The 57,671-nt window shown below is 72.1% G+C and carries 44 protein-coding genes, 2 pseudogenes and 1 riboswitch (2 of these 47 running past the window's edge); of the genes and pseudogenes, 13 read left to right on the top strand and 33 right to left on the bottom strand.

Going from position 1 to position 57,671, the window contains the following annotated elements:
- The 12 genes from VT50_RS01600 to purN form a co-directional block, all read right to left on the bottom strand.
- On the bottom strand, window positions 1-1,520 hold the 5' portion of the coding sequence (locus VT50_RS01600; RefSeq protein WP_046085340.1) for a GMC family oxidoreductase. 67 nt of this gene lie to the left of the window's left edge; 1,520 of the gene's 1,587 nt are visible here — the first part of the coding sequence; it begins with the start codon at window positions 1,518-1,520; its stop codon lies beyond the left edge, outside the window.
- Window positions 1,521-1,746: 226 nt separating this feature from the next.
- Complete coding sequence (locus VT50_RS01595) at window positions 1,747-3,249, bottom strand: aldehyde dehydrogenase family protein (protein ID WP_046085339.1); 1,503 nt, start codon at window positions 3,247-3,249, stop codon at window positions 1,747-1,749.
- Window positions 3,250-3,452: 203 nt separating this feature from the next.
- Entirely contained in the window at window positions 3,453-4,277 is an 825-nt protein-coding gene (locus VT50_RS01590; RefSeq protein ID WP_240528999.1) for a serine/arginine repetitive matrix protein 2, read from the bottom strand.
- Between the two features lie 203 nt (window positions 4,278-4,480).
- Window positions 4,481-5,272, bottom strand: coding sequence for a hypothetical protein (locus tag VT50_RS38200; RefSeq protein ID WP_167396575.1), 792 nt, complete (start codon window positions 5,270-5,272; stop codon window positions 4,481-4,483).
- Window position 5,273: 1 nt separating this feature from the next.
- Window positions 5,274-5,732 (bottom strand): hypothetical protein, encoded by a 459-nt coding sequence (locus VT50_RS01585; protein ID WP_078840629.1) that lies wholly within the window; start codon window positions 5,730-5,732, stop codon window positions 5,274-5,276.
- On the bottom strand, window positions 5,719-7,608 hold the full coding sequence (locus VT50_RS01580; RefSeq protein WP_046085337.1) for a hypothetical protein: 1,890 nt from the start codon (window positions 7,606-7,608) through the stop codon (window positions 5,719-5,721). Before VT50_RS01580 ends, VT50_RS01585 begins: the two co-directional genes overlap by 14 nt.
- Before the next feature lie 184 nt (window positions 7,609-7,792).
- Window positions 7,793-8,782, bottom strand: a complete 990-nt coding sequence (locus VT50_RS01575; protein ID WP_046085336.1) for a malate dehydrogenase — start codon at window positions 8,780-8,782, stop codon at window positions 7,793-7,795.
- Between the two features lie 455 nt (window positions 8,783-9,237).
- The gene (locus VT50_RS01570) at window positions 9,238-10,323 is read right to left on the bottom strand and encodes a helix-turn-helix domain-containing protein (protein WP_046085335.1); all 1,086 of its coding nucleotides are present in this window, start codon (window positions 10,321-10,323) and stop codon (window positions 9,238-9,240) included.
- 400 nt (window positions 10,324-10,723) lie between these two features.
- Window positions 10,724-11,194, bottom strand: a complete 471-nt coding sequence (locus tag VT50_RS01565; RefSeq protein ID WP_240528997.1) for a DUF3017 domain-containing protein — start codon at window positions 11,192-11,194, stop codon at window positions 10,724-10,726.
- On the bottom strand, window positions 11,184-12,068 hold the full coding sequence (locus tag VT50_RS01560; RefSeq protein ID WP_046085334.1) for a bifunctional methylenetetrahydrofolate dehydrogenase/methenyltetrahydrofolate cyclohydrolase: 885 nt from the start codon (window positions 12,066-12,068) through the stop codon (window positions 11,184-11,186). The genes VT50_RS01565 and VT50_RS01560 overlap by 11 nt, the downstream gene beginning before the upstream one ends.
- Before the next feature lie 134 nt (window positions 12,069-12,202).
- Window positions 12,203-13,792, bottom strand: a complete 1,590-nt coding sequence (purH, locus tag VT50_RS01555) for a bifunctional phosphoribosylaminoimidazolecarboxamide formyltransferase/IMP cyclohydrolase (RefSeq protein WP_046085333.1) — start codon at window positions 13,790-13,792, stop codon at window positions 12,203-12,205.
- Window positions 13,789-14,445, bottom strand: a complete 657-nt coding sequence (gene purN / locus VT50_RS01550; RefSeq protein WP_046085332.1) for a phosphoribosylglycinamide formyltransferase — start codon at window positions 14,443-14,445, stop codon at window positions 13,789-13,791. Before purN ends, purH begins: the two co-directional genes overlap by 4 nt.
- 401 nt (window positions 14,446-14,846) lie before the next feature.
- Here purN and VT50_RS01545 point away from each other — a divergent pair, with 401 nt between their 5' ends.
- Window positions 14,847-15,713 carry a hypothetical protein gene (locus VT50_RS01545; RefSeq protein ID WP_078840626.1) on the top strand — a complete coding sequence of 289 codons (867 nt, stop codon included), beginning with the start codon at window positions 14,847-14,849 and terminating at the stop codon, window positions 15,711-15,713.
- A gap of 67 nt (window positions 15,714-15,780) precedes the next feature.
- Here the strand turns inward: VT50_RS01545 and VT50_RS01540 are convergent, their stop codons facing one another.
- From VT50_RS01540 to VT50_RS01505, 8 genes are all read right to left on the bottom strand, one after another.
- Complete coding sequence (locus VT50_RS01540; protein WP_143645162.1) at window positions 15,781-17,667, bottom strand: cell division protein PerM; 1,887 nt, start codon at window positions 17,665-17,667, stop codon at window positions 15,781-15,783.
- A 231-nt stretch (window positions 17,668-17,898) separates the two neighbouring features.
- On the bottom strand, window positions 17,899-18,783 hold the full coding sequence (sucD, locus tag VT50_RS01535) for a succinate--CoA ligase subunit alpha (protein WP_046085330.1): 885 nt from the start codon (window positions 18,781-18,783) through the stop codon (window positions 17,899-17,901).
- Between the two features lie 21 nt (window positions 18,784-18,804).
- Window positions 18,805-19,977, bottom strand: a complete 1,173-nt coding sequence (sucC, locus tag VT50_RS01530; protein ID WP_046085329.1) for an ADP-forming succinate--CoA ligase subunit beta — start codon at window positions 19,975-19,977, stop codon at window positions 18,805-18,807.
- Between the two features lie 347 nt (window positions 19,978-20,324).
- The gene (locus tag VT50_RS01525) at window positions 20,325-21,737 is read right to left on the bottom strand and encodes a hypothetical protein (protein WP_046085328.1); all 1,413 of its coding nucleotides are present in this window, start codon (window positions 21,735-21,737) and stop codon (window positions 20,325-20,327) included.
- A 97-nt stretch (window positions 21,738-21,834) separates the two neighbouring features.
- Complete coding sequence (locus tag VT50_RS01520) at window positions 21,835-22,704, bottom strand: hypothetical protein (protein WP_143645161.1); 870 nt, start codon at window positions 22,702-22,704, stop codon at window positions 21,835-21,837.
- A gap of 178 nt (window positions 22,705-22,882) precedes the next feature.
- Window positions 22,883-24,220 carry a VWA domain-containing protein gene (locus tag VT50_RS01515; RefSeq protein ID WP_078840625.1) on the bottom strand — a complete coding sequence of 446 codons (1,338 nt, stop codon included), beginning with the start codon at window positions 24,218-24,220 and terminating at the stop codon, window positions 22,883-22,885.
- Entirely contained in the window at window positions 24,217-27,012 is a 2,796-nt protein-coding gene (locus VT50_RS01510) for a DUF5682 family protein (RefSeq protein WP_046085326.1), read from the bottom strand. Before VT50_RS01510 ends, VT50_RS01515 begins: the two co-directional genes overlap by 4 nt.
- Window positions 27,009-28,142 (bottom strand): ATP-binding protein, encoded by a 1,134-nt coding sequence (locus VT50_RS01505; protein ID WP_240528996.1) that lies wholly within the window; start codon window positions 28,140-28,142, stop codon window positions 27,009-27,011. The genes VT50_RS01510 and VT50_RS01505 overlap by 4 nt, the downstream gene beginning before the upstream one ends.
- A gap of 149 nt (window positions 28,143-28,291) precedes the next feature.
- Between VT50_RS01505 and VT50_RS01500 the strand changes: the two genes are divergently transcribed.
- On the top strand, window positions 28,292-29,758 hold the full coding sequence (locus tag VT50_RS01500) for an SWIM zinc finger family protein (RefSeq protein ID WP_046085324.1): 1,467 nt from the start codon (window positions 28,292-28,294) through the stop codon (window positions 29,756-29,758).
- Complete coding sequence (locus tag VT50_RS01495; protein WP_046085323.1) at window positions 29,755-31,578, top strand: DUF5691 domain-containing protein; 1,824 nt, start codon at window positions 29,755-29,757, stop codon at window positions 31,576-31,578. The genes VT50_RS01500 and VT50_RS01495 overlap by 4 nt, the downstream gene beginning before the upstream one ends.
- A 381-nt stretch (window positions 31,579-31,959) precedes the next feature.
- On the opposite strand, the gene VT50_RS01490 is transcribed toward VT50_RS01495, so the two are convergent.
- Window positions 31,960-32,370, bottom strand: a complete 411-nt coding sequence (locus VT50_RS01490) for a coenzyme B12-dependent isobutyryl CoA mutase small subunit (RefSeq protein ID WP_044573834.1) — start codon at window positions 32,368-32,370, stop codon at window positions 31,960-31,962.
- A 421-nt stretch (window positions 32,371-32,791) separates the two neighbouring features.
- On the opposite strand from VT50_RS01490, the pseudogene VT50_RS01485 reads away from it, so the two are divergent.
- Window positions 32,792-33,589, top strand: a pseudogene (locus tag VT50_RS01485) (esterase/lipase family protein); the annotation flags it as partial.
- A gap of 204 nt (window positions 33,590-33,793) precedes the next feature.
- A complete protein-coding gene (locus VT50_RS01480; protein WP_053048485.1) occupies window positions 33,794-35,581 on the top strand; it encodes a M23 family metallopeptidase in 1,788 nt (595 codons plus the stop codon).
- A gap of 70 nt (window positions 35,582-35,651) precedes the next feature.
- Here the strand turns inward: VT50_RS01480 and pcrA are convergent, their stop codons facing one another.
- The gene (gene pcrA, locus VT50_RS01475; RefSeq protein WP_046085322.1) at window positions 35,652-38,126 is read right to left on the bottom strand and encodes a DNA helicase PcrA; all 2,475 of its coding nucleotides are present in this window, start codon (window positions 38,124-38,126) and stop codon (window positions 35,652-35,654) included.
- A gap of 175 nt (window positions 38,127-38,301) precedes the next feature.
- A riboswitch (cyclic di-AMP (ydaO/yuaA leader) is annotated at window positions 38,302-38,514 on the top strand.
- 8 nt (window positions 38,515-38,522) lie between these two features.
- Between pcrA and VT50_RS01470 the strand changes: the two genes are divergently transcribed.
- A complete protein-coding gene (locus tag VT50_RS01470; RefSeq protein ID WP_046085321.1) occupies window positions 38,523-39,680 on the top strand; it encodes a C40 family peptidase in 1,158 nt (385 codons plus the stop codon).
- 76 nt (window positions 39,681-39,756) lie between these two features.
- Here the strand turns inward: VT50_RS01470 and VT50_RS01465 are convergent, their stop codons facing one another.
- Together VT50_RS01465 and VT50_RS01460 are read right to left on the bottom strand one after the other, a co-directional pair.
- Window positions 39,757-40,524 (bottom strand): L,D-transpeptidase, encoded by a 768-nt coding sequence (locus tag VT50_RS01465; RefSeq protein WP_206269316.1) that lies wholly within the window; start codon window positions 40,522-40,524, stop codon window positions 39,757-39,759.
- A 112-nt stretch (window positions 40,525-40,636) separates the two neighbouring features.
- Window positions 40,637-40,990: a hypothetical protein gene (locus VT50_RS01460; RefSeq protein ID WP_046090728.1), complete on the bottom strand. Its 354-nt coding sequence runs from the start codon at window positions 40,988-40,990 to the stop codon at window positions 40,637-40,639.
- Between the two features lie 312 nt (window positions 40,991-41,302).
- On the opposite strand from VT50_RS01460, the gene VT50_RS01455 reads away from it, so the two are divergent.
- From VT50_RS01455 to VT50_RS01440, 4 genes and pseudogenes are all read left to right on the top strand, one after another.
- Complete coding sequence (locus VT50_RS01455; protein WP_046090727.1) at window positions 41,303-42,334, top strand: C40 family peptidase; 1,032 nt, start codon at window positions 41,303-41,305, stop codon at window positions 42,332-42,334.
- A gap of 125 nt (window positions 42,335-42,459) precedes the next feature.
- Window positions 42,460-43,446, top strand: coding sequence for a homoserine dehydrogenase (locus tag VT50_RS01450; protein ID WP_046090726.1), 987 nt, complete (start codon window positions 42,460-42,462; stop codon window positions 43,444-43,446).
- A 170-nt stretch (window positions 43,447-43,616) separates the two neighbouring features.
- A pseudogene (locus VT50_RS01445) lies at window positions 43,617-44,578 on the top strand (SDR family NAD(P)-dependent oxidoreductase).
- A gap of 76 nt (window positions 44,579-44,654) precedes the next feature.
- Window positions 44,655-44,852, top strand: coding sequence for a hypothetical protein (locus VT50_RS01440; RefSeq protein ID WP_046090725.1), 198 nt, complete (start codon window positions 44,655-44,657; stop codon window positions 44,850-44,852).
- Window positions 44,853-44,855: 3 nt separating this feature from the next.
- Here VT50_RS01440 and VT50_RS01435 read toward each other — a convergent pair whose 3' ends face one another.
- The 4 genes from VT50_RS01435 to VT50_RS01420 all read right to left on the bottom strand — a co-directional run bounded on the left by VT50_RS01435 (window position 44,856) and on the right by VT50_RS01420 (window position 48,831).
- Complete coding sequence (locus VT50_RS01435) at window positions 44,856-45,656, bottom strand: LuxR C-terminal-related transcriptional regulator (RefSeq protein WP_075200583.1); 801 nt, start codon at window positions 45,654-45,656, stop codon at window positions 44,856-44,858.
- Window positions 45,653-46,930, bottom strand: a complete 1,278-nt coding sequence (locus tag VT50_RS01430; RefSeq protein ID WP_046090724.1) for a PspC domain-containing protein — start codon at window positions 46,928-46,930, stop codon at window positions 45,653-45,655. The genes VT50_RS01435 and VT50_RS01430 overlap by 4 nt, the downstream gene beginning before the upstream one ends.
- Window positions 46,931-47,089: 159 nt before the next feature.
- On the bottom strand, window positions 47,090-47,263 hold the full coding sequence (locus VT50_RS01425; protein ID WP_240528994.1) for a hypothetical protein: 174 nt from the start codon (window positions 47,261-47,263) through the stop codon (window positions 47,090-47,092).
- A 257-nt stretch (window positions 47,264-47,520) separates the two neighbouring features.
- The gene (locus VT50_RS01420) at window positions 47,521-48,831 is read right to left on the bottom strand and encodes a PspC domain-containing protein (protein WP_046090722.1); all 1,311 of its coding nucleotides are present in this window, start codon (window positions 48,829-48,831) and stop codon (window positions 47,521-47,523) included.
- Window positions 48,832-48,956: 125 nt separating this feature from the next.
- On the opposite strand from VT50_RS01420, the gene VT50_RS01415 reads away from it, so the two are divergent.
- Window positions 48,957-50,810, top strand: coding sequence for a protein kinase domain-containing protein (locus VT50_RS01415; RefSeq protein WP_046090721.1), 1,854 nt, complete (start codon window positions 48,957-48,959; stop codon window positions 50,808-50,810).
- A gap of 101 nt (window positions 50,811-50,911) precedes the next feature.
- Here the strand turns inward: VT50_RS01415 and VT50_RS01410 are convergent, their stop codons facing one another.
- The 5 genes from VT50_RS01410 to guaA form a co-directional block, all read right to left on the bottom strand.
- Entirely contained in the window at window positions 50,912-51,442 is a 531-nt protein-coding gene (locus VT50_RS01410; RefSeq protein WP_420822163.1) for a DoxX family protein, read from the bottom strand.
- Window positions 51,443-51,582: 140 nt separating this feature from the next.
- Window positions 51,583-52,878 (bottom strand): hypothetical protein, encoded by a 1,296-nt coding sequence (locus tag VT50_RS01405; RefSeq protein WP_075200582.1) that lies wholly within the window; start codon window positions 52,876-52,878, stop codon window positions 51,583-51,585.
- 105 nt (window positions 52,879-52,983) lie between these two features.
- Window positions 52,984-53,781, bottom strand: a complete 798-nt coding sequence (locus VT50_RS01400; protein ID WP_046090719.1) for a class II aldolase/adducin family protein — start codon at window positions 53,779-53,781, stop codon at window positions 52,984-52,986.
- Window positions 53,782-53,846: 65 nt separating this feature from the next.
- Window positions 53,847-54,449, bottom strand: coding sequence for a Uma2 family endonuclease (locus tag VT50_RS01395; protein ID WP_046090718.1), 603 nt, complete (start codon window positions 54,447-54,449; stop codon window positions 53,847-53,849).
- A gap of 139 nt (window positions 54,450-54,588) precedes the next feature.
- Window positions 54,589-56,175, bottom strand: coding sequence for a glutamine-hydrolyzing GMP synthase (gene guaA, locus VT50_RS01390; protein WP_046090717.1), 1,587 nt, complete (start codon window positions 56,173-56,175; stop codon window positions 54,589-54,591).
- Window positions 56,176-56,482: 307 nt separating this feature from the next.
- On the opposite strand from guaA, the gene VT50_RS01385 reads away from it, so the two are divergent.
- Together VT50_RS01385 and VT50_RS39905 are read left to right on the top strand one after the other, a co-directional pair.
- Entirely contained in the window at window positions 56,483-56,788 is a 306-nt protein-coding gene (locus tag VT50_RS01385; RefSeq protein ID WP_046090716.1) for a chorismate mutase, read from the top strand.
- 703 nt (window positions 56,789-57,491) lie between these two features.
- Window positions 57,492-57,671, top strand: partial view of an LAETG motif-containing sortase-dependent surface protein gene (locus tag VT50_RS39905; protein WP_107424692.1) — the 5' end (the start) only. It continues 840 nt past the right edge of the window; the window shows 180 of its 1,020 coding nt (coding positions 1-180); the start codon lies at window positions 57,492-57,494; its stop codon lies beyond the right edge, outside the window.

Below are 57,671 nucleotides of genomic sequence, written 5' to 3'. Positions count from 1 at the left end.
TCCTCGAACAGCAGCTCAGCGCACTTCTCGCCCACCATCAGGACTCCGATCATCGGGTTCACGGCCGGCATCGTCGGGAAGACGGACGCGTCGGCGATACGGACGCCGCTCAGGCCCCGGATCCGCAGATCCGGGCCGACCACGGCGAGTTCGTCCGACGTGGCACCCATACGACAGGTGCCCGCCGGGTGGTACACGGTGTGCGCGACCTTGCGGGCGTACTCGCTGATCTCCTCGTCCGAGGTGATCTCCGGGCCCGGGCACACCTCGCGCTTGAGCCAGCTCGCCAGCGGTTCGGTCTTGGCGATCTCACGCGCGACACGGATGCCGTCGACCAGCGTGCGGCCGTCGTAGTCCTCCTCGTCCGTGAAGTACCGGAAGTCGAGGGCGGGCTTGACGGACGGGTCGGCGCTGGTGAGGTAGAGCCGGCCGCGGCTGCGCGGCTTGGGGATGTTGGGGGTCATCGACACACCGTGCTCGGGCTTCTCGTAGCCCAGCCGCTCGGGATTGTCGGTGAACGGGATTTGGTAGAAGTGGAACATCAGGTCCGGGCCCCGGGATTCGGAGTCCCGCCGGATGAACAGCCCCGCGTCGGAGTCCATCGCGGAGTTGTCCGGAATGGGGCCGTCCGTCTCCCACACGATGACCGACTCGGGGTGGTCCAGCAGGTTCTCGCCGACGCCCGGCAGATCGTGGACGGCGGGGAGGCCCAGCGCCTCGAGATCGGCCTTGGGCCCGATGCCGGAGTGCATCAGCAGTCGCGGGGTGTCCACGGCGCCCGCGCAGACCAGGACCTCGGTCTCGGCGCGGACCAGGATCTCCTCGCCGTCCTTGGTGCGGACGTGCACACCGGTGACCCGGCCGGTGTCGTCAAGCTCCAGCCGGTACGCCCAGGTCTCCAGCATCAGCCGCAGATTGGGCCGGTCGAGGAACGGGTGCAGATAGGCGACCGACGCCGAGGAGCGCTTGTTGTTCTCCGGGTGGTAGGCGAGGTCGAAGAAGCCGACGCCCTCGTGGAACGGCTTCTTGTTGAACCCCTCGACGCGCGGCACCCCGGCGGCGGCCTGGGCGGCGTCGACGAAGTCCCGCGCGATCGCGTTACGGTCCTTCTCGTCCACCGGGACGATGTTGTTGCGCAGCCGCCGGAAGTACGGGTCCATGGACTCCGCGTCCCAGCCCTCGGCACCGGCCTCGGCCCACTCGTCCCAGTCGCCAGGCAGCGGCTTGAAGGAGATCAGGGTGTTGTGCGAGGAGCACCCTCCGAGCACCCGCGCCCGGCTGTGCCGGATATGCGAATTTCCGCGTGGCTGCTCGGTGGTGGGGTAGTCGTAGTCCAAGTCGCCGCCGAGCAGGCCGAGCCAGCGGCGCAGGGTGAGCACATCGGGCCGGTCGACATCCGACGGTCCGCCCTCGATGACGGCGACACGGATGTCCGGGTCCTCGGTGAGCCGGGAAGCGATCACCGATCCTGCGGTGCCGCCGCCGATCACGACGTAGTCGTATGCGACAGGTACGGACATATGGGTTTACTCCTCGCGTCTTACCCAAATGGCTCGCGCCGGTGCGGGCCGGGGGCTGCTGCCGCCCCTGGGGTGGGGTGTTACCGGGTGCCTTAGGCGCCTACGGGCTCCTCGCCGTCGGCCGCCGCGATCGGATGCGGTCCGGTCCGTCCCCCGGGGGACGAGTCCGGACCCCAGGGGACGGATCCGGGCCCGGCCGTGCCCCGGGCGGGGCCGGCGGCGGGTGTCAGCCGCCGAACCAGCGCACCGGGCTCGGTCGCAGATTCTCGTAGACGTGCTTGGTCTCGCGGTATTCGTCAAGGCCCGCGGGACCGAGCTCGCGCCCGACCCCGGACTTGCCGAAACCGCCCCATTCGGCCTGCGGAAGATAGGGGTGGTAGTCGTTGATCCACACGGTGCCGTGCCGCAGCCGGGCGGCGACGCGCCGCGCCCGGGCGGTGTCGGCGGACCAGACGGCGCCGGCCAGTCCGTACTCCGTGTCATTGGCGAGTGTGACGGCCTCGTCCTCGGTTTGGAAGGACTCGACCGTCAGAATCGGCCCAAACGTCTCCTCCCGCACCACCCGCATCTCGCGGTGGCACTGGTCGAGCACGGTCGGGAGATAGAAGTAGCCCGTGGCCGGGCGGGCCTCGTTGGGCTCCGGCTGCTTGCCACCGCACCGCAGCAGCGCGCCCTCCTCGAGGGCGGACGCCACATACGCCTCGGTCTTGTCCAGCTGCTGGGCCGAGACCAGCGGACCGCATTCGACACCGTGCTCGGTGCCCCGGCCCAGTTTGATCTTCTCCGCGCGGCGGGCTAGCTCGGCCACGAACCGCTCGCGCACCGACTCCTCGATGATCAGCCGGGCACCGGCCGAGCAGACCTGGCCGCTGTGGATGAAGGCCGCGTTCAGGGCCTGGTCGACGGCGGTGTCAAAGCCCTCGGCGGTGGCACAGGCGTCGGCGAAGACCACATTGGGGTTCTTGCCGCCGAGCTCCAGCGCGACCTTCTTGACCGTCGGCGCGGCGGCCTGCGCGACCTTGGTGCCGCTGACCAGACCACCGGTGAAGGAGACCAGGTCCACATCGGGGTGCTCGGACAGCCGGGCGCCCACGGGGTCGCCCGCGCCGGTGACCACATTGGCCACCCCGTCCGGCAACCCGGCCTCGGCCAGCAGCTTCACCAGATGGACGGTGGACAGCGGAGTCACTTCGCTGGGCTTGATCACAAAGGTGTTCCCGGCGGCCAGCGCCGGGGCGACCTTCCAGCTGGCCTGGAGCAGCGGATAGTTCCAGGGGGTGATCATCGCGCAGACGCCGACCGGCTCATGGACCACGACGCTGTGCACATCGGGGGTGCCCGCGTCGACCACGCGCCCGGCCGATTCGCCCGCGACCAGGTCGGCGAAGTAACGGAAGGCGTTGGTCACGTCATCGACGTCGACCCGGCCCTCCTCCAGGGTCTTACCGGTGTCACGGCTCTCGATGAGCGCGATCGTCTCGCGGTCACGCTGGAGCAGCTCGGCGACGCGGCGCAGCAGCGCCGCCCGCTCGGCCACCGGCGTCCCGGGCCAGGGGCCCTGGTCGAAGGCGCGGCGCGCGGCCGCGATCGCCGCGTCGGTGTCCTCGACACCACCCTCCGCGACGACGGCGAGGGTCTTGGCGTCCGCGGGGTCGAGGACCTCCCGCTGCGCCCCGGATGCGGCTGCCTGCCACACCCCATCCACATGAATGGTCTCGACTGCCGCCACGTGTCTTCTGCCTTCCGGTTCCGCTTGCTGTGCCACTGGTCCAAGCCAGCAACATGGACCCCTAACCGGAAGGCGGAAACCTATGCGCGATTCGCAAGAGAAAGTGGGCCGTCTCACGTGATCCGAAGGCGGAGACGTTGGAGCAGGCGGAACCGGCGTGATCAGGACGCGATGCAGTGAGCGGTCGAGCGGAACCGGCGTGATCAGGACGTGGTGCAGTAGGCGGCCGGGCAGAAGGTGTCCACCGCCGACTGGTGGACCTCCCGCTCCGCCACCCGGTCCCCGGCCCCGGAGGGGCCGATCACCAGCACCGCGTACATGGTGCCGCCGGGGGCGGCGAAGCGCCGGTCGAGTATTCGGCGGTGGCCGTCGCTCTTGGACTCGTAGGTGTACTCCAGCTGGACCGGGTCCATGGCGGCCGAGCCCAGCCGCGTGAGGGCGATCTGTTCATAGCCGCGATGGGTGGAGGCGATCCGCTCGGCCTCCTGGGCGGACGCGTACGGCGTCGGCTCGGGGCCGTGCAGCTCAAAGATCTGGATCACGGTGCTGTCGTCGGGCGAGGTGTAGTAGACGCTGGGGCCCTGCGTCGTCCGTCGCCATCCGTCCGGGACCGCGAGGTGGTATCCGGCCGGATCGGCCTGGGTGCTGTAGCCCGCGGGCGGGGCGGCGCCCGTCAGGGAGGGTGAGGACGGGGTGCCGGACGGCGTCCCGGATGGAGACCCGGAGGGCGCCCCGGTCGGCAGGTCCGTGGGGAGATCGGTCGGGAGATCGGTCGACCCACTGGTCTCGGGGCCGGGCGAGGGGTAGAGATCGCTCGGCTGGGAGGCGCCCCCGCTCGGCGTGGCGATGGGGCTCTCGCGGTCCCAGGGCAGCGGACCCGCCTGATTCCGGGAGGTGCCGTCGCCTCCGAAGGCCACCCAGCCGGAGAACGCGATGCCCGCGACCAGGAAGATCGTCACCACCAGCGCCCGTAGAACCCGCCTGGCGTCCGCGTTCCGCCCCGGCGCTCCCCCGTTGTGCATGCTCATCTATGCCCCCCGATGCTGGATCTCCGCTCCCATATGCGGATAAGCCATGCCGTCCCGTATCGAGATACCCGGTTCAAGGGCCGCCCCCACCCCCCTGTCACCACACCGATACGGATCCGTCGCCCGGCCGACGGCCAGTCCGCCACCCGGCCACCGGTCAGCCCGTCTCGCGACTGCCGGTCAGCCCGCTACCGGGCCGCCGGTCAGGTGGCCGGGCAGTATGCCGTGGGGCAGAAGGACGCCAGCACGGTGCCCTGCCGCTCCCGCTGCTCCGGCCAGTCGTCGGCCGGACCCGCGACCAGCACCGCGTACTGCACCCGGTCCGGGCCGGTGAAGGCCCGGTCGAGTATCCGGCGCGGACCGTACTTGGCGCTGCGGTAGCCGTACTCCAGCTCCGCGTCCGCGTCATCGCCCGGCCCGAGCCGCTTGAGGCCGTACCGCTTGTAGCCGGGGTTCTTCTTGAGCCCCGGCTCCGCCCGGCGCAGCGCCTCGTACGGCGTGATGTCGGGCTCGGTCAGCGCGAAGACCTGGATCAGCCTGCTCCCGTCGGACGACTCGTAGAACACCCCGGCATCCCGCTTGACCCGCTGCCAGCCCGTGGGCACATCCAGCCGGAACCCCTCCGGGTCGGTGGTGCGCACATAGTCCGCGGGCGGTCCCTGGGTACTGTCCTCGGACGTCGATGGCGGTGGCGAGGTCGGCTCCGCGGACGGCCCCGACGACGCCGAGGGCTGCTCGCCCGAGGGCGACCAGGACGAGGCCGAGGGCGAACCGCCGTCCGCCCGGGGCTTGTCATCCCCGCCGTCCGACACCAGCTTCCAGGCGCCGAAACCGATCCCGCCGACCAGCACCACGGCGAGCACCGCCAGCAACACCGTGCCCAGATGTGGATTGGGCGGTCTTCGGCCCGGAACCGGCGGCTCCGCCCCCGCTCCCACCCAGCGCTGGGCCTCCTCGTCCCATCGACGGCCCCCTTCGCCGCCCGGGGTGCTCATCTCATCCGCCCAACAGCGCGCCGACCGCCTGTCCGACGGCGACGCCCGAGGCGAGCATGCCGACGCTGGCGCTCGCGTCCTGCAACATCACCCGGATCCGGGCCAGTCGACCGGCCCCGGCCCGGCCGGTGCGCTGGATCTCGTCCTCGGTCCGGTCCAGCTCGTCGGAGAGCGCGCCGACCTCCGGGCTCGGGACCACCCGCCGCAGATCCTCGGCAAGCTGCCGAACGGCGTCCAGCAGCTCCTCATAGGCGGGGTCACAGGGGGCCGCCTGACCTCCGTTCACAATGTGGTTGTGGTCGCCGAAGCCGATGGCGCTGTCCCGCACCTTGCCGAACCGGATGTTCCCGAATGTGCTTCCGCCGCCCGCCGCCGGGGTCGCGCCGCCACCGCTGTCGCCCGCCGCGTGGTCCGCGCCGCCGCCCATGTCGCTACCTTCCTCCGTGTCAGCCATCGCCATGGCCGCCTCCCGCTCCATTGCTTCCGGTGGTGTTGCTGATGGTGTTGTGGTCACCGAAGCCGAAGGCGCTGTGCTCCGCGGACTCGATGAAGACTCCGCCGCCGCTCACATTGATGACCTTCTGCTCGAACTCACCGGTCTCCCAGCCGGCTTCGTCGAGCGCCCTTCGCACGCCGTTGGCCACCCGGTCCTCGACGCTCTTCAGATAGCGGCTGACATCCATCTCCTGGAAGAGCGATGCGCCGGTGTCGCTGCCCAGCTCCCGCACCGAGGCCCAGGGCCCATCGGGGATGGCCGCCTCATAACCCCCCGCGTACATCCGCCAGAGGAAGGCGGTCGAGCGGACGGCGTGGATGACCGCCCGGCCCGCCGCCGTGGGCGTCCGCCCCAGCGCCCAGATCACCTTGCCCGGCAGCCCGCCCCGGCGGTGGGAGTCGGAGAGCCGGTCGACCGCCCGGAAGTCCGGGCGGATCGGGCGCAGCACATGCGGGGCGAACTCCAGCATCAGCATGCCGCCTTGCGTATGCACCCGCACGAAGACCGTGGTGACGACCTCTTCCCGCCATGCGCCGACGCGGATGCGCAGAAAGTGCCGACGGATCTCGCCGCCCTCCTCCACGGCTTCCGCCCGCTCCCGCGCGAAGTCCGCCTCGCCGTACGGCACGAAGGAGCGGCTTCGTAATCCGGTGACCTTGAGGAAGACGCATTCGTCGAGCTCCAGGCCGCGCAGCCGGTCGCGGCTCTCGACAACGGGGCGAGCGGTGCCCTGCGCGGGGGTGCTGCCCTGTGCAGGGGTCGTGCCTTGCGCGGGCGCGGTGTTCTGGGCGGGCGCGGTGGCCTGGGCGGAGGGGGTGCGCAACTTCTCGACCAGCGGCCGGATCCGCTCCAGGATCACCCGGTTGTCCAACGGCACCGGATCGCCGCCCTCACGCGGCCGCAGCTCGACGGCGAGGGTCCAGGTGTCATGGGCGGTGCCCGCGCCGAGGAAGGGGTGGCGATCGTGGTAGAGGATCACCGGTGAGTGCTGCTCACGACGGATCAGGGCCCGCACCCGCTGGAACCGCCCGCCCTCGAACCGCTCCGCGGGATCCGCGGCGGGGTCGGCGAAGGTCTCCGGCTCGAGATCGCCGGCCAGCACCCGGGCCACGTGCTCACGGTGCAGGGCGACCGTGGCCGCCATCGCGGCCGGGATCACCAGCGCGAACCAGGCAGCGGTGGTGTCCGCCCCGGTGGCCAGGCCCGGTACCAAGGACTGCAGCCCGCCCGGCTCGGACTGCCCGTCCGTAAGCGCCTGGGTCAGGGCGGAGAGCACGTAGGACAGCAGGGTCAGAGAGCCGAGCACCCGCAGCAACGCGGCGGCCCGCCGCCTGGTGAGGGTGACCCCGTCGGCCCCGGGATAGTCGGCGCGGAAGGCGCCCATGGCGCCGCCCCTGGCCCAGGCAGCCAGCAGAAGCAGCGCACAAGAGATCAGGAAGAGATAGAAGAAGCCCTGGGCCAGCAGGAAGTCCAGCACCCATAGGGACACCAACACCGCGGTCCAGCATGCCTCCAGACGGCGCGCACGCAGCGCGTGCGCGAGCACCCGGACCGCGTCGATGCCCAGCGAGGGCGCCACGGCGCGCTCCTCGTGGACATACAGCTCGTCCACGACCGCGTCCCTGAAGTCGTCGTCCAGATAGGCGCCCGCGCATAACAGCCGGGTGGCCTCGCTGGTGGCGTAGGGAGACGCGTCGGCGGCAGCACGAGAAGAGGCGGCAGTGCGAGAAGAAGGGACGGCCGGTGACGGCTCCGATCGCGACCGCGGCAGACGAGCGGAGTGATCGCTCACAGAAGAGTAGGCATCACCCGAAGAATGATCACCACGCGTATTGGCCATGTTTCCCCCCGAGGCCGTAGCAACTGCCTCCACGGTAGGGGAAGATGGCCCACGATTACAGTGTATGGCCGAAGGGTCACACTCCGGAGTGAATACCGGAGTGTGACCCTTCGGAAATGACCGCGCCGGATGGGCCGGGACGCGCCGGGACGGGCCGGTGCAGAGTGGAGCGGACTGGGGTGCGTCAGATCAGGCCGAGGTTCCGCACGGCCTCGCGCTCGTCCTCGAGCTCCTTCACCGACGCGTCGATGCGGGACCGCGAGAACTCGTTGATGTCCAGGCCCTGGACGATCTCGAACTTCCCGTTCGCCGCGGTGACCGGGAACGAGGAGATCAGGCCCTCCGGCACCCCGTATGAGCCGTCGGAGACCACACCGGCGGAGGTCCAGTCGTCGGCGTCGGTGCCGTTCACCCAGGTGTGGACGTGGTCGATGGCGGCGTTGGCGGCGGAGGCGGCCGAGGAGGCACCGCGCGCCTCGATGATCGCGGCACCGCGCTTGGCGACGGTCGGGATGAAGGTGTCGGCCAGCCACTGCTCGTCGCTGACGACCTCGGCGGCGTTCTTGCCCGCGACCTCGGCGTGGAAGACGTCCGGGTACTGGGTGGCTGAGTGGTTGCCCCAGATCGTCAGCTTCTTGATCTCGCTGACCGGGGCGCCGGTCTTCTTCGCCAGCTGCGACAGCGCGCGGTTGTGGTCCAGCCGGGTCATCGCGGTGAAGCGCTCGGCCGGTACGTCCGGCGCGGCGGCCTGGGCGATGAGGGCGTTGGTGTTGGCCGGGTTGCCCACGACCAGGACCTTGATGTCGTCCGCCGCGTGGTCATTGATGGCCTTGCCCTGCGGCTTGAAGATGCCGCCGTTGGCCTCCAGCAGATCGCCGCGCTCCATGCCCTTGGTGCGCGGGCGGGCGCCGACCAGCAGCGCGACGTTCGCACCGTCGAAGCCCACGTTCGGGTCGTCGGAGATGTCGATGCCCTGAAGCAGCGGGAAGGCGCTGTCGTCGAGCTCCATCGCGGTGCCCTCGGCGGCCTTCAGCCCCTGCGGGATCTCCAGGAGACGCAGTTTGACCGGCACGTCCGCGCCGAGGAGCTGACCGGAGGCGATGCGGAAGAGCAGCGCGTAGCCGATCTGGCCGGCCGCGCCGGTGACGGTGACGGTGACGGGAGTGCGGGTCATGGCGGTCTCCTGCGCTGTGTTGTCAGTCCAAGATCTCTTGGTGTCGAGATACCTGCGTCAGGCTATCCGACGGCACCTGACCCACGGTCTCTCGGCCCATTGTGTAACCGCTCACCGCGTGTTCCGGACCACCGGGCACATGGGCCACCGCGCATGGAACCACCGCCGCGTGGGCCACCACGCACTTTGGCGGCCGCCTGCCAGGAGGGGGAGTGCAGGCGGCCGCCCAGTGCCGCACCCGTGGGGGGGGCTCGAGCAGCGCCTGCCCCGATTCCCCCGGCTCATTCCCCCCGGTTTTACGAATTCCTCCGGGCGGATTCCGGACGGGCGACGGACGAGCCCCGGAGGGTCGGCCTCAAGGGCGGGCCCCGCACTGACGGCTTCCCGGCCCCGGACTGGCGGCTTCCCGGGCGGCTCCGGGCAGGCGGCCGCCCGCACGGGCCTCGTTCCCCGCCTCAACCCCGCCCGCCGGGGGCCGTGCAGGTGCGCGTACCGCCGCCGAGGGTGGCGCACGCGGTGGCCCGCGCGGCCGAGTCCACCGAGATCATCTTGGTGTGGGCCTCGCCGTCGGCGCCGGCCCTGCCGCTCCGCGAGCTGGCCGCGCCGCCGTTCACGCCCGGCCCCTCGACCTGGATGGCATCACCCGGGGTGGCCCCGGCGATCCGGGCCCAGGCGGCCTTGCAGGTCTTGCTGTAGCGGACCTCGACATACGCGCTGCCGACGGTCACGTCCGCCGTCGTGGTCGCGGCGGTGCCGCACTCCATGGCCCGCGGATCCCGACCGGTGCAGTCCTGCCCGGCGCACTTCACGCCCTCCGGCAACCGCTGACGCGCACTGTCCGGCAACCGCTGACGCCCGCTGGTGGCCGGTGCGGTGGTCGGCCGCTGCCCCCGCTTCTCACCGTCGCCGCCCGCGTCGAGCAGAAGGACGGCACCGGCGACGAGCAGGAGCGCGCCGACGAGCCCCCCGGCGAACAGCGCGGCGGTGCGCTTCCGCCCCCTCGGGGACGATGCCCGTGGGGACGACGCGGGCGACGGCGGCCCGAACCGGTCCGGCACCCGCCCGGCCGACGCCGGGCGAACCGGGCGCACTGGAGCCGTCGCGACCAACGGCCGCTCCGGAGCGGGCGGTTCGACCCTCGGTCGGCCCTTCCCCGGGGAGCGGCCGTTCTTCCGGCCGTCCACCCCCTGCGCCGCCGGGTCGAACCGCCCGGTGGCGGCCCGCGCCCCTGCGACGCCGGTGGCCTCCATCGTGACGCCGTGCCGCATCTCGGAGCGGCGCCGGGCCCACTCCGCCAGCTCCCACAGCGTGCTGAGGTGGCGGACGTCGGCGCCGGTGGTCTCGGCCAGGGCCTCCACCGCGCCCCGCGGTGGCAGCAGCCGCCCGTTGAGGTAGCGCTCCCAGGAACTCTTGCCGTAGCCGGTGCGGTCGGCGACGGCGGGGACGCTCAGCCCGCTGCGCTCGACGAGCGTGCGCAGCTTGCCGGTGAACTCCCGTATCTGCGGATCGAGCTCCTCCGGTAAGTCCCGCCAACGAGGCATTGCCTCCCCCTGTCCCCCCGCACGTATCTGTCAATCGTCCGTGCCACGACCGCTGTTGGCGTGCCCGAGCCCCGAACTGACTACCCAAAGGGATGCCTTGCCCCAGGATGTCAGCTCTTTGGAAGGGGGCGCATCGGAGCATTTCGTGCACTGGTACGCGCTACCCCGCCCCCGGCGCGTCGTTGCACAGCGGAGATCTCGTACTGGAACGGTCACTTCCGCGCCACAGGGTCACCACGCTCATTGATCCGGCGCGGCTCACACACAACCCTGATTACCAGGCGGCCCGTCCTTCTTCGGGGGAGAGGGCGGACCGCCGCCGGAGCACTCGAATCCGGCCACAACGACGGCGGCCCGTCCTTCCACGGGGGGAGGACGGGCCGCCGTTTCACACCGCCGGCTAGCGCACCGTGAAATGCACCACGTCGTCGAGGAACGGGATCGACACCCAGGGATCCGGCTGGGCCATCAGGGACAGCAGCACGATCGCCGCGCCCAGCAGCCCGTAGGTCAGCATGTCGGTGAAGCGCGACCGTACGGCGAGCATCCCCACCTCGGGCAGCGCCCACCGGAGGAAGGCGCCCGCCATCAGGGACAGCCCGATCAGCACCGTGCCCGCCCGGAACGCGTCCAGGGCGACGATCAGCAGCCCCAGGCCCACCCCGCCCATCACCGCGAGCAGCGGCCACTGCCTGGCGGGTGCCGGGGCGGCGCCTGGCGCGGCCCTGCCGCCGCCCTCCGGACGCGCGGTGTCCCGGGTGATCAGCGGGAAGCGGCGCGACCTGCGGATGAACCGGCCGGGCCCGGCGGACGCCGCGGGCGGCTCCTGCCGCTGCTCCCCGGCCGCGGGCTCGCTCGCCTCAGCCGTCATGACCCGCACCGGCGTCGGCGGCCTTCGCGTCCCGCTCCGCGGCCTCCACCACGTTGACCAGCAGCTGGGCGCGGGTCATCGGGCCGACCCCGCCCGGGTTCGGCGAGAGCCAGCCCGCGACCTCGGTCACACCGGGGTGCACATCACCGGCGATCTTGCCGTGCTCGTCCCGGCTGACGCCCACGTCGAGCACCGCCGCGCCCGGCTTGACGTCCTCCGGCCTGACCAGGTGCCGCACCCCGGCGGCAGCCACGATGATGTCGGCCTGGCGCAGGATCCCGGGCAGGTCGCGGGTGCCGGTGTGGCAGAGGGTGACCGTCGCGTTCTCCGAACGGCGGGTCAGCAGCAGCCCGATCGACCGGCCGACGGTGATGCCGCGGCCGACGACCACCACATGCGCCCCGTTGATCTCCACACCATGGTGGCGCAGCAGCTGGATGACGCCCTGGGGCGTGCACGGCAGCGGACCGCTCTCGTTGAGCACGAGGCGGCCGAGGTTCATCGGGTGCAGCCCGTCGGCGTCCTTGGCCGGATCGATCAGCTCCAGCACCCGGTTGGCGTCGATGCCCTTGGGGAGCGGCAGCTGGACGATGTAGCCCGTGCAGGACGGGTCCTCGTTGAGCTCGCGGACCGCCGCCTCGATCTCCTCCTGGGTGGCGGTCTCGGGCAGGTCGCGCCGGATGGAGGCGATGCCGACCTCGGCGCAGTCGCGGTGCTTGCCCGCCACGTACCACTTGCTGCCGGGGTCCTCACCCACCAGCACGGTCCCGAGGCCGGGGTGGATGCCCTTGGCCTCCAGCGCCTCCACGCGGCTGACGAGATCGGACTTGATCGCGGCTGCGGTTGCCTTGCCGTCGAGAATCTGGGCGGTCATGACTTCATCCTCCCGGATGCGGGGACGTCGGATCCAATCAGGGGCCGGTCGGGGCCGGACCGGCGGAGGCCGCACCCCGTGATCCGGTCGGGGTGCGGCCTTCTGCGCTCACTCGGCGATCATCCGGTGCCCGCTCAGTGGAAGAAGTGGCGCGTGCCCGTGAAGTACATGGTCACACCCGCCTTCTGGGCGGCCTCCACCACCGCCTCGTCACGGACCGAGCCGCCCGGCTGCACCACGGCCCGCACGCCCGCCTCGGCCAGCACCTCGAAGCCGTCGGGGAACGGGAAGAACGCGTCGGAGGCGGCGTACGAGCCGGCGGCCCGCTCGGCACCGGCCCGCTCGACGGCCAGCTTCGCCGAGTCCACGCGGTTGACCTGCCCCATGCCGACGCCGACCGTGGCGCCGCCCTTGGCGAGCAGGATCGCGTTGGACTTCACCGCGCGGCAGGAGCGCCAGGCGAAGGCCAGCTCGGCGAGGCCGTCGGCGTCCAGGGCCTCACCCGTGGCGAGGGTCCAGTTGGCCGGGTCGTCGCCCTCGGCCTGGAGGCGGTCCTTGACCTGGACGAGCGTGCCGCCCTCGATGGGGCGCTGTTCGACGGACTCCACCGGGGACTCCGCGCAGCGCAGCACCCGGATGTTCTTCTTACGGGCGAGCGCCTCGACCGCGCCGTCCTCGTACGCCGGGGCGACGATCACCTCGGTGAAGATCTCGGCGACCTGCTCGGCCATGGCGACCGACACCGGGTGGTTGACGGCGATCACCCCGCCGAAGGCGGACAGCGGATCGCAGGCGTGCGCCTTACGGTGCGCCTCGGCGACATCCGCCCCGACCGCGATCCCGCACGGATTGGCGTGCTTGATGATCGCGACACAGGGCTCGGTGTGGTCGTACGCGGCCCGGCGGGCGGCCTCGGTGTCCGTGTAGTTGTTGAACGACATCTCCTTGCCGTGCAGCTGCTCGGCCTCCGCGAGCCCCTTACCGCTGCCATCCGTGTAGAGGGCGGCGGGCTGATGGGGGTTCTCGCCGTAGCGCAGCACGGTCTTACGGGTGATGGTGGCGCCCAGGAAGTCCGGGAAGACGGAGTCGTCCGCCGCCGCGCTGTGTCCATCAGCGGCTCCGCCGCGGGCGTCCGCGAACCAGTTGGCCACCGCCACGTCGTAGGCGGCGGTGTGCTGGAACGCCTCTGCCGCCAGCCGCTTGCGCCGCTCCAGGTCGAACCCGCCCTCCGCGGCGGCCTTAAGGACGTCGCCGTACCGCTCGGGGTTGACGACCACGGCCACGGACGGGTGATTCTTGGCGGCGGCCCGCACCATGGAGGGGCCACCGATGTCGATCTGCTCGACGCACTCGTCCGGCGTGGCGCCCGAGGCGACCGTCTCGCGGAACGGATAGAGGTTCACCACGACCAGCTCGAAGGGCTCCACGCCCAGCTCCCGCAGCTGCTCACGGTGGGAGTCGAGCCGCTGGTCGGCCAGGATGCCCGCGTGGACGCGCGGATGCAGCGTCTTGACGCGGCCGTCGAGACACTCGGGGAAGCCGGTCAGCTCCTCGACCCTGGTGACCGGGACCCCGGCGGCGGCGATCTTCGCGGCCGTCGAGCCGGTCGAGACGAGCTGGACACCCGCCGTGTGCAGCCCCCGGGCCAGCTCCTCGAGACCCGTCTTGTCGTAGACGCTGACCAGCGCGCGGCGGATGGGCCGCTTGGTACCTTCGGCGGTCACGGGATCCTTACCTTTCGTCCCTCTATGCGGTAGCCGTGACGGGCCAGACGCCCCACGACCTCGACGAGCAGCGAACGCTCGACTTCCTTGATCCGCTCATGGAGAGCGGACTCGTCGTCCTCGTCCCGGACCTCGACCACGCCCTGGGCGATGATCGGGCCGGTGTCGACCCCGTCGTCGACGAAGTGGACGGTGCATCCGGTCACCTTCACACCGTGCGCGAGCGCGTCGCGCACGCCATGGGCGCCGGGAAAGCTGGGGAGCAGCGCGGGATGGGTGTTGACGCAGCGGCCGCCGAACCGGGCGAGGAACTTCTGGCCAAGGATCTTCATGAACCCGGCCGAGACGACCAGGTCCGGTTCGTGGGCGGCGGTGGCCTCCGCCAGGGCCGCGTCCCACTCGGCACGGCCGGTGTGGTCCTTGACCCGGCATACGAACGTGGGGATCCCGGCGCGCTCGGCGCGCACCAGCCCGTCGATGCCGTCGCGGTCGGCGCCCACGGCCACCACCTCGGCGCCGTAACGGGCCACGCCCTCGGCGGCGATGGCGTCGAGCAGCGCCTGGAGATTCGTACCGGAACCCGAGACGAGGACGACGAGGCGGACCGGGCGCCCGGGGCGCGCAGGGCTGGCGGGGGAAGGCGGGGAGGCCACGGCGGGGCTCTTTCTCGCGGGCGGTGCTGCCGCTTGTGTGGTCGTACAAGGTCATGGACTCAGCAATTCCGGGGAACTCTACGAAGCCGCCGACCGTCAGCAACGATACCGGCACACGAAGCGGCCCCCCGGGGACGGGGGCGGGCACGGGAGGTAGCGTCTGGACTGCGAATGCAACTGACGCCACTGACGCCGTGGGAACGACCACCGCGCCCGCGCCCCGAGCCGTACGGCACCTGCCGTACCCGCGCCGTACGGCACGGGGCCGTTCCCGCCGAAGCGTGCAGGACGACGACACAAGGGGAAGACACACTCCACATGCCGGACCGACGCCGCCACGCGGCTCATCGCCTCACTCCGCCCCCCGCCCAGGCCCGGGGGCGGCGATGACGCGCGCCCGCATGTCGCGTACGACGCCGCTGCTCCGGGAGCAGCAGTCGTCGTCCTCGTCGTCCTCGTCCTCCTCGTCCGCCCCCGGCGGGCGGAACGGGGACCAGCACGAGGACAATCCGTTCGCCCCGCCGCCCGAGGACAGGCCGGATCAGCCCTGGCAGCCCCGGCACCGGCCGGACGGCTCCGGTGGAGAGGGCGGCGAGGGCGGCGAGAACGGCGAGGGCCGCCCCGGAGCCCCGGGCGGCCAGGACGGGCCCGACGGCCAGAACGGCCAGGACGGTCAGCAGCCGCAGCAGCCCCCGGCCTGGGGCAGCCAGTGGAGCAGCCGTCAGCCGGGCCGCCAGAGCGGTGGCTTCGGCGGCGTCCCGGGCTCCAACCGCCCCTCCGGCCCCGGCGGGCAAGGCGGCCCGCGCTGGGACCCCAACGACCCGGCCCAGCGGCGCGCCCGGTACGCGCTGCTCTCGGGCATGTGGGCGTTCTTCTTCGCGCTCTTCAGCCTGCCGCAGATCGCGCTGCTGCTCGGGGTGCTGGCCCTGTACTGGGGCATCAGCTCGCTGCGGGCCAAGCCGCGCCGTGCGGCGCCGCCCCCGGCCGCGGCCGCGCCCCTGAACGCCCCGCCCCCGCCTCCGGGTGCCGCCCGGGCGCCGCTGCCCGCGCCCGGCAGCGGCCCGGCGAAGCCGCAGTCGACGGCGGCGATCAGCGGTCTGGTGACGGGCGGGCTCGCGCTCGCCATCGTCGCGGCGACGTTCAGCTTCCAGATCGTCTACAGCGACTACTACACCTGTGTGGACGACGCCCTTACGCAGACCTCGCGCCACGACTGCGAAACCTTGCTCCCCGAACAGCTCCGCCCCCTGCTGAGTACGGAGGACTGACGACGCCGAGCCCGCACGGCCGACGGCTCGCGACCGCCCGCCGACCGCCTTGCGGCTCGCGAGCGCCTTACGGCTCGCGGCTGACGTCGTCCGACGGTGGCGGGGGCTCCGCGCGCAGGGGGTTCGGAGCGGGCTGGGGCTCGGCGGCCGGCTGCGGATGTGGCTCGGGAGCGCGCTTCCGGCTCAGCGCCCAGCGGCGCGGACGGGCCGCCCCGGCCGCGTTCGGGGTGCCCGCGGGGGTCGCGAGCCCGGCCATCCTGGCCACGCCGGTTTCCCGTCCGGCCTCGCGCCCGGACTCCCGCCCCGGCTCCGCACCGGCACCAACGCCGGGGGCCGCCTTACGGTTCCGCTTGCGGTCGGCTCCCGGCGCCCCGGGGCGCAGCCACTGCCACCACGGCTCGGCCATCGCCTCGCGCACCTCGGCGGACTCCATGGGCGACACCGTGGGCAGCGCCGCCGCCCGCGCCTCCGCCTCGGCCGCGGCCCGCGCCGCATGGGCGGCCTTGGCCTCCGTACGGGCCTCCCGAGCCGCCGTACGGGCCTGTGCGCGAACCGTACGGCGCTCCGCACGCGCCGCCTTCCACTCCGGCCAGGAAGCCCTGGTGGGGACGCACAGCCGGTACCAGCGGAGCACCAGCGCGCCGGGCACCCCGATCACTCCCGTCCAGGCCAGCGTGATCACGCCGGTGCGCCACCAGCTCGGGCCGAGGTCGGCGAGGATGCCGATGCCCAGTGGTCCGCCCGAGACTCCGGCCAACAGCGCCATCGCGGCCGCGCAGCCGACCGCCGCGAGGGCGGCGAGCACAAGCGTCTCGGCCCAGCCCCAGGGCGGCCTGGGCTCGTCCTTGCCGGGCCGCCGCACCGCCGCGATGCCGATGAACCAGGCCACCGATGCCCCGGCCGCGATCCCCGTGAGCCAGACCAGCGGCCCGCCGGAGCCGTCCGTGGGCAGCGCGGCGACCAGGGGGAAGTGCGGCAGCTGGGGGTAGGAGGTGATGCCCAGCGGCGCGACCACGCTGCCGCCGCCGACCGTGAACCCGGCGCCGACCCCGTACGCGGCGCCCCAGACGATCGCGTTCGGCAGCAGCGCCAGGCTCACCAGCAGCACCGCGAACCGCCCCGACCACACATCGCTGAGGTTGAGGAACGTCATCTGCACGGCGCCCGCGTGGCTCAGCATCGACGTCGCCGTAAGGAGCGCACCGCTGCCGAGCAGGACGAGGAGGCCGCTGGTCCCGGCCCGTAGCGCGGCGGTCAGCCGACGGCGCCCGCACCAGCTGTGCGCGGCCAGGGCCGCCGCCGTCCTTACGGTCCGGTCGGCGCCGGGGAGCCGCCGCAGCCGCTCGCTCACCCGTCCGGGCAGCCGGAGCGGGAACCGTCCGTCGGCCGTCCACACGCCGACGGCGGCGATGGCCCCGGCGACGACCGGCAGATGCAGCAGCGCGCTGAGCGGATCGACATGCAGCGGCCCGGTCGAGGCGTACACCGCGGCAGCGGTGCCCACCAGCAGATAGCCGCCGGTCACCCAGGCGAAGGCGGTGCGCGGATCGAGGACGGAGTCCTCGGGCACCCACTGCCCGTCTCCCTCGTCGGACTCCGCCTGGTAGACGGCGTGCTGGGCGGCCCGGTAGAGCAGCCAGCACGGCATCACGCTCAGCAGCAGCGGGGTCAGCCCGACCGGCGCGGTGTGGCCGGAGAGCGTCTCGGTGCGCACGAGGTCGCTCCCATGGCCGAGCAGCCACAGGTCGGCGGCGACATGCAGGGCTCCGTCGGGGCTGCTCTCGGGGGACGAGGAAGTGATCCACAGCAGCAGTACGACCACGGCGAGCGTGCCGAGGCCGAGCCCCGCGGCGACCACACCGCCGAGGAACGCCTCCCTGATGGCGGAGGAGCGCCGGGGCGCTGAGCGGTCGTGTGCGGACACCGACGGGCTGCGATCGGTCGTTTGCGTCACATGACCATGCTGCCAATAACAGCCGCTTCATCCCTACATCAAGGGTTTGGTCGCCGTGTCGCGTTTAGTCCGCTTATGCGTCTTTTATAGGGTGGTGGGACGGAAGGGTTGCTTGCCGAGTTCCACCCGGGTATTCCGTCGCCCGGGAACCGGGTATCCGTCGCCCGGGAACACCGCGGGCCCGCACCACCCCAGGGTGGTGCGGGCCCGCGGCATCGAGCCGTGGCGGCGTCAGCCGGACAGCGCGGCGCGCGCCAGGCGCGCGGTCTCGGACGGGGTCTTGCCGACCTTCACGCCCGCGGCCTCAAGGGCCTCCTTCTTCGCCTGGGCGGTGCCGGAGGAACCGGAGACGATGGCGCCCGCGTGGCCCATCGTCTTGCCCTCGGGGGCGGTGAAGCCCGCCACATAGCCGACGACCGGCTTGGTGACGTTGGACTTGATGAAGTCCGCGGCCCGCTCCTCGGCGTCGCCGCCGATCTCGCCGATCATCACGATCAGGTCGGTGTCGGGGTCGGCCTCGAAGGCGGCGAGGGCGTCGATGTGGGTGGTGCCGATGATCGGGTCACCGCCGATGCCCACACAGGACGAGAAGCCGATGTCCCGCAGCTCGTACATCATCTGGTAGGTCAGCGTGCCGGACTTCGAGACCAGACCGATCCGGCCGGGCTTGGTGATGTCGGCCGGGATGATGCCCGCGTTCGACTGACCCGGCGTGATCAGACCCGGGCAGTTCGGGCCGATGATGCGCGTCTTGTTGCCCTTGTTGCCCGCGTAGGCCCAGAAGTTGGCGGTGTCGTGGACCGCGATGCCCTCGGTGATCACGACGGCGAGCGGGATCTCGGCGTCGATCGCCTCGATGACCGCGTCCTTGGTGAACTTCTCCGGGACGAAGATGACCGTGACATCGGCGCCGGTCGCGTCGATGGCCTCCTTGACGGAGCCGAAGACCGGGATCTCGGAGCCGTCGAAGTCCACCGTGGTGCCGGCCTTGCGCGGGTTCACACCGCCGACGATGTTGGTGCCCGAGGCAAGCATCCGACGGGTGTGCTTCTGCCCCTCGGACCCGGTCATCCCCTGGACGATGACCTTGCTTTCCTTGGTGAGGAAGATAGCCATGGTTTCTGGTGACCTCGTCCCTTACTTCGCAGCCAGCTCGGCGGCACGCTCGGCCGCGCCGTCCATGGTGTCCACCTGCGTGACGAGCGGGTGGTTGGCGTCGGTGAGGATCTTGCGACCCAGCTCCGCGTTATTGCCGTCGAGCCGCACGACCAGCGGCTTGCTGACGTCCTCGCCCTTGGACTTCAACAGCTCCAGGGCCTGGACGATGCCGTTGGCGACCGCGTCACAGGCGGTGATGCCACCGAAGACATTGACGAAGACCGACTTGACGTCCGGGTCGCCGAGGATGATCTCGAGACCGTTGGCCATCACCTCGGCGGAGGCGCCGCCGCCGATGTCGAGGAAGTTGGCGGGCTTCACACCGCCGTGGCCCTCGCCCGCGTAGGCGACGACGTCGAGGGTGGACATGACCAGACCCGCGCCATTGCCGATGATGCCGACCTCGCCGTCGAGCTTGACGTAGTTGAGGCCCTTGGCCTTGGCGGCCGCCTCGAGCGGGTTGGCCGCGGCCTTGTCCTCGAGCGCCTCGTGCTCCGGCTGCCGGAAGGCGGCGTTCTCGTCCAGGGAGACCTTGCCGTCCAGCGCGATGACCTTGCCGTCTTCGGTCTTGACCAGCGGGTTGACCTCGACGAGCAGCGCGTCTTCCTCGATGAAGACGACCCACAGCTTCTGCAGGACCGCGACGACCTGGTCCGCGATCTCGGCCGGGAACTTCGCCGCGGCAACGATCTCGGCGGCCTTCTCCTCGGTCACGCCCTCGATGGCGTCCACCGGGATCTTGGCCAGCGCCTCGGGGTTCTGCTCCGCGACGACCTCGATCTCCACACCGCCCTCGACGGAGGCCATGGCGAGGAAGGTCCGGTTGGTGCGGTCCAGCAGGAAGGAGACGTAGTACTCCTCCTTGATGTCCGCGGTCTGGGCGAGCATCACCTTGTGGACCGTGTGGCCCTTGATGTCCATGCCCAGGATCTGGGTCGCCTTCTCCACGGCGTCGGCCGGGTCGGAGGCCAGCTTGACGCCGCCCGCCTTACCGCGGCCGCCAACCTTGACCTGCGCCTTGACGACCGCGCGGCCGCCCAGTCGCTCGGCCACCCCGCGCGCCGCCTCAGGCGTGTCGATGACTTCACCGGCCAGCACCGGTACACCGTGCTTGGCGAAGAGGTCCCTCGCCTGGTATTCGAACAGGTCCACGCGCGTCCGTCCCTTTTCCATGGATATCGCGGTCGTTATCAGCGCGGGCGTGCCGCGGGGGCAGCGTGAGGACGCGATCTATAACGAGGGCGGCACACGTTCGCCGGGTACGCGGCATGTCCGTCTCGCAGGTTATCTCCGCGGGCCGTGCGGCCCTAAATCGCAGATCACACTGGAGCGGTGATTACGGTCACAGATCGCGACCGTTTCCATCTATCTCAGTACGAGAACCGGGCAGCCCCCTCCCCAACGAGGGCTGCCCGGTCGATGTCACTCGCCTTACGGTTTTACGGTTTCGCGGCCTGCGCGGCCTTCACGGCCTGACTGTCTGACGCCCGCCGGAGCGATCAGACGGTCGGGAGCGTGCCCGGAACGGTCGGCAGCTGGACCGGGACGGAAGGCAGGTCCGCGGGGACCTGCGGGAGGTCGGCCGGGAGCTGCGGCAGGTCGGCCGGAACGGTCGGCAGGTCAGCCGGAACCTGCGGGAGGTCCGCGGGCAGCTGCGGCAGGTCGGCCGGAACGGTCGGCAGGTCAGCCGGAACCTGCGGGAGGTCCGCGGGCAGCTGCGGCAGGTCGGCCGGGAGCACCGGGAGGGCCGGGATGTTGGCGACGTCGGTCAGGTCGGTGGGCACCGCCGGGAGCAGGCTCAGCACACCGTCCTTGGCGTGCCCCACCGTGGTCTGGGCGTTCGCGACCACGCCGGTGGCCAGCCCGTGGGCGTACGGCACGGTGGTGCCCACCACGTCCTGCGCGAACGGAACGGCGCTGGACGGCACGCTCACCACGACCGGCACCAGGCTGTCGACGGTGTCCTGGGCGGCGGGAACCACGTTGGAGGCGGTGCCCAGGGCGAAGCCCTCGGCGCTGCCGGTCACGACGTCCACGTACGGGGTGGTGCGGGCCACGGCGTCGTCGGCCAGCGCACCGGTGTCACCCACGGTCCGCTCGGCGACCGGGACGACCTTGACCACGAGGCAGTGCACGGCGGGCGGCAGCACGTCCGAGGGCACACTGTCGACGACCGGCTTGGCGGTGCCGACGACACCCTGCACCTTGGCGGTCAGCTCCTCCGGGCGGATACCGGCGCCGGAGAGGGAGGCGAGCAGGTCATTGGCCGAACCCGGGGCAGAGGGCAGCTTCGGGGTGGCGGGGAGCTCGGTGGGCAGCTGGCCGGTGACTCCGTCGACGTTGGGCAGCGAGCCGGTGGGCAGCGTGGAGGTGTCGGGCAGGGTCGGCAACGAGCCGAGGCCGGGCAGGCTGGGCACCACGCCGGGGACCTCGCCGGTGGGCAGGTCGAGGTCGGTGGTCTTCTTGACGCCCTTGACCGCCTTGTGGGCCTTCTTGACGACCTTGTCGGGCTGGCCCGCGACACCGCCGGTCAGGCCGTCGGTGGTGTGCTCGACGGACTTGGTGACATCCGAGACCCGCGGCAGGTTCTCGGCGCCGGGGACGCGGTCCCGCACCGGGGTGGTGACGCCGTCCACGGTGGAGGCGACGCCGTCCACGGTCTTCTTCGCGGTGTCGGTCACCTTGGCGGTGTCCTTGGAGACGCCGCCGGTCACACCGTCGACCGTCTTGGTCACCTTGTCCGTCGACACGGTCTTGTGCACCGTCTTGGTCACGCCGTCCACGGTGCTGGTGACACCGTCGGTGGCGGGAGCGGCCGGGTTCTCGGCGGCGGACGCGGCGGCCGAGCCGAGGGCCCAGATACCGGTGGCGGCAGCGGCTACGAGGATGGAGCGGCGAAGGTTGTTACGCATGATGGAGGAGTCCTTCGAAAGTCAAGAGGGGATTCGGACGGGCAGACCTGACCCGCCCCCGCGCGGCAGGTCTCAACAGACGGGGGTGAGGTCTGCCCTAGCCGGGGAATTCGAGGACTTCGTTGAACCGCTCGCGCGTCGGCGCCGAGCTCTCCGCGCGGACCGTACCGGGCTTCAGCCCGAAGGACGGCACGCCGGACGGCGGAAGAGCGGCCTGGGTGTTCCCGCCGCGGGAAGCGCCGCTGTCGCCGGTGTACTGGCAGGTGGCCCCGAGCGGGGAGCGCGGAAGGGGCAGCGGCGCCGGGGCGCCACCGTCCGGACCGGTGCCGAAGACCGCCGCCCGGGCGACGGGCCGGTGCCCGTCGTGGGAGACGGCAGCGCCGTGGTGTGCCGGGACGGCCTGGGCGTCGTCCGCCCCGGGCCCGATCGGCTCCGGCGCCGCGGGCGCCGCCTTGTGCACGGTCGCCGGGTCGGCCCCGGCCGCGTGGCGCTCGGCGGCCGGGCCCTGGTGCACCCCGGAGTCCTGGGTGCCCAGGCCGATCGCGTCACCGATGCCGACCTCGGGAACGTGCACCGGCAGCTCACCGCTGGTGGCGTCGCCGACCAGGTCGCCTATCGGCTTGGTGATCTTCTGCGCCTGCCGCTCGACCGGCTCCTGGACGGGCCGTACGGCTTCCCGTACGACGTCCTGAGCCTTGTGCGTGGTGCGCGCCACCACCGGCGGTGCGTGCCGCTCCACCCGCTGCCGGGCCCGCTCGACACCCGAGGGGTCGAGCAGCCGGGACACATGGGAGTGATCGGCCGACGCGCCGGTGGCCCCGCCCTGGTCACCCCGCTCGGCGGCGTGTGCGCTGCCGCCGAAGAGGAACGCCAGGGCCAGGAAGCCACCGAGGAAGAGCGCCGCCAGCAGCGCCCGCCGCGCGGCCACCGTACGCGGCAGGCGCACGGCGACAGACACAGCGGACACGACGGACACAGGCGGGGCCTTCCGTGAGTACGAGACGTACAACGGGCACGTAAGCGTGGCGATATGGCTTGTGGGCCGCACTGAGCAGGACGAAACCGCCAACCGGAGGGCCGGATTCATGTCCTGGGCGACGGAGATGATCCTTGCACGACCCACAGGGGTCGGCGCAAGCCCCGGATCACTGATGCATCTCCATGTCCGGTATCGGCAGTTGGCGCCGTTCGATGGCGGCGGCCATCACCTCCGGGAAGAGATCGGGGGTGCAGGCGAAGGCGGGCGCGCCCAGCGCGGCGAGCGCCGCCGCGTGCTCGCGGTCGTAGCTCGGCGCCCCCTCGTCGGACAGCGCGAGCAGCGTCACGAACTGCACCCCGGACGCCTTCATCCCGGCGACCTGGCCCAGCATCTCCTCGCGGATGCCGCCCTCGTAGAGGTCGCTGATGAGGACGACCACGGTGTCGGCGGGCCGGGTGATCCGCGACTGGCAGTAGGCCAGCGCGCGGTTGATGTCGGTGCCGCCGCCGAGTTGGGTGCCGAAGAGGACGTCCACCGGATCGTCGAGCTCCTCGGTCAGGTCGACCACGGAGGTGTCGAAGACGACCAGCCGGGTGGCGAGGGAGCGCATCGAGGCGAGCACGGCGCCGAAGACCGAGGCGTAGACCACGGACGCGGCCATCGACCCCGACTGGTCGACGCACAGCACCACGTCCTTCTTCACCCCGCGCGCCGCCCGCCCGTATCCGATGAGCCGGTCGGGGACGACCGTCCGGTGGTCGGGCAGGTAGTTCTTGAGGTTGGCCCGGATGGTGCGGTCCCAGTCGATGTCCCGGTGGCGCGGGCGGCTGATCCGGGCGGAGCGGTCGAGCGCTCCGGTGAGGGTGGCGCGGGTGCGGGCGGCCAGCCGCTTCTCCAGATCCTCGACGACCTTACGGACGACGGCCCGCGCGGTGTTCTTGGTGGTATCCGGCATCGCCTTGTTGAGGGACAGCAGCGTGCCCACGAGATGGACGTCCGCCTCCACGGCCTCCAGCATCTCCGGCTCCAGCAGCAGGGCGGCCAGCCCCAGCCGGTCGATGGCGTCGCGCTGCATGACCTGGACCACGGAGGTGGGGAAGTACGTACGGATGTCACCGAGCCAGCGGGCCACTTGGGGTGCGGAGCCGCCGAGCCCGCCGGAGCGCGCGCCCCCGGCGCCCTGGGACCCGCCGCTGCGCCCGGTGGCCGTGCCGCTGCCGCCCGCGCCGTCGCCGCCTCCGGAGCCGTAGAGGGCGTCGAGCGTGCGGTCCATGGCGGCATCGGCCCCGCTGAGCGAACAGCCGGTGCCGTCGGCGCCCTGGCCGCCGAGCACCAGCCGCCAGCGCCGCAGCCGCTCCTGGTCGGCCCGGGGGTGGTCACCCGTGGGGTGGGCGCCCTGGGGACTGTCGTGGCTGGCAGCGGGATCGCCGTGGGAGTCGGCGCCGCCGTGGGAGTCGGTAGCGATGTGAGGGGCGGTAGCGACGTGAGGGGCGCCGTGGGTCATCGGGCTGCCTCCATAGGGCCGTTGGCGTGCGGGGCGGGGTCGAGGCCCAGCAGCAGCCGCACCGTCGGTACGACGGCCGCCGCGCGGTCCGGGTCCAGCCCGGGGCCGAAGCCGGGTGCGGTGGGAGTGCCCTGGCCGTCGGCGCCGGTGGAACCGTCGGCCGCGGGACCCCGGCGGACCAGCTCGCCCAGGGTGCGCCGCACGCCGGTGTCATACGCGGAGAAGGTGCGCCGCAGCAGCGGCAGGACGTCGGTGAACGACTCGGCGGGAACGGAGATCAGCCAGCGGTCGACCAGCCCGAGCAGCCGCTCGTCGTGGACGAGCAGCATGCCGCCGCCCGCGCCGCCGCCGATGAACCCCTCGATCCAGGAGGCCGCTTCGGGCGGCTGGGTGCCGGGTGAGAGCGCGAGCCCCATCAGCCGGGCCGCCTCCTCCTCGGCGAGCCGTCCGTCGTCCAGCAGCAGCCGCGCGGCGCGGCCCCGGATCAGCGCGGGAGTGGCGGGCGTACCGTCCCGCCCGGCGAGGTTGCGCAGCATGGCCGCCCAGCGGGCCCGCAGCCCGTCGGCGGCGCGGGGCTCGGCTGACCGCGCCTCCGCTGTCGACATGTCCGCTGTCGACATGTCCGCTGTCCGCGTGTCTGCCATTGGCATGTCTGCCGTCGGCAGGTCGGTCTGCGGCTGCCGCGTCGTGGTCTCTGTCCCGGCCGTCTCCGTTTCCGAGAGCAGGGCGATCGCCCGGTGCACGGCCTCCATATGGCGGCGCATCTCGTCGGCACCATCGGCGTCGAGGCCGACGGAGGCGGGCGGCAGCCCGACCAGGATCCGCTCGGCCAGACCGACCGCGACCTCGCCGAGCGCGGCGGTGCCGGTGCCCCGTACGTCCCCGTAGCGCACCGAGCGCACCAGGGCGGGCAGGGCCTGGGCGAGATGGCCCACGTCCGCGTCGAGCGCGGCCCGGTCGGCGAGCGAGCGCATCACGACGGGGAGGGCCCCGGAGAGCCCGGCGAGCAGACAGCGCTCGGCCAACTCGGTCACCTCGGCGAGCCCCTTGGCGCTCCGGGCCTCGGTCTCCGCCTTGGCGGAGACCGCCGCCAGCACCGTGGTGCCCCACACCCCCGCCTCGGCGACCCGCACCGCCAGCTCCGGCTCCCACCGCAGCCGCCAGGTTTCCCTGAAGGTGCCGGTGCTGCCGCGCGAGACGGCCGGGGTGCCCCAGTCGACCCCGAGGAGCCGGAGCCGGTGCAGCAGACGGCTGCGCCCGGCATCGGTCTCCTTGCGCAGGTCCAGCTCCAACTCGCGCTCCAGCGCCTCGGGCTTGAGCCGCAGCGAGCGCTGGGTGCGCGTCAGATCGCGCTGGAGCGGCACCGCCGGAGCGGACTCGGGGACTTCGCCCAGGATGTCGCCGACCACGAGCCGGTCCCGCACGAGCGCGATCGGCACATCGGAGCCGTCGCACATCACCGCCCTTACGGCGTCGAGGGTCTCGGCGAGCCCGGCGAGCGGGCGTCCGCGCATGGCGGCCAGGGTTTCGGCGAGCCTTACGGCCTCGATGACATGGGCCGAGGAGACCGCGAAGTCCTCGTCCCGCAGCAGCCCGGCGACCTTGGTGAGCCAGCGCGCGACGGGCCGGTCCGGGACGTGGAAGAGGTGGTCGTACCAGCCGGGCGAGGTGATGCCCGCCCCGTATCCGCTGTGCCGGGCCAGCCGCCGGTGGGTCCACGGCACCCAGCTGATCTCGGTCTTGACCTTGGGCAGCCCCTTGAGGAGCTTCCGGTCGGCGGTCACGGTGGTCCGCTCCCGCAGCGCCGGTACGTGCCAGGCCCCGCAGACGACCGCGACCTCGTCCCCGAACTCCCGCCGCGCCTCGCGCAGCCGCAACCGCATATGGGCCTCGCGCACGGCGTCGTCCTCGTGCCCGCCGTGCCCGTACTCGGCGCGCAGCGCCTCCATGGCGTCCGCCACGGCCGTGAACGCCTCCGCGCCACCGGTGCCGCGGTGCTCGATGACGTCCTCCCACCAGCGCTCCGGGTCGTCGTATCCGGCCGCCTCGGAGAGAACGGCCAGCGGATCGACACGCATCCGCTCGGCGGAAACGGCAGCCGGGACGTCCGGATCGCCCGGGGCCGCCTCGTCGCCTGAGCCAGCCGGGCCGCCTGGGGCAACCGGACCGCCTGGGGCAGTTTGGTCTTCGCCTGGGGCAGTTTGGTCACCTGGGGCAGCCGGGTCCGCCGGATCGCCCGGGTCCGCCGGAGGGAACGGGCCAGGCTCGGCCGCCGGACCATTAGCGGCCGCCGCCGGACCGGACGGACCGGCGGGGGTCGAGGTACCGGCCGAACCGGGCGGACCAGCCGGAGCAGATGGACCCACCGGGGCGGGCGGGACGGATGCACCAGCCGGGACAGGCGGACCAGTCGGGGCGGGCGGGGCCGTCGGGGGCTGCTTCGCTGCCATGGCCAGCGAGTTGGCCGCCGGGAGGTCGATGAACCGCACCGGGACCTCATGGGCCAGCGCCCACTGAAGGGCCGCCCACTCCGGGGAGAACCCGGCCAGCGGCCAGAACCCGGCGCGCCCCGGGTCGTCTGCGGCGTGGGCGAGCAGCGCCACCGGCGGACGCATGTCCTTCTCGGCGGCGAGCCCCACGATCGCGTCCGCCTCCGGCGGCCCCTCGATCAGCACCACGCGCGGTGGGCACGCGTCCAGCGCCGCCCGCACCGCACGCGCCGACCCGGGCCCGTGGTGCCGCACTCCCAGCAGCAGCGGGCCGGCGGCCCGCGCCCGTGGGGTGCCGGTCATGTGGTCACCTCTCGGCACGCGCGGTAGAAGTCCTTCCAGCCGTCGCGCTCGCGGACCACGGTCTCCAGGTACTCCTGCCAGATGACGCGGTCAGCCGCCGGGTCGCGGACGACCGCGCCCAGGATGCCCGCGGCCACATCGCCCGACCTGAGCACGCCGTCGCCGAAGTGGGCGGCGAGGGCGAGGCCGCCGGTGACCACGGAGATGGCCTCGGCCGTGGACAGCGTGCCCGAGGGCGACTTGAGCTTCGTACGGCCGTCACCGGTCACGCCGTCGCGCAGCTCGCGGAAGACCGTGACCACCCGGCGGATCTCCTCGACCCCCTCTGGGAGCTCCGGGAGCTCCAGCGAGCGGCCGATCTGGGCGACGCGGCGGGAGACGATGTCCACCTCGTCCTCCGGGGTCGCGGGCAGCGGCAGCACCACCGTGTTGAAGCGACGGCGCAGGGCGCTGGAGAGCTCGTTGACCCCGCGGTCGCGGTCATTGGCGGTGGCGATCAGATTGAAGCCGCGGACCGCCTGCACCTCCTCCCCGAGCTCCGGGATCGGCAGCGTCTTCTCGGACAGGACCGTAATCAGCGTGTCCTGCACATCGGCCGGGATGCGGGTCAGCTCCTCCACACGCGCGGTCATGCCGTCCGCCATCGCGCGCATCACCGGGCTGGGCACGAGCGCGTCGCGGCTCGGGCCGTGGGCGAGGAGCTGGGCGTAGTTCCACCCGTACCGGATGGCCTCCTCGGGCGTCCCTGCGGTGCCCTGGACCAATAGCGTCGAATCACCGCTGACCGCCGCCGCGAGATGCTCCGAGACCCATGTCTTGGCGGTGCCGGGCACGCCAAGCAACAGCAGGGCGCGGTCGGTGGCGAGGGTGGTGACGGCGACCTCGACGATGCGGCGCGGGCCCACGTACTTGGGCGTGATCACGGTGCCGTCGGGCAGCGTGCCGCCGAGCAGATAGGTGGCGACCGCCCACGGCGACAGCCGCCAGCGCGCGGGACGCGGACGGTCGTCGGCCGCGGCCAGCGCGCTCAGCTCGGCGGCGAAGGCGTCCTCCGCATGCGGACGCAGCGCTTCCGCGGCTCCGGCGGCGTCTGCCGCCCCGCTCGTATCGGTGGATTCGGTTCCGGGCACAGTGACGGTCACAGCTCCCCCACGACTCGTTCTCTCGCTCCGTTTCCGGATGCGTGAACCACACTGCACCACACCACTGACAATCGGCCGCCCGTCAGCGAATGCGCAGGTCAGAGCGATTGTCAGTGGGTGCCCGTACCGTCGCAGACATGAATCCGCAGGGGGAACGCTGGACGGCGGAGCAGGTGCTGGCCCTGGCACCTGACGCCGCGTCGCGCACGGCGGGCGGCAAGCTCGCCGCGCACGGCACATGGTCGGGCGCGGGCGCGCACGGGCAGGCGGTGTGGGGGCTGTGCTCGGGCAGCGGCAGCAAGCCGTACCAGACGGTGGTCGATCTGAACGGGCCCGGTTATCGGTGCAGTTGCCCGAGCCGGAAATTCCCGTGCAAGCACGCGCTGGGTCTGCTGCTGTTGTGGACATCAGGCGAGGGGGGCGTGCCCGCGGGCGGGGAGCCGCCGGAGTGGGCCGAGCAGTGGCTCGGCGACCGGCGGGAGCGGGCCGGAAAGCTCGCCGCCGGGGCCCGGGATGGGGGCCCGGGCCCCGGCGGCGGGACGGGGGACGCCGCGGGGAAAGGGGGGAGCGGAGCCGCGGCCGATCCTGAGGCGGCGCGCCGCCGCGCCGAGCGGCGGGCCGAGCGGATCGCCGCGGGCGCCACGGAGTTGGAGCGGCGGCTCGCCGATCTGCTCCGCGACGGCCTGGCCTCCGCCGACCGCGCCGGGTACGGGGCGTGGGACGAGACGGCCGCGCGGATGATCGACGCCCAGGCGCCGGGTCTGGAGGCGCGGGTGCGTGAGCTGGCGGCGATTCCGTCGTCCGGTCCGGGGTGGCCCGCCAGGCTGCTGGAGGAGTGCGCGCTGGCCCACCTGCTCAACCAGGGCTTTCTTCAGCTGGACCGGCTCCCGGAGCAGCTGGCCGCCACCACGCGCACCCGCGTGGGCCTCACGACGCCGGTGGCCGAGCTGCTGGCCACGGAGGAGGCGATCCGGGACCGCTGGCTGGTCCTGGGCCGCCAGGACGGCACGGACGGCAGGCTGACCACGCGCCGGATCTGGCTGCGGGGCGAGCGTACGCACCGTATGGCGCTGCTGCTCTCGTTCAGTACCCCCGGCCAGTCGCCCGAGCTCGCGCTGCCCACCGGCCTGGTGCTCGACGCGGACCTCGCGTATTACCCGGCGGCCCGGCCGCTGCGCGCCACGATCGGCGCCCGGCACGGGGAGGCGGCGGGGGCCGCGCCTCCCCCGGCGCCTCCGGCCGCTGAGGGGTGCGAGGGGTCCGGGGTCCCCGAGGGGTGCGATGTAGAGACCGCGCTGGCGGCCTACGGAGCGGCGCTCGGGGAGGATCCATGGCTGGACGGCTGGCCGGTGGTGCTCGCCGATGTGGTGCCGGTCCCGGGGGACGACGGATGGCAGCTGGCGGATGGGCGGAGCGGTTCGGCCCTGCCCGTCGATCCGCGCTGCGCGGGGCGCACCGATCTATGGCGGCTGATGGCGATATCCGGCGGTGGCCCGGTCACCGTCTTCGGTGAGTGCGGCCACCGCGGCTTCTCCCCCATCACCACCTGGGACCCGACCCCCGTTTCGCTCATCGGCACGGCAGCGCAGGGAGGCACCCGTTGACCAGTACGACGCCCGTCGCGTCCGCCACGTCTAGCGCGTCCAGCGCGCCCACCACGGCCAAGGCGACCACAGCGCACACCGCAGCCAGCGCGCCCAGCGCGTCCGCCACATCCAGTGTGTCCAGCGCGTCTTGGGACGATCTTGTTGCGGCCGCGCTGCTCGGCACGGAGCGGCGCACCCCGCCCGTCGCGCCGCGCCCCGGACAGGACACGCCGTCCGCCCTGCTGGACGCCGCCGCGCTCAGCACGGTGCGGCGGCGGGCCGGACTGCGGCCCGCACCCGCCCGGCCGGGGCCGGACCGTGCGCCCGAGGATCCGCGACCGGCGCTGCCCATGGCCGCCCACAGCAGGCTGGCGCTGCTGCTCGCCGACCGTTCGGCGCCGGGGCGCGGCGGTTCGCGCTCCGCGCCCGATCTCGCCGAGCTGCTGCCGCAGTGGCTCGCGCTGGCCAATCACCACGGCTATCGCGTGCCCGACGCGCTGCTTCCCGCGCTGCTCGACGCGGCCCGCGCCCGCACTGATCTACGGGCCGAGGCGCTGACGCTCGGCGGGCCGCGTGCGCTGTGGCTGGCCCTGCTCAACCCGGACTGGAAGTTCGCGCTGCGGGGCGCGGCGGGCCGGGCGTCCGCATCGCTTCCGGAGCCGCCCGAGGCCACCGCCCCACCGGACGAGGAACAGCGGCTGTGGGAGGAGGGGTTGTTCGCCGAGCGGGTGTCGCTGCTGGCGGCGGCCCGCCACCGCGACCCGGCGGCGGGGCTGGCGCTGCTCGGCGGCACGTGGTCGACCGAGCGGGCCGAGGACCGGCTGATGTTCCTGGACTCGCTGCGCGACGATCTCTCCCCGTCCGATGAGCCGTTCCTCGAACAGGCGCTGTCCGACCGCAGCCGGAACGTCCGGGCGACCGCCGCCGAACTGCTCTCCGCCCTGCCCGGCTCGGCGCTCGCCGCGCGCATGGCCGAACGGACACGGAGCTGTGTGTCGCTGACCACGGATGGGCCGACCGCCGAGGGGCCGACGGACGATGGGGCGACGGACGGCGGGAGGACCACCGACGGGCTGGTCTCCGACGAACGGACCGCCGCCGTACGGACACCCCGGATAGCCGTCCGCCCGCCGGACGAGTGCGACAGCGGAATGCAGCGCGACGGCATCGTGCCCAAGCCTCCCTCCGGCCGGGGGGAACGGTCCTGGTGGCTGGGCCAGTTGGTGGAGGCGACCCCGCTGGACCGCTGGACCGAGTGGTTCGGCGGACGCGGGCCCGCCGTGATCGTGGCGCTGCCCGTCGCGGACGGCTGGCAGGCGGATCTGCACGCGGCCTTGTGCCGGGCCGCGGTGCGGCAGCGCAGCGCCGAGTGGTGCCGCGCGCTGCTCGGCACTCCGGCGGTCGCACCGGTCACCGCCGGGGATGCGGCCCCCGCCGCCTGGCGCGACCCGGCGAAGCTGCTCGCCGCGCTGCCCTCGCGGGAACGGGCGGAGTGGGTCGCCGAGTTCATCGCGTCCCATGGCCTGTCCGACGCCTTCCGGCTGCTCGGGGTGTGCGCGGTGCCCTGGGCCGAGCCGCTGGGCCGGGCCGTCGTCGACGCCCTGGACATCGCCCGCGACGCGGGCAGCTACCCCTGGAGCTTCAGCGGAATCATGGGCCTGGCCGAGCGCTGCCTGGACCCGGCCCAGGCGGACCGCCTCGAAGCGCTGACGGCTATACCGGACGAGAGAGAGGGAGCGGCCCCGGGAGCCGGGGGCTATTGGGCGGAGGCGTTCCAACGCCTGGTGGGCACGCTCCGGCTGCGAGAAGCGATGCGGGCAGAGCTCGACCCGACCTGACGTGGTCCGCCTCCGGTTGCCTCGCCGCGCCGCCTCCGGCTGCCCCGGACCGTCACCCAGCAGATGGTGGGGCGCCCTGGCCTCAGGCCCCCGTGCCCCGGCTCCGGGACCGGTCGCACTCCGGAATCCGGTCATGTCAGGGGCCCCGAGGGCTCAGGCCTGGCTCTGTCCCCCCCCGGGGGGAGTGATTTCGATCGCCCCCAAGGCAGGAGCAGCCCGACAGACCCCGAGACGAGAGCGGTCAGACGGACACCGGAGCGAGAGGCAGCACGATGGGCCCTGGGCGCGAGGCAGCGCGACAAGCCCCGGAACGAAAGCAGCGCCACAGGCCCCAGGGTGGAGGCAGCGCGACAAGCCCCAGGGCGGAGGCGGTGGGGTGGGTCAGGCGGCTACTGGGCGGACGTTTTTACGGACCCAGTCGACGATGGCCGTCGTGGTCGCGCCCGGGGTGAAGATCTCGGCGACGCCCTGCTCCTTGAGCGGGGGGATGTCCGCCTCGGGGATGATCCCGCCGCCGAAGACCTTGATGTCCTCCGCGTCGCGCTCCCGCAGCAGCTCCAGCACCTTGGCGAACAGGGTCATATGGGCACCGGACAGGATGGACAGCCCGATCGCGTCGGCATCCTCCTGGATCGCGGTGTCGACGATCTGCTCGGGGGTCTGGTGGAGCCCGGTGTAGATGACTTCCATGCCCGCGTCGCGCAGTGCCCGCGCGATCACCTTCGCACCGCGGTCATGGCCGTCCAGCCCCGGCTTGGCCACCACCACACGGATCGGACCGGTCACACCCATCGCAGCCTCCAAGCCGTCGCACCCTCGCCCACATCGATGTGAACGAACGTTATCCCCAGCATCCCCTACCCGGCAGTTTCGCGGCGCGCAGCGAGGGGGAAATCACACGTGGGACACGTTCACTGAAGGCCGCACCCGTACCCGCATCCGCATCCGCGCACAGCCGCGCATCGCACACCGCGCATCACGCATGACACATCACGCATCCGCCGCGCGGATGCCGCATGCGCTCGGGTCGACCACATCAGGGGAGCCGCAGCGGGGACCGTCGCACCGCGCAGCGCCGCCGCGGGCCGCATGGCGCCGCGGTGCGACGGGCGGTCCTGCGCCATCACGACCAAAGCGAACGGCTGCCCATGAGGACATTCGGGGGGAGCCTCCAGCCGCCTCTCGTGCGCCGCATCGCGGGAGGTCGGCCGTCATGGGCCTCATATACAGCCAGACCAGCCAGGACAGTCAGAACGTCCACAACACCCGGCACCTCCGGGCCATCGCCCTCGACCTGGCGCTGCTCGCCGGGCATCTGCTGCTCTACCCGACCGGGCTCCGCCAGGAGCGCCCACCGGGCGCGGCGCCATGCCTCCCGACGGAGGCGTACGGCCCGGCCCATCGGCCCGTTCTGCTACTCCACGGCTTCATCGACAACCGGTCCGTCTTCCTCCCCCTTCGCCGCTCGCTCGGCCGCCACGGCCGTCAGCACATCGAGGCGCTCAACTACTCGCCACTGCTGTGCGACCTCCGCACCGCCGCCGCGCTACTCGGCCGCCATGTCGAAGAGGTCTGCGCCCGTACCGGCCATGACCAAGTGGATGTCATCGGGCACAACCTGGGCGGTCTGATCGCCCGTTACTACGTCCAGCGTCTCGGCGGGGACGCCCGCGTCCACACCTTGGTGACGCTCGGCACCCCGCACAGCGGCACGCGCATCGCGCCCCTGTTGTCCGCACATCCACTCGCGCGTCAGATGTGCCCGGACTCCCCGGTGATAACGGAGTTGCGGCGGCCTGCCCCCGATTGCGGTACGCGATTCATCGCTTTCTGGAGCGATGTGGATCAGTTGATGATCCCGAAGGAGACGGCCCGAATGGACCATCCGGATGTGATCTCCCACAACATCCGCGTCAACGGATTCGGACATCTCGCCCTGGCGGTGCATTTCTCCGTGGCCGCCCAAGTCCACGAGGCGCTGGACGCCGCCGTCGAGGCTCCAACAGACGTCCCCAACGCGGTTCCCGACGGTTCAGAAGCCTCGGAATTGCCGAACGTCAATCGAACATCCGGCCAAGGAAGCACGTACAGTCAGCCGAAAGACGACCAAATGCCCTTTGTTGAGATGCCCAAAACTCACGGAAGATTGTCGCTGCCGCGTACCGCCGGGTACAGTCGCCGCTAATTCTCCTGCAGCCGAGGCGAAAGAGAAGTGGTGGTGAACGACCGTCACCCGTCGGGGGCCCCTCCGACCGTCCCCGCTCCCGACGCCTCGTATCCGTACGACGCGGCTTACGGTCAGCGGCAGGACACAGCGCACGGCTACGTCGGGTACGACGGCTACGACGGGTACTCCACCGGCCACTTCGCCCATCTGGCCACCGCCTACGGGGACGGCGATCCGCTCTACGGCGACAGCGACCCGCTCTTCGGCGCGCTGCCGGGCGCGTACGACGCCGGGCAGGCCGCCTACACCGGTCAGTACGACGCCTCGCAGTGGGCCGCGGTCGACCAGCACCAGCAGACCGGGGCGTACGCCACCGGCCACTACGACCTGGGCCACGACACGGGTCACCACGACACCGGCCACTACGACACGGCCCATTACGACTCCGGCGCCTACGACACCACCGCGATGTGGGCCGCCTCCGGCTATCACCTGCCGACCGGTATCCCCACCCAGCAGGACGCCGAAACCGGGGCCCAGTGGGACATCGGCGCCTGGGACACGGGCGCCACCGGCCACACCGAGCTGCCGGATCAGTGGGACCACGGGATGGGGTACGAGGCCGAGGCGTACACCTCGGGCGTGGACACCGGTCAGACCCAGGTCTGGGACACCTCCGTCTACGGGACCGTGCACGAGGCCCAGTACGACCACTCGGGGCTGAGTCATCCGGGGTTCGACCAGCAAGGGTTTAACCAGCAGGGGTTTGACCAGCAGGGGGTCGACCACCACTCCGGCTTCAATCAAGCAGGGCTCGACCAGCCGGAGCACGACCCCAACGCCTATGACCAGACCGCCGCGTTCGAGCAGGCCGTCATCCCTCAGCAGCCCGGGGCGTTCGAGCACACCGCGGTCTTCGAGCCGGTCGGCGAGCCCGAGCAGTCCTACGAACCTGACCAGTCGTATGAGCCCGAGCAGTCCTACGACGCCGACCAGTCGTATCACCCCGCCCCCGAAGCGGAACCTGAACCCGAGGCGGCGGTCATGCGGGAATCCGCCCCCTCCCCTCGCCGGGAGGTGAGCCGCGGCCGCCGCCGTCCCCCCTCGTCCCGCCCCAAGCGCTCCGCGCTCCTCACCGTCGCCGTCCCCTCCGTCTGCGCCCTGGGCGTGACCGCCGTGGCCGCCGCCTCGGTCAGTGGTGTGGGGAGCGACAAGAAGGACGAGTCCACCACGCAGGCCGCCCCCGAGAACGGGGGCGCCCCCGTGAAGCCCTCCGTCGCCAACAGCAAACTGGACTCCCAGCTCGCCGGGGTCCGGGAGGGCGCCGACGACTTCCGCGACCGCACCAGCCGCGCCCAGGAGCGGATCGACCTCCAGGCGCGCCAGGCCGCCGAGAAGAAGCGGAAGGAGGCCGAGGCGGCGCGGAAGGAGGCGCTGCGCCCGAAGTTCGCGGTGCCCGTCTCCCAGCACGGCCTGAGCGCCATGTTCGGCCAGGCCGGTATCAACTGGATGTCGGTGCACACCGGCATCGACTTCCCGGTGAGCTACGGGACACCCGTGATGGCCGCCACCGATGGCACCGTAAGGACGCAGTGGAACGATGCCTACGGCAATATGGTCATTCTGACCAGCCCGGACGGCACCGAGACCTGGTACTGCCACCTCAGCAGCGCCAAGATCCGCTCCGGGACCGTCAAGGCCGGGGACACCATCGCGTACTCCGGGAGCTCCGGTAACTCCACCGGCCCGCATCTGCACTTCGAGGTCCACCCCGGCGGCGGCTCGGCCATCGACCCGCTGCCCTGGCTGCGCGGCAAGGGCCTCGACCCGACCTGACCCGACCCGGGGCCACCGCCGCGGCGCGCCACCGGCACGCCGCGCGCCGCCTTTACGGCCTATCCCCCCGCTACAGCTTCTCCACCGGTGCGTACCGCAGCAGCAGCCGCTTCGGCTTCTCGCCGCCGAAGTCGATCGTCGCCTCCGCGTTGTCCCCGCTGCCCTTGACCGCCACCACCGTGCCGAGCCCGAACGAGTCATGGGTGACCCGGTCGCCGATGGTCAGGGCGACCACCGGGCGCTCCTTGGCCCGCCGGGTGGCGAACCCGCCGCCCCCGGTGCGCGAACGCGACGTCGAAGGACCGGACGACAGCCCCGACGGCGGGGTCGAGGCGATACCGCCCATGGACGCCGACGGGGTGGCGGGCCCGGTGCGCCGCCACCGCACATACTGGTCCGGGATCTCCTCCAGGAAGCGGGACGGCGGGTTGTACGCGGGCTGTCCCCAGGCGCTGCGCATCGTCGAGCGGGTCAGATAGAGCCGCTCGCGGGCCCGGGTGATCCCGACGTAGGCCAGCCGCCGCTCCTCCTCAAGCTCCTTGGTCTGGCCGAGGGCCCGCATATGCGGGAAGACGCCGTCCTCCATGCCGCTGAGGAAGACGACCGGGAACTCCAGGCCCTTCGCGGTGTGCAGGGTCATCAGCGTGATCACGCCGGAGCCGTCGGTGTCCTCGTCGGGGATCTGGTCGGAGTCGGCGACGAGCGCGACCTGTTCCAGGAAGTCGGCGAGGGTGCCGGGGTTCTCCTCGCCGCGGTCCTGCTCGAACTCCAGGGCCACGGCGGCGAGCTCCTGGAGGTTCTCGATCCGGGTCTCGTCCTGCGGATCGGTGGACGCCTGGAGCTCGGCCAGATAGCCGGTGCGCTCCAGCACCGCCTCCAGGACGGTGGCCGGGCCCGCCCCGGACTCCACGATGGTGTGCAGCTCCTCCATGAGCGCGTTGAACCGCTTGACGGCGTTGGCCGAGCGGGCCGCCATGCCGTACGCCTCGTCGACCCGGCGCAGCGCCTGCGGGAAGGTGATCTTCTCGCGCAGCGACAGCGCGTCGATCATGGCCTCCGCGCGCTCCCCGATGCCGCGCTTGGGCACGTTGAGGATCCGGCGGAGCGGGACGGAGTCCTCGGGGTTGGCCAGCACCCGCAGATACGCGAGGACGTCCCGGACCTCCTTGCGCTCGTAGAAGCGCACACCGCCGACGACCTTGTACGGCAGCCCGACGCGGATGAAGACCTCTTCGAAGACACGGGACTGGGCGTTGGTGCGGTAGAAGACCGCCACGTCCCCGGCCTTGGCGTCGCCCGCGTCCGTCAGCCGGTCGATCTCCTCGGCGACGAACTGGGCCTCGTCGTGCTCGGTGTCGGCCACATAGCCGGTGATCTCGGATCCGGCGCCGGCGTCCGTCCACAGGTTCTTCGGGCGGCGGTTCTCATTGCGCTCGATGACCGCGTTGGCCGCGCTCAGGATGGTCTGGGTGGAGCGGTAGTTCCGCTCGAGGAGGATCGTCCGCGCGGTGGGGTAGTCCTCCTCGAACTGGAGGATGTTACGGATCGTGGCGCCGCGGAAGGCGTAGATCGACTGGTCGGCGTCGCCCACCACGCACAGCTCGGCGGCCGTGGTCTCCTCGGTGTCGGTGCCCACCAGCTCGCGCACGAGTGTGTACTGCGCGTGGTTGGTGTCCTGGTACTCGTCCACCAGGACGTGCCGGAAGCGGCGGCGGTAGTGCTCGGCGACGTCCGGGAACGCCTGGAGCAGATTGACCGTGGTCATGATGATGTCGTCGAAGTCCAGCGCATTGGCCTCGCGCAGCCGCGCCTGGTACATCACATACGCCTCGGCCAGCGTCTTCTCGAAGCCGTCCGCCGCCTGCCCCGCGAAGGTCTCCTGGTCGATCAGCTCGTTCTTCAGGTTGGAGATCTTGGCGCTGAAGGACTTCGGCGGGAACCGCTTGGGGTCGAGATCCAGATCCCGGCAGACCAGCGACATCAGCCGCTTGGAGTCGGCCGCGTCATAGATCGAGAACGACGAGGTGAAGCCCAGCTTCTTCGACTCCCGGCGCAGGATGCGGACACAGGCGCTGTGGAAGGTGGACACCCACATGGCGTTGGCCCGCGGGCCGACGAGCTCTTCGACGCGCTCCTTCATCTCGCCCGCCGCCTTGTTGGTGAAGGTGATGGCGAGGATCTGGCCGGGGTGGGTGCCACGGGCGCCGAGCAGATAGGCGATGCGGTGGGTGAGCACCCGGGTCTTGCCGGAGCCGGCGCCCGCGACGATCAGCAGCGGCGAGCCGGTGTGCTCCACGGCGGCCCTCTGCTGCTCGTTCAACCCCTCGAGCAGGGCGGACGGGTCCACGGCGGGCCGGGCCGCGCCGTCCCGGTAGTGGGCCTCCCGGGGCACGGGCGCGTCGAAATCGCCGCTGAAGAGGTGGTGCGGCACGTCCTCGGCGCCCCCGTGGCCGGGGTGCGCCGATTCCTCGGGCGGCGGTGGCCGCTCCTCGTCCGAGGGAGGCCCGAGGTCCGCCAGGAAGCTGTCGTCAAAGAGGCTGCTCATCGCTCCCCGAGTCTAGGCCGCCCCACTGACAGCCGGGGTCCGATGACGGCCAAGCGCCCAACATCACGAAATGGTTTCTGACAAAACGGTCACCAGTCTTCACAGGAGCCCCACGTGTTGGCTACCGTCCTGCGTCAGGCGGCCCGGAAGATCCGTCGGCGAACCACGTCGGCACGGGCGGCCTCCGCCGAGTCCAGTACGCCGTGAGGCGCCCGGAGCCGGGGACCCACCCTCCTGGCCCCCCTGGGGGTGGAGGGGCCCTCGCAACACCGGGGTGAATCGGCCCGACCGATGTGGTGCGCCAGTGCCGCCCGGACACGGCCGTAGGGCAACCTTCCGAAACGCCCGAACCCGACAGCTAACCCGGTAGGCGGTCCACGGAAGGAGTCGCCTCCCTTGGCGTCGCACCGCAAGCCGCGGAGCCGAATACCCGCCCCGCTCACCGGTCACAGCCGCCGTACGGCCGTCGGGTTCACCACGGCCGCCCTCGCGTCCGTCACCCTGCTCTCCCAGTCGGCCAACGCCGCGCCCGCCGATCCCAAGCCGGCCGCCCAGTCGATCGAGAAGGTGAAGGAGAAGGTCGACACCCTCTACCACCAGGCGGAGACCGCCACCCAGCGCTACAACGCCGCCAAGGAGCGCACCGAACAGCAGCGGGGCAAGGTCGACAAGCTGCTGGACTCCGTCGCCCAGCGCACCGAGAAGCTGAACGAGGCGCGGCGCACGCTCGGCACCTACGCCGCGGCCCAGTACCGCGACGGCGGGATGGCCCGCTCCGCCGCGACCCTGCTGTTCTCCAACGATCCGCAGGACGTCTTCGACCAGTCGCATCTGATGGACCGGATGACCGGCCGGCAGAAGCAGGCCGTGGACGACTTCCAGACCCAGCGGACGAAGGCCGCCAAGGAGCGCGGTAAGGCCGCCGAGAGCCTCGCCTCGCTGACCGCGTCGCAGAAGCAGCTGAAGGTGCAGAAGAAGACCGTCCAGGACAAGCTGACCGAGGCACGGCGGCTGCTGGCGAATCTGACCGCCAAGGAGAAGGCCCGGCTGGCGGCGATCGAGAAGAAGAAGGCGGAGGAGGCCCGCCGTAAGGCCGCCGCGCTGGCCGAGAAGCAGCGGCAGGAGGCGGCCGCGCGCAAGAAGCAGCAGGAGCAGAACGGAGACAGCGGCTCCGGCTCGACGGCGCCCTCTGCCCCGGCCAATAGCTCCAAGGCGGCCCAGGCCATCGCCTTCGCCAAGGCGCAGCTGGGCAAGCCGTACGTCTGGGGTGCGACCGGGCCCAGCTCCTTCGACTGCTCGGGGCTGACACAGGCGGCCTGGAAGTCCGCCGGGATCTCGCTGCCGCGCACCACCTGGGACCAGGTGAAGGCCGGTACGCGGGTCTCGACGTCGCAACTCCAGCCGGGCGATCTCGTCTTCTTCTACGACGACATCAGCCATGTCGGCCTCTACATCGGCGACGGGATGATGATCCACGCGCCCAAGCCGGGCGATGTGGTGAAGAAGGCGCCGATCACGGAGATGCCGATCTACGGGAGCGTGCGGCCCTCGTAAGCGCCCGCTCCCTGGTCTTGACGCGCCGCTGCCCCGGGCTGGGCCCGGGGCAGCGGCGCGTCAGTGGCTCAGCGGCTCACGTGCCGGGCTTGCGCCCGTAGACGTACACGTCGTCGCCGTTCTTCAGCAGGCTCCAGTACTTCTTGGCCTCGCCCTTGCGCATGTTGACGCAGCCGTGGGAGCCGGGCGGGGACCATACGCTGCCAGCGATCGAATGAAACGCCTGGCCGCCGTCGAAGAACTGGCTGTAGGGCATGGCGACCTTGTAGAGCGTCGACCAGTGGTTGATGTTCCGCCAGTAGATCTTCTTCAGCCCGGTGCGGGTCTCGAAGCCGTCCCGCCCTGACCGCACCGGCACCGGTCCGTAGACCAGCCGGGAGCCGTCCTGGACCCAGCTCAGCTGCCGGGTGAGGTCCACGCAGGCGATACGGCCCTTGTTGGTCGGGCACTTCTTCGCCGCGTTCGGGTTGTGCCCGGCGGCCTTCTGGGCGCCGATGAGGCTCATCACGCCGGAGGTGATCGGGCCCGCGTAGCCGATCGTCGGACTGATGCCGTGGTCGATCTGGAACTTCTGGATCGCCAGACAGTCCGCCCGCGACTGCCGCCCGTCCACGGGACGGCCAAGGAACCGCTCGGCCTGCCTCTGGTACGGCCCCGTGGTGGTCGTGCACGACGACGCGGCCATCCGCACCGGTGTCACCGCTCCGGCCGACCGGCCCAGCGGCCGCGCCTGGGCCTGTGCCGGGCCGGCGACGGCGACCGCGAGCGGCACCGCCATCCCCGCCAGCCCCAGCGCGACGCCCACGCGCCGCCCATGACTTCTGACTGCCCCCACTACCCCCATTGGCCACTCCTCTCGACTGCCTCGCTCTTCACTAAGACAGCTCGCGAGTGCAAACGGTTGCCTCGGGATTGTGTCGCGATTGTCTTGGGATTACCCCCAGAACATTCGTTCGTCAGGTCCACAGCACGGCGATGAAGATGTTTGCCGTTGTCAAGGCACCCACCGCGCCGAAGGCGGCCGACTCTACCTTCTCCTCATCGCGCTTCACATAGACCAGGCCGAGGATCACGACCAATAGCGCCAGCTTTACACCGATTTTGACGTTATTGACGCTGTTGTCGTCCGCCTGGTTGAGCCCGACCAGCGCCACACCGGTCACCAGCATGGTCAGCGCACCGTGCAGCATCGCCGGGGTCATCCGGGCCTCGCCCGCGCGCGCGGCCTTGAGCTGCGAGAAGAAGCCACCGAGCAGCGCGCCGATGCCGACGATGTGGAGGCCGACGAACACATGAATGAGTACGTCCATGGCTCCGGAGACTAGCCGCGCGCATATCATCGCCCGGCACTCGGGTGGGCGCCTATCGCCGCTTCGATCACGGCCGCCCCACACTCCCGACCACCCCACTCGCCGGGCGATCAGCAGCCGTCATGGGCTCGACCAAAACCGTGCACTCCCGTTCATTCCCCCGCATGACCCCCGCTTTCCGGCCTAGCTTCCTCCTTCAGGTGGCAGTCCGCCTCCCGTCAACCGAGGGTCCCCGCCTCATGGCGGACTGCCATCGAATGTTCCGCATTGCCCACACTGGATTGCCCAAGAAAGACCAGGTGAACAGCCGCAGTGGCGTCGCACAGGAAGCCCAAGCAGCGCTCGCTCACCAGCAGCACCGCCCGCGGCACCGCCCGCGCGGCCGCGCTCCTCGCCCTCACCGGCGCCGGGTCCGCCACCCTCCTCGACGGCACCGGGCACGCCGAGAACCGCCTCAGCCCCGCTCAGGTGAAGGCGAGGGTCGATGAGTACCAGCGGGCGGCCGAGGAGGCCACCGAGCAGTACAACGGCGCGCGGGAGAAGGCCGACAAGACCCGCCGGACGCTGGAGGCGCTGCGCGACCAGGCCGCCCGCCGCGCCGCCAGGCTCAACACCGCGCGCAACGCCCTCGGGGCCTTCGCCACCGCCCAGTACCGCTCGGGGACGATCGCCCCGGCCCTCCAACTCGCCCTGTCCTCCTCCCCCGACCAGTACCTGCGGCGCGCCTCGCTCGCCGAGCGCGCGGGGAGCCGCCAGGCCGCCCTGATCGCCGCGATCGGCCGTCAGGACCGGAAATTACGCCAGGTCCGCGGCGAGGCAGCCGACCGCCTCGCCGCTCTGCGCACCTCCCAGACGACGGCCGCCCACCACAAGCGGACCGTCCAGGAGAAGCTCGCCGCCGCCGACCGCCTCCTCGACCGGCTGACCCTCGAGCAGCGGCAGCGCCTGCTGGCAGCACGGGACGGCGACAAGGCCACCGGCTCCGTCCCCGCCACGGGCCGCGCCGCCCGAGCCGTCTCCTACGCGTACGCGGCCCTCGGCAAGCCGTACGTATGGGGCGCCACCGGTCCCCACGGCTACGACTGCTCGGGGCTCACCCAGGCCGCCTGGCGCGCCGCCGGGGTCGCCCTGCCCCGCACCACCTACACCCAGATCAACGCCGGACGGCGCGTCACCCGCGACCAACTGGCCCCCGGCGACCTGGTCTTCTTCTACTCCGGCATCAGCCATGTCGGCCTCTACATCGGCGGCGGCCGCATGATCCACGCCCCGCGTCCCGGGGCCCCGGTCCGGATGGCCGCCGTGGGGGACATGCCCTTCGCGGGGGCGGCCCGCCCGGCGTAGCGGTCCCCAGGCCGAGGTCACCTCAGCCGGGGAACCTCAAGCCGGGGAACCTCAACCTGGGACCTCAACCTGGGGGACCTTGACCTGGGGACCTCGACCTGGGGCCTCGGGGGCAGACTGGCCGCATGTCACACGATGCCGACGTCCGCGCCCACCCCTCCGTCGTGCTGTCGGGGTACGGCCCGGTGGGGCGGGCCTACGCCGAGCGGCTGATCGGCGGCGCGCTGCCGCTCCGGCTCGCCGCCGTGCGCACCAGCGCGGCGGAGGGGCTGCCGCCGGAGCCGCGCAGCGGCTGGGGCCCGCTGCCGTCGCTCGCCGAGACCCTGGAGCGTACGGGGGCGGTGGTGCTGGCCCAGGCCGTGCCGTCGTCCCCTGCGGTGCGCGAACAGGCCGCCGCCGACGCGCTGTCGGCCCTGCGGCGAGGCGTCCATGTGGTGACCGCCGCCAAGAGCCATCTGCTCAGCCACTGGGGCGAGTTGGAGCGGGCGGCGGCCGAGGGCGGCAGCCGCGTCCGGATCTCGGGCGCCACCGGAGCCGCCCTCCCCACGGCCGACCTCGCGCGGATCGGCGTACGGGGCCTCGGCTGCCGTACGCTGCGCGCCTGCCCGAATGGCACCGCCACCTTCGTCCTGGACCGGCTGGCGGACGGCGACGCGCTGCCCGGCGCGGTCGCGGAGGCTCAGCGGCGCGGTATCGCCGAGGCCGACCCGGCGGCCGACCTCTCCGGGGCCGACGCGGCCGTGAAGGTGCGGCTGTTGGCGGCTCTGCTGTGGGGATGGGACGCGACGGCCGTAAGGACGGAGGCGGGACCGGGGATCGACGCCGGGACGGCGGAGGCGGCCCGTACGGCTGCCGCGCGGGGCCGCCGTCTGCGGTCGGTCGCGACCGCGACCGCAGATGAACCGCTCGTCGTCCGCGTCGCGTTGGAGGAGACGGGACCGGGCGACCCCCTGTACGCCCTCAGGGGCCCCGAGAAGGCCGCCGTCTACGGCTGCCCCGACGCGGGCGACATCACGGTCAGCGGCGGCCGCTCCAGCCCCCTGGGCGCGGCGCTCGCGATGGTCAAGGACACGCTGGATGTGACGGTTCCCGCGGGTTCCGGGTTCGCCTGAGCGGCGATCTGTCGGCGGGGTGCGGGAGGTGACGTCGCACTGTCGGCGGAGTGCGGGGCGTGACGGCGCTCTGTCGGCGGGGCGTCGGTGGCGACCGTAAGGCTGATACGCGTTCAGCGTGAGCCCCATTGGGGCCCCGCCCCGCCCCGACGAACGCGAGGAGCCCCTACATGCCTTCCGCAGCTCCGGCCGAATCCCCGTCCGAGCGATGGGATGTCCACGGCCTGCCACGGGCCGGAGGAAAGACCTTTCTGGTGACCGGAGGCAACGCGGGGATCGGGTACTTCGTCGCCGAACAGCTCGCCGGTACGGGAGCCAGCGTCGTCCTCGGCAGCCGGGACCCGGGCAGGGCGAGCGCCGCCGTGGCCTCGATCCGCTCCCGGGTCCCCGGCGCCCGGGTGCGTCATGTCCGGCTGGACCTCGCCGATCTCGCCTCGCTCAAAGACTCCGCGGAAGCGCTGGGATCGGACCGTCTGGACGCCGTGGTCCACAACGCCGGGGTGAAGTTCGACCGGCCAACCCGCCAGGAGACCGGGGACGGCCATGAGGCGATGTTCGGCGTCAACCACCTGGGGCACTTCGCGCTGACCCACTGGCTGGCACCGCTGCTCACGGCCGCCCCCGAGGGCCGCGTCATCACCACGGGCAGTTTCGCGGCCACCTCCGAGCGACTGGACCTGGACGACCTTGAGAGCACCCGGGACTACGAGCCCGAGCGCACCTATGGGCGCTCGAAACTGGCCCAGATGCTCTTCGGTTTCGAACTCGACCGACGGCTGAAGGCGGTCGGCAGCACGGTGCGGAGCGTGGTCACCCATCCCGGCGGCGCGCTCGACTCCCTCACCCCCTCCCGCCCGCCCCTGCGCGTCCGCACCCCCGGCACACGGCTGCGGGGTCTGCCCGCCGGGATCCTGCTCCAGGGGAAGGACGCGGGCGCCTGGTCCGCCGTACGAGCGGTACTCGACCCGTCCATCAGCGGCGGCGAACTGTGGGCCCCCGCCACTTCGCCCTCCGCGGCGCCCCACGCCGCCGCCCGGTCCGAGGTCACCTGGCCGACCCGGAGGTCGCGGCCCGCCTGTGGTCGGCGAGCCGCGACCTGACGGGGCTCGACCCACGGTTCGGCCCGGTGTGAGCCAAGGCGATGTGTCCGGAGGCCGGTCTCAGCTCCGGCCGCCGCCGTCCACCCGAGGGCACGCCCGTCCCGCGAGATGCTGACCGGGCTGGCCCGCGCCCTGCGGCTGGGCGACACCGAGCGCGATCATCTGCACACGCCGCGGCCGGAACCTCGTCCGCCGCGCCTTCCTCGGGCCGCGCGGGACGGGCGGCGGCTGTACGGGGTGTCGGACACGGACGGGTACGGCTGCCGTCGGGTCGTCGGCACGCGGCGCATCGGGGTGCCGGGCTGAGGCTCAGACCAGGCGGCGGGCCGCCGCCCAGCGGGTCAGCTCATGGCGGTTGGAGAGCTGGAGCTTGCGGAGCACCGCCGAGACATGGCTCTCGACCGTCTTCACCGAGATGAACAGCTGCTTGGCGATCTCCTTATAGGCGTAGCCGCGCGCGATCAGGCGCAGCACCTCGCGCTCGCGCTGGGTGAGCCGGTCCAGGTCCTCGTCCACGGGCGGAGCGTCGGTGGAGGCGAAGGCGTCGAGAACGAAACCGGCCAGGCGCGGGGAGAAGACCGCGTCGCCCTCGGAGACCCGGAAGATCGCGTCGACGAGGTCGGTGCCGGTGATGGTCTTGGTCACATAGCCGCGGGCACCGCCGCGGATGACGCCGATGACGTCCTCAGCGGCGTCCGAGACGGACAGCGCGAGGAAGCGCACCGGGCGCTCCGGGTCGGCCATCAGCGAGGCGCTGCGGCGCAGCACCTCGACGCCGCCCCCGCCGGGGAGGTGGACGTCGAGCAACACGACCTCGGGGCGGGTCGCGGTGATCACGGTCACGGCCTGGTCGACGTCGGCCGCCTCGCCGACCACCTCGACACCGGTCCTGGCCGTCTCCCCGATCTCGGCCTGCACCCCGGTGCGGAACATGCGGTGGTCGTCGACGAGCACGACCCGCACCCGCCGCGCCGCCTCGGCATCGCCTGCCCCGGGGCTACCGGCCCCGGCCGGACCGGGCACGGCCCCCGCCGGACCGGGCACGGCGCCCGGTACGCCCTGCGCCCCGGGGCCGCTCGTCGCGTTCGTACCGCCCGTCGCATCGGTCATGTCGTCGCCGCCCTCTCCATCTCCAGCTCCACTTCCGTGCCCCCGTCCGGCGCGGATCTCAGCCGCGCCGTGCCACCGTTCCGCTGCATCCGGCCGATGATCGATTCGCGTACGCCCATCCGGTCCTCCGGCACCGCGTCCACGTCGAAGCCGGGGCCGCGGTCGCGCACGGAGATGAACACCGTGGCCCCCTCGACCTCGGCGAAGACCTGGACGGCCCCACCGTCGCCACCGTACTTGGCCGCGTTGACCATCGCCTCGCGCGCCGCCTGTATCTGTGCGCCCAGCCTCTCGTCCAGGGGGCAGTCCCCGACCACCACCACCTCGATCGGGACGCCGTGGTGGTCCTCGACCTCCGCCGCCGTCTTCTTCACCGCCTCCGCCAGGGTGTCCGGCTCCTCGGCCTCGTCCTTGCCCGTGCCCTCCGGCCGGTAGAGCCACGCGCGCAGCTCCCGCTCCTGGGCGCGGGCCAGCCGGGCCACCTCCCGGGGGTCCTCCGCGCCGCGCTGGATCAGGGTGAGGGTGTGCAGCACCGAGTCATGGACATGGGCGGCCACCTCCGCCCGCTCCTGCGCGCGGATGCGCATCAGCCGCTCCTCGGAGAGGTCCTGCGTCATCCGCACCACATACGGGCCCACGAGCAGCGCGATGCCGACGAGGACGGCCATGGCCGCCTGCAGCACGGCCCCCAGATGCTTGGCCGAGCCCTGGAGGACGACGATCCCGGACACCCCGGCGGCCACCAGCACCACCCCCGTGGCGCCACGGGCCAGCGGCAGGACCCGCTTGCTGCGGCTGAGCTCGACCCACTGGGCGCGGCGGGCGTTGTCCGCCTGGCGCCAGAAGAGGGCGACTCCCGCGCCGATGAGGAGGAGCGGCCAGATATAGGTGTTGGCGCGGCCCAGGTGGAAGCCCTGGACGAAGATCCCCATGCCGATGAAGAGCGCGACCAGGGCGATGATCTGGCCCCGCTCCGGCCTGCGGGCCAGGATCCGGCGGCGGCCGTCGGGACCCACGGTGGTGAGCGGGCGGCCGGTGGCCGTCTCCACGCCGCCGACGCCGAGCGGGACGATGAACCAGAAGAGCGCGTAGACGAGCGCGCCGAACCCCTCCGCCATGAACAGCGCGATGAAGACGATCCGCACCCAGGAGACCGGCAGCCCGAGATGGCCCGCGAGCCCGCGCGCCACACCGCCGAGGAGGCGGCCTTCGGCACTGCGGTAGAGCTTGCGCGGGGGTGGCTCGGGGGCCGTGGGGGGCACTGCGGCGGTCATGGCTCGATCGTCACACGCCCGGCCGACATCGGGCATCAGGGTCGCCCCTGATCGTTCCCCGACCTGGGGCAGGGGACAGGGGACCAGGAGACAGACAGAGGGCCAGAGGGCCAGGGGCAAGGAGCCGGGGGCGCCGCGCCCCGGCGGCCCGGGCCCGCGTCAGTCGTCCGGCGTCGTCCTCCTGCCCGACCGGCGGCGGAACACGTACGTGAGGGCCGAGGTCAGGGCCGCGACGCAGAGGCCGCCCAGGAGGGCCGGGAGGGCGATCTCCGGGCGGACGTCCCACTCCCCGGCCGCGTCCATCCCGTACGCGGCGGCCACGCCAAGGATCACCAGCCCGGCCACCAGCTTGCCCGGCTCGAACGGATGGCGGGACCGGTCGGGGGCCGCGCGCCCCGGCGAGTCACCGCACGAGTGATCAGACCGATGACCGAACCGATTCCCGGACCGATGACCGGCCCGACCACCAATCCCATGACCGAACCGACCACCAAACCCATGCCCGGCCCGATCGCCAAACCCATGACCAAACCCATGGCCGAGCCCATGGCCGAACCGACGGCCCACCCCACGACCCCACGAACGGCGCCTCATGAGCGCTTCACCTCCACCGCACCCAGCCCCATCTCCAGCTTCAGCGAGACCGTGCCCTCGGCCTTGCCGCCGCCCACCGGCTCCAGGGTGAGCCTGCGCTCCCGGTCCGGGCCGATGTCGACGTCGTGCCTGTTGCGCGTCTCGCCCGGGAGCCAGATGTCGCCGACCCCGACCTCGATGTCCAGCCTCACCCGGGCGTCGCGCGGGACCGTCACGGCCAGCTTGCCCACGCCCATCTCCACCCGGCTGGAGACCGAGCCGCCCGCCTCCAGGGGCAGCCGGTCCAGCTTCAGCTCGGCGACGCCGCCGCCCAGCTCATAGCCGTCCCGCAGCGACGCCACGGAGGTCGGGGCCCAGGTGCGGTGGGCCCAGTCGGGGGTGACGGCGTCGGGGAGGGCCGCCGCGCCCGCCAGCAGCGCGCTCGTCAGCAGCGCGAGGAACACCGTGCCGCCACCGGTCCGCCCCCAGCGGGAGCTGATCACGAGGGCGAGCCCGAAGACCCCCAGCGCACAGGCGAACCCGATCTCCAGGCTGGTGCTCAGCGGCTGCGAGGACCACCCCGCCCGCGCCCCCACCACGGCGGCGGCGACCGCCACCAGGAAGGCCCAGCCGCCGATCGAGGCCCGGTCCGGCACCCGGCGGGCCCGCTCCGCCCTCGCCTCCGCCTTGTCGTACGGGCCGTCGTCCGGCCCCCACAGATAGCCGGTCCGCGGCCCGGCCCCGGCGCCGAGCGGCCCGGTCGTACCGTCCTTGACGATCGGGTCGCGCCACCAGGACGGGCCGGGACCGCCGCGCGTGGGCGGCGCCTTGGTCTCCGGCGGCGCGTCGGCGACGGCCTGGGCCGTGGCCGCGTCCACCGCGCCCACGCTCTCCGCCTGCCGCCGGTGGTACGACCAGTAGCCCGCACCGGCCGCGGCGAGGGCGAGCATGAACGAGAAGTACATGACGCCGCCGTTGTTGAGCATCGACAGGAAGAGCCCACAGCCCACCAGCGCCACCAGCACCGCGGTCAGCCCGGGGCCCTCGACCCGGCCCGAGAGCAGCCTGCGCCCCTCGTTCTCGTCCTCGCCGTGGAACGGGATCAGCAGCCAGCAGAACCCGTACACGATCAGGCCGAGGCCGCCCGCGACGGTCAGCACCGACAGCACCACCCGGAAGATCACCGGGTCCAGATCGCAGTAGCGGCCGAGCCCTCCGCAGACCCCCGAGATCACCTTATGGTCACGACTGCGCCGGAGCGGCGTGTGTGACAGGCGGGAACCGGACGCGGCCTCGGCCTCGTCCGCCACGGTGGGTGCTTCGGTCATGCGTCCATGGTGACAACAGGGCCGTACTCGCGACATCCGGCATGCCCCTAGGTCTTCCCTGAGATCTCCCCGGGAGTCACGGCGGCTATCGTGTCGCATCGAACGTGTGCGGGGAGGGGAAAGCGGTGTCGGACGAAGGCCACCTGATAGCCGGACGTTACCGCCTGGTCGAGAAGGTCGGCCGTGGTGGCATGGGCACGGTGTGGCGCGCCGAGGACGAACTGCTGGGCCGCCAGGTCGCGGTCAAGCAGCTCCATGTCTCTCCCCACCTCGCCGAGGACGAGCTGACGACCCTGCACGAACGCACCCGCCGCGAGGCGCGCAGCGCGGCCCGCATCACCCACCCCAACGTGGTCGTGGTCCATGACGTGGTGGACCACTACGGACTGCCGTGCATCGTCATGGAGTACGTGCCCTCCACGACCCTCGCCGACCTGCTGAAGGACGGGGGACGGGTCTCGCCCGACGAGGCCGCCCGCATCGGCCGCGGCATGATCGCCGCACTGCGCGCCGCACACGCGGCCGGGGTGCTGCACCGGGACGTCAAGCCCGGCAATGTGCTGCTCGGCCCCGAAGGCCGGGTCGTGCTCACGGACTTCGGCATCGCCATGGCCACCGGCACCTCGACGCTGACCAAGACCGGCGAGGTCGTCGGCTCCATCGACTACATCGCGCCCGAGCGGGTCAGGGGCCGCAAACCCGGGCCCGCGTCGGACCTCTGGGCGCTGGGGGCGACGCTCTATCAGGCGGTCGAGGGGCGGCCTCCGTTCCGCAAGGCCACGGCGATCGAGACGGGTTACGCGATCGCCGTCGATCCGCTTGACCCGCCCCAACGGGCGGGCGCGCTCACTCCGTTGATCGAGAGCCTGCTGGCCAAGGAGCCGGAGCTGCGGCCCACGGCCGAGGAGACCGAACGGGCGCTGCGGCTCCCGGCCTCGGAGCCCGAGACGTCCACGCTGCGGCCCCCGCCGCTCGATACGACCACCACGAATCCGCCGCTCGACGCGACCATGAACCTCTCGACGCGGCGGGAGCCCGGTACGGGCACGGACCGGACCAGCGGCACGGACCGGGCTCCCGGCACGGACCAGACCAACGGCACAGACCGGACCACGGGCACGGACGCGCACGCCGCGCCGAACCCGTCCACGACATCGCCCCCGTATCACCACACGACCCACACTCCGGGCACTCCGCACGACGCGCACAACCCGCCGACCACGTCGCACGCGGCGAACGCCGCGCACAACCCGCCCACGGCCACGCCGTTCACCACGTCGACGCCGTCCTTGACCGCTCCGACGCCGGTGCCCGAGCCCGCCCCCGCTCCGGCGCGCAGGAGCCGTAAGGCGGTGTGGACCGCCGCGGCGGCCTCCCTGGCGGTCGTGGCCGTGGCGGGCGGCATCTATGTCTACGGCCTCGACCACGACAACGGCGGGGGGACCGGCGGGAGATCCTCCGCCACGGGCAACCCGTCGCCCTCCCCGCCCAAGCCGTACACCGCGCCGTCCGGCTACCACATCGTCAAGGAGAAGAAGTTCGGTTTCTCCCTCCCCATCCCCGACGGCTGGACCCGCCAGGAGAAGAACGACCCCGACGGCAACACGGTCGACCGCACCCAGGAGGTCCGCTACCTCGACTCCACCGGGCTGGCCGGTCTGCGGATCAACGTCCTGGACTTCGCCTCCGGCAACGAGGTGCAGCACTTCAAGGACCTCGAGGTCGGGTTCAAGGACAAGAGGGAGTACCCGATCTACGAGCGGCTGCGGCTCCAGGAGACGAAGTACCAGGGCATGCCCGCCGCGATCTGGGAGTTCAGATTCCGCGGCGAGGTCCGGATGTTCCGCGCGGTCGACCTCGGCTTCGGCAATGAGGGCGACAAGGAGTACGCGATCTACCTGAGCGCCCCGGACGCGGACTGGAGCACCTACCGGCCGATCTTCGACGAGGTGCGGGACGGCTTCCGCATCATCAACTGACGGACCGCGGACACGGCCCGTCCGAAGAGGCGCGCCCCGCGAAGGGACGCGCCTGCGGTGAGGGCCACGAGCCTGACGGGCCGAGCCTGACGGGCCGCGAACTACGTGAAGAGCTGCGAGCCCTGTCGGCGCCGGCGCCGGGAGATGACGACGTCCAGGGAGAGATACGGCGCCCCGGCCAGGACCAGCGGCAGCCACGCCATCAGATAGGCCAGGTCGTTGCCGTAGTAGTACGGGTCCGACTGCCAGCTGACGGTGAGCCACAGGCTCAGCGAGATCAGCGCGCCGCCGAAGGCGGCCAGTCGGGAGAGGAGGCCCACCAGGATGCCGAGGCCGACGGCCAGTTCGCCGTAGGCCATCGCGTAGCCGAAGGCGCTGGGGTCCTTGAGGCCCTGGTCGACCAGCCAGGGCACCGCCGAACCGTCCCGTACCTGGCGCATCAGCTCGCCGATCGAGCCCGAGCCCGAGTCAGCCAGGAAGGCCGAGTCGGTGAGCTTGTCGATTCCGGCGTAGACGAAGGTGACGCCGAGGAAGATCCGCAACGGCAGCAGTGCGTAACGGGCAGCCGTGGCCCTGATCCCCATGGACTGCTGCTGCCCGCCTATGCCGTTCACGCCACCCACCCCGCCCATACCGTGCACGCTGCCGCCGCTGCCCGCCGTTCCCGAACCGGCCATACGATCCGCGTGTCTCATGCCGCCCGCCTCTCCCGTCGCGCCGCCGTTTAGTTGCGCGTTCGACGAAACCATACGGAGCGGCCGACCGGAACGACTCAGTCCATAACATCGATGGGATAGCGGTTGGTCTCCGCCCCCGAGGCCGTCACGACCTGCACATCCACCCGGCCCGGCTCCACGTCCACCGGGACCGGCACGGTGAGCGCGGTGTCCGTGGGGCTGCTGAAGCCCCCGGCCACCGGGACCAGCGGGACGTGGACGTGCACCGCGCCGATGCGGACGACCAGCTTGGCCAGCCGGTCCGGGTCCTGGGCGCCCGGCGGGACGAAGCCGCTGCCGCGGATCTCGATGTCGTCGCCGGTGCGGATCGGGGCGTCGCGGTCGATGGCGCCCTCCTCGGGGAGGGCCCGTACGACGGACAGCACGGTCGGACGGCCGCCCTCCGCGTACTTCCCGGCCAGGTACATCACCACCGACACGGCCGCCAGCAGGGCCAGGCCCCACGGCACGTCGGGCAGCCGCCACGGCTCGCGGGCGAGGCGGACCGCGGTGAAGGCGAGGGCCACGGTGTGGACGACGATGTACTGCACATCGGCGAGGCTGCCGCGGCCCGCGTCATCGGTCAGCAGATCGGCGACGCGCGGGCGCACGGCCCGCGTCTTCTGGAGCCGCTGCCCCCGCACCCGGGCCGCCACGACGAGCCGTGCCAGCACCGCGGCCGCACACGTCAGCGCGGCGACCGTAAGGAGCCCGGCGGTGTGGCCGAGGGCGAGCCCGTCGGTCAGCCGCTGCCGGTCGCCGGGGGCCACGGCCAGCTCGACGCCGAGCACCAGCACCGCGAAGACCGCGAACAGCAGCCAGGCGGCGGCGACGGTACGGGAGGTGGAGAGGCGGTTGTCCTCGCCGACGAGCGGGGCGAGCGGGCCGCCGTCCGCGCGGTGCAGCCGGGCGGCCAGGGTCAGCAGCGCGGCGGTGACCACGGCGGCGGTGAGCCCGGCCGTCCGCGCGACCGACCAGCCCGCGCCGATCGCAGTGGCCAACTGGGCGATCAGCAGCGCCCCGGCCGCGCCCCACACCACGAACACCGTGCGCAGCCACACCCGATGGCGCCAGGCCGAGGTCTCGGCGCGGCCGCTGTCGGCCACCGAACGGGCCGCGTGGGCCAGTTCGTCCGAGACCCACTGCCTGGACGCCCCGGCCGAGTGGGCGAGAGCCTTGGGAAGGCCCTCTCCGGCCGCGAAACGCTCCCGTAGGGCCACGAACGTGGCCACGGCCCTCCGGTGGCCCTCACGGGCCCCCTGAGGGCATTCACAGCCCTTGTGGCCGTGCGGGTGCCCATGGGGGCGCTGTCCCTCTGCCGTCGTGGCGTTCTCCGCCTGTTCCACCGCCACGCGGGTCGCTCCGTCGTTCACTCGTTCCGCACGGGACCGCGGGTTCCCACGGCACCGCCCAACTGACATGTGTTGAGAGGGGATTGTGCCGCACCGCGGAGGGTGTCAGCTCAGCAGGTCCGGCTCATCGCGGGTGATCTGCAGATACAGAGGTTGATAGTTGATCCACGCCACAAGATCGTTCCCCAGCTGTTCGCGCGTCCGCATCGCGTCGGCGTAGTCGATGGGCACCGGCTTGCCCGACGCCTTGGCGGTCAGCTGCACCTGGGCGGCCCGCTCCATCGTGATGAACCACCACGCCGCCGCGTCGACCGAGTCCCCGACCGTCAGCAGACCGCGATTGCGCAGGATGAGGGCCTTGTGGCCGCCGAGCGCCACGGCGACCGCGCGCGCCTCGTCCTCGTCCACGACGACCCCCGTACTGCCCCCGTGGACCGCGTGGTCCTCGAAGAAGGCGCAGACCTCCTGGGTGATCGGCTCCAGCGGCTCACCGAGCGCGGCCAGCGCCCGGCCGTGCACCGAGCGGCTGTGCGCGACGGCCACGACGTCCGGCCGCGCCTGATGCACGGACGAGTGAACGACGAAGGCCGCCTGGTTGACGTGGGAGCGCCCCTCGACCACCTGGCCCGCCTGATTGACGAGGAGCAGATCGCTCACGGTGATGTGCCCGAAGGGCACGCCGAACGGATTCACCCAGTAGCAGTCGGTGAACTCCGGGTCCCGCACGGTGATGTGGCCCGCGACCCCCTCCTCGTACCCGTACCGCCCGAACAGGCGCAGCGCCGCGGCCAGCCGCTCCTTGCGGTAGCGGCGCTCGTCATGGGGGGAGGTGTGCTGCGGGGGCATGGTGAACCGCAGCTGGTCGGTCGGTATCGGGGTGGGGGTCTGCGGCTGGTTCGTCATCGGCAGCTCCGCTCCTCTGGTGTGCTGGAGCGGAAGCTACCTCTGGGTATCGCAGGAGGCCAGAGTCAGGGCCTACGGCGATGAATCGCGGTGAGGTCGATCTCGATGTCGAACGGGAGGGTCAGGCGGAGCTTGTTGTGGTAGATGCCGGTGGGTTGGTACGCCTTCACGGCGGGGTCGAGTTCGTAGACGTAGACAATGGGAAGACCGCCGTCCTCCTCCACCCGCCAGAAATGCGGAATGCCGACGCCCGCGTACTTGCGTGGCTTGACCTCGCGGTCGCGCTCCTTGGAGTCCGCTGACATCACTTCGATGGCCAGCACGACGTCCTCCGGCCCGTACCAGGTGTCGAGGGGCCCGGCGTCCGCTCCGGCCCGGAGGACCAGCACATCGGGTTCCAGGCGGTTCTTGTAGTCCAGCTTGACCGTCATTTCCCGCATGACGTCCAACGAGTCCGATGCCTGCTCCACCAAGGCGTTCTCAAACAAACACAGGGCACGCATGTGAAAAAGGGGCTGCGGACTCACGAGGACGAGACTGCCGTCGATCAGCTCCGTGTGCGGAGGAAGATTCGGAAGCCGGTCGAGGTCGTCCGCCGTCCAGCCGCCCTGCGGCGGGCGGGCCCACTCGTACTGCTCGTCCAGCTCGTACTCGCGTGCGGCGCTCATGATTGCTCCCATGAGACGGAGTCTCGCCTCTGCGCACAAAGTACCCAGCGCAAACGCCGTCGCCGCCACCCAAACGTATGAGCGACGGCGTCGGCGTTTGACGATCAGCTGACCATCCGACCCGGAGGGAGCGCGGCGGTCACTCCCACTCGATGGTGCCGGGCGGCTTGCTGGTGATGTCCAGCACCACCCGGTTCACCTGGTCCACCTCATTGGTGATGCGGGTCGAGATCCGCGACAGCACGTCGTACGGCAGCCGCGACCAGTCCGCCGTCATCGCGTCCTCCGAGGAGACCGGGCGCAGCACGATCGGGTGGCCGTAGGTGCGGCCGTCGCCCTGGACGCCGACCGAGCGGACATCGGCGAGCAGGACCACCGGACACTGCCAGATGTCGCGGTCAAGACCAGCGGCGGTCAGCTCCTCACGGGCGATGGCGTCGGCCTCGCGCAACAGGTCCAGGCGCTCCTTGGTGACCTCGCCGATGATGCGGATGCCCAGGCCCGGGCCCGGGAAGGGCTGGCGGTGGACGATCTCGTCCGGCAGGCCGAGCTCCTGGCCGACCATCCGCACCTCGTCCTTGAACAGCCGGCGCAACGGCTCGACCAGCTGGAACTCGATGTCGTCTGGCAGCCCGCCCACATTGTGGTGGGACTTGATGTTGGCGGTGCCGGTGCCGCCGCCGGACTCCACGACATCGGGGTAGAGGGTGCCCTGGACCAGGAACTCCACGTCCTCACCGGCCGCGCCCGCCTCGGCCACCAGCTCGGCCTGCGCCTGCTCGAAGACCCGGATGAACTCCCGGCCGATGATCTTCCGCTTCTCCTCGGGGTCGGACACCCCGGCGAGCGCCGTAAGGAACCGCTCCTCGGCCTCGACGACCTTCAGCTGCACCCCGGTGGCGGCCACGAAGTCCTTCTCGACCTGCTCGGACTCGCCCTTGCGCATCAGCCCGTGGTCCACGTACACGCAGGTCAGCTGGTCGCCGATGGCCTTCTGGACGAGGGCGGCGGCCACGGCGGAGTCCACACCGCCGGAGAGCCCGCAGATCGCGCGCTTGGTGCCGACCTGCTCCCGGATCGCGGCCACGGACTCCTCGACCACATTGGTGGTGGTCCAGGTGGGCTCCAGACCGGCGCCCCGGTAGAGGAAGTGCTCCAGCACCTGCTGGCCGTGGGTGGAGTGCATCACCTCGGGGTGGTGCTGCACGCCGTACAGCCTGCGCTCATCGCATTCGAAGGCCGCGACCGGCACCACATCGGTGGACGCGGTGACGGTGAAGCCCTCGGGGGCCCGGGAGCAGGCGTCGCCGTGCGACATCCACACCTGCTGCTCCTCGGGGGTGCCCGCGAAGAGCGTCGAGCCCTGCTTGGTGACGGTGAGCGCCGTACGGCCGTACTCCCGCGCCCCGGTGTTGTCCACGGTGCCGCCGAGCGCCGTGGCCATCAGCTGGAAGCCGTAGCACATGCCGAAGACGGGGACGCCCGCCTCGAAGAGCGCGCGGTCGAGCGAGGGCGCGCCCTCGGCGTAGACCGACGAGGGACCGCCGGAGAGGACGATCGCCCTGGGGTTCTTGGCGAGCATCTCGGCCACCGGCATGGTGGACGGAACGATCTCGCTGTAGACCCGGGCCTCACGGACCCTGCGGGCGATGAGCTGGGCGTACTGCGCGCCGAAGTCGACGACCAGGACGGTGTCGGGGGCGGCAGCAGGGGACGCTGATGGCACTTCGGCGGCCTTCCGGCGGTGGTGGCGTGCGGTGGAACGGGACTGCGGCGGGGGCCACGGCATCGGGGCGGGGACCGCAGGTTTGGACTTTCGATTCTAACGGGACCATAATCGGCGCCATGTCCACGCGCATGACCTTCGTCTTTACCTATGGCACCGGCCCGTCCGGCTGCCATGGTCGTGCTGCGTAAACACTGACAGCGACTTCCCAGGCGCCCCGGGCCGGCAAAGGCCCGGGGCGCTCTGTTCTCCTCACCGGGTCCCACCGGATTCCAGGGCTCCGCGACACGGACCAGGAGATACGGACATGAGCAGCAGCGTTTCGGCCACGGAGGCCAATGAGGCCACGGAAGCCACGGAAGCCACTGAGGCCGCGAAGGTGATCGGCACCGCGCGGCAGCGGATCGACGCCCTCGACGGGCAGATCCTCGATCTCGTCCGGGAGCGGATGGCCGTCTCGGCCACCGTCCAGGAGGCACGGATCGCGGCGGGCGGGCGGCGGGTGCACCTCTCCCGCGAGATGGAGATCCTCGACCGCTACCGGCAGCGGCTGGGCAAGCCCGGTACGACCCTCGCCATGACGCTGCTGGAGCTCTGCCGGGGCCGGGTCTGAATCCCTTGATGAGTGAGCGAAGGGCCCCGGGGACGCCCGAACGGGGCGGGCGCCCCCGGGGCCCTAGGCGGTCAGCACCGGCGTCAGGGCAGCGCCGGTGCTGAGAGGCGGCGCCGGGGGGTTGCGCCGCTGGCTTTCGGGGCCCGTATGTCAGGGGTGGCTGAACGGCGTACGCCCGCGTGGTCGGACCAATGTCGGGGTGTGACCGGGGGCGTTTTCTCCCTCAGCATCGTGGTGGATGCGGAGCGCCGGGCGCAACCGTTTCGACCGGATGCGGTCGGCCCCGGGCGTCCCCGGGGCCGACCGTCCTTGAGTGGTGACCGGGCTGCTGTCCCCTGCCGACCGGTCACCTCGCCGAAGCGAGGTCCCACGACGGGCCGCCTGAATCACCACAGGGACCGCGTCTCATCGCCGCGGCGGATCTGAGCCACGCGTGGATTTTCCGGGCCGCTCCTGGCTGGCGCGGCACCGGGCACAACGAGCCCGCGCGCGGGCCGGTCACGCGCCGTACGGGTGATGACATGCGAGACAGGGCACATATTGCGGATTCTGTGACCATTCCGTGAGCAGCTGTGAAGGCAACCTTTCGGCCATGCGCCCGGTCATGTACGTGCAAACGCACGGGCCATCCCGCGCCCCACCGCGACGGCCTTCCACACGCGTATCGCCCCATGGGGATGCGTACGGACCCAGAGAGGTCTTCATGAAGCTTCGCCGCGCCCTGGCGGCCGCCGCAGCGACGGCCGCCATAGCCCCCGCCGCGCTTCTCGCGGCGCCCGCTGCCTTTGCGCAGACGCCGGGCGGGAGCCCGTCGCCGTCCACCTCCGAGACCACGCCGTCGCCGGAGGACCCGTCGCCGTCCGAGACCGCCCCGGACGACGGG

The organism is Streptomyces antioxidans, assembly GCF_000968685.2.
GTDB lineage: Bacteria > Actinomycetota > Actinomycetes > Streptomycetales > Streptomycetaceae > Streptomyces > Streptomyces antioxidans.
Note: the sequence above shows the minus strand (reverse complement) of the source record. Positions and strands in the feature narration are given on the sequence as shown.

Coding starts and splice junctions, on each gene's coding strand:
- sucD (WP_046085330.1), bottom strand. CDS start 18,783: ATGGCTATCTTCCTCACCAAGGAAAGCAAGGTCATCGTCCAGGGGATG.
- VT50_RS01435 (WP_075200583.1), bottom strand. CDS start 45,656: ATGACCGATGCGACGGGCGGTACGAACGCGACGAGCGGCCCCGGGGCG.
- VT50_RS38200 (WP_167396575.1), bottom strand. CDS start 5,272: ATGAGCACCCCGGGCGGCGAAGGGGGCCGTCGATGGGACGAGGAGGCC.
- VT50_RS01450 (WP_046090726.1), top strand. CDS start 42,460: ATGTCACACGATGCCGACGTCCGCGCCCACCCCTCCGTCGTGCTGTCG.
- VT50_RS01510 (WP_046085326.1), bottom strand. CDS start 27,012: ATGACCGGCACCCCACGGGCGCGGGCCGCCGGCCCGCTGCTGCTGGGA.
- VT50_RS01490 (WP_044573834.1), bottom strand. CDS start 32,370: ATGGGTGTGACCGGTCCGATCCGTGTGGTGGTGGCCAAGCCGGGGCTG.
- VT50_RS01580 (WP_046085337.1), bottom strand. CDS start 7,608: ATGGCCAATACGCGTGGTGATCATTCTTCGGGTGATGCCTACTCTTCT.
- VT50_RS01400 (WP_046090719.1), bottom strand. CDS start 53,781: ATGACGAACCAGCCGCAGACCCCCACCCCGATACCGACCGACCAGCTG.
- VT50_RS01500 (WP_046085324.1), top strand. CDS start 28,292: ATGAATCCGCAGGGGGAACGCTGGACGGCGGAGCAGGTGCTGGCCCTG.
- VT50_RS01410 (WP_420822163.1), bottom strand. CDS start 51,442: ATGGGCGGGGTGGGTGGCGTGAACGGCATAGGCGGGCAGCAGCAGTCC.
- VT50_RS01525 (WP_046085328.1), bottom strand. CDS start 21,737: ATGCGTAACAACCTTCGCCGCTCCATCCTCGTAGCCGCTGCCGCCACC.
- VT50_RS01395 (WP_046090718.1), bottom strand. CDS start 54,449: ATGAGCGCCGCACGCGAGTACGAGCTGGACGAGCAGTACGAGTGGGCC.
- pcrA (WP_046085322.1), bottom strand. CDS start 38,126: ATGAGCAGCCTCTTTGACGACAGCTTCCTGGCGGACCTCGGGCCTCCC.
- VT50_RS01545 (WP_078840626.1), top strand. CDS start 14,847: ATGTCGCGTACGACGCCGCTGCTCCGGGAGCAGCAGTCGTCGTCCTCG.
- VT50_RS01465 (WP_206269316.1), bottom strand. CDS start 40,524: ATGGGGGTAGTGGGGGCAGTCAGAAGTCATGGGCGGCGCGTGGGCGTC.
- VT50_RS01590 (WP_240528999.1), bottom strand. CDS start 4,277: ATGAGCATGCACAACGGGGGAGCGCCGGGGCGGAACGCGGACGCCAGG.
- VT50_RS01565 (WP_240528997.1), bottom strand. CDS start 11,194: ATGACGGCTGAGGCGAGCGAGCCCGCGGCCGGGGAGCAGCGGCAGGAG.
- VT50_RS01440 (WP_046090725.1), top strand. CDS start 44,655: ATGCTGACCGGGCTGGCCCGCGCCCTGCGGCTGGGCGACACCGAGCGC.
- VT50_RS01570 (WP_046085335.1), bottom strand. CDS start 10,323: ATGCCTCGTTGGCGGGACTTACCGGAGGAGCTCGATCCGCAGATACGG.
- VT50_RS01560 (WP_046085334.1), bottom strand. CDS start 12,068: ATGACCGCCCAGATTCTCGACGGCAAGGCAACCGCAGCCGCGATCAAG.
- VT50_RS01460 (WP_046090728.1), bottom strand. CDS start 40,990: ATGGACGTACTCATTCATGTGTTCGTCGGCCTCCACATCGTCGGCATC.
- VT50_RS01515 (WP_078840625.1), bottom strand. CDS start 24,220: ATGACCCACGGCGCCCCTCACGTCGCTACCGCCCCTCACATCGCTACC.
- VT50_RS01430 (WP_046090724.1), bottom strand. CDS start 46,930: ATGACCGCCGCAGTGCCCCCCACGGCCCCCGAGCCACCCCCGCGCAAG.
- VT50_RS01420 (WP_046090722.1), bottom strand. CDS start 48,831: ATGACCGAAGCACCCACCGTGGCGGACGAGGCCGAGGCCGCGTCCGGT.
- VT50_RS01385 (WP_046090716.1), top strand. CDS start 56,483: ATGAGCAGCAGCGTTTCGGCCACGGAGGCCAATGAGGCCACGGAAGCC.
- VT50_RS01575 (WP_046085336.1), bottom strand. CDS start 8,782: ATGACCCGCACTCCCGTCACCGTCACCGTCACCGGCGCGGCCGGCCAG.
- VT50_RS01585 (WP_078840629.1), bottom strand. CDS start 5,732: ATGGCGATGGCTGACACGGAGGAAGGTAGCGACATGGGCGGCGGCGCG.